Genomic DNA, 52536 nt, shown 5'->3' on the forward strand with positions numbered 1-52536 from the left:
AAGTCCAGGCCGTCGACGGACTTGACCAGTCCGTCGTCGGTCGGGAAGTGGATGCGCAGGCCCCGGACGTCGAGGAACGCCTTGCCGGTCGCGGCCGGGGCCGCCGGTGCCGATTCGCTCACGGTGCTCAACTGCCCAGCCTCACCCTCGGGTCGACGACGGCGTACAGAATGTCCACGATCAGGCTCGCCAGGACGATGAAGACCGTCGCGAGCAGCACGACGCCCATCACCATCGGCAGGTCGCCCGAGAGGATCGAGGTGATCGACAGGGAGCCGAGGCCCTTCAGGCTGAACACCTGCTCGGTGAGGACCGCGCCGCCCAGCAGCAGGCCCAGGTCGAGGCCGAAGATCGTGACGATCGGGGTGAGCGACGCGCGCAGCGCGTGCTTGCCGATCACGGTCCGCTCCGGCAGGCCCTTGGCCCGCGCGGTGCGGATGTAGTCCTCGCCCATCGTCTCCAGCATTCCCGACCGCGTGAGCCGCGCGTACGTGGCCGCGTACAGGAACGCCAGGGTCACCCAGGGGAGGATGAGGTTCCACGCCCACAACCCGGGGTTCTCCAGGAAGCCGACGTAGGAGATGCCGTCCCACCAGCCCAGCGAGTAGACGAAGATCGACATCGCGACCATGCCGGTGAAGTACACCGGCAGGGACACGCCCGCGAGGGCGATGGCCATGGCCGCCCGGTCGAAGACCGTGCCGCGCCGCAGCGCGGACAGGATGCCGATGCCGACGCCGCTGACGAGCCAGATGATCGACGCGCCGATGCCGAGCGACAGCGTCACCGGGGCCCGGTCGAGGAGCGTGGGCAGGACCGGCTCATTGGTGCGGAAGGAGAAGCCCAGGCACGGCGCCGAGCAGTGGTCGACGCTCGGGCCGTTGCTGAAGTCCTGGCCGGCGAAGATGCCCTCCACGAACCGGCCGTACTGAACGGCGATGGGGTCGTCCAGCCCGAGCCGTTCCTTGACGTCCGCGATGGCCTCGGCCGTGGGGGCCTTGCCGACATAGGAGGCGGCGAGCTGGTCGGTGGTCTGCCCGGCCAGCTTCGGCAGCTGGAAGAAGATGCCGAACGTGACCATGCTGACGACCACCAGCATGAGGACCGCGCCGATGAGGCGCCTGACGATGAATGCGAACACGAGGAACGGCCCGGTGATCCCGGCCCCCGCGAGGGGGCCGGGACCACCACTCGGCCTTCACCTGCTTTCGGTGATGACGAGCGGTTGGGAGGCCTTACTTGAGGCCGAGGTTGACGTAGTCGTACTGGCCGCCCATGAACTCGGACACCACGACGTTGGTCAGGTTGGCGGGGCGGTAGAGCAGCTGCACGGAGTAGGTCAGCGGAACGACGTCCGCGTTGTCCATCGAGAGCTGGTCGATCTGCCCGTACAGCTTGTTGCGCGCGTCGGCGTCACCCTCCTTGGTGGACTTGTCGAAGAGCTTGTTGATCTTCGGCAGGTCGGTGGAGGAGATGTTGGTGTTGCCGGTCGACTTGATGCTGCGGCCGTCCAGGATCTGCTGGAGGAAGCCGAAGCCCGACGGCCAGTCGGCGGACCACTTCATCATGGCCAGGCCGACGCCGTTGTCCTTCAGGAACGCGGGCGAGCCGGCGTACTTGGTGAAGTAGTCACCCGACGGGTAGCCCTTCAGGTCGACCTTGATGCCGGCCTTGCCGAGGCTCTGCTGGATCGACTCGGCGGTGGCGACCTCCTTGGGGCGGTCGGCGCGGTAGGTCAGCTTGGCGGTGAAGCCGTCGGCCTTGCCGCAGGCGGTGAGCTGCTCCTTGGCCTTGGCGACGTCACCGGCGTTGTTCGCGCTCGGGTACTTGTCGAAGTCCTGGTGGCCGACGACGGTCGGCGGGAGCACCGTGGAGGCGATGTCGCCGCCGGTGATCGGGCCGCCGAGGGCGGTCTGCACGGAGGTCTTGTCGACCGCGTACTGGACGGCGCGGCGGCAGGCGATGTTGTCGAACGGGGCCACGCGGCTGTCGATCGTCATGTAGGTCAGCGCCGAGCCGGCCGCGGCGTCGGTGTTGGCCTTCTCGCTGCCGCCGAGGGCCTTGGGCTGCGCGGCGGTGGCGAGGCCGCCCGCGGCGAGGTCCACGTCGAGGGAGCCGGACATCAGACGGGCGTCGATGTCGTCCTGCTCCTGGCCGAGCGCGACGGTGATGGTGTCCGGGAGCGCCTTGCGGAGCTCGTCGGTGCTCTGGTCCCAGTGGGTGTTGCGGGAGAGCTTCATCGCCTTGCCGACCTCGTACGAGTCGATCTTGTACGGGCCGGAGGAGACGATGTTCTTCTTGTAGTTCAGACCGGTGTCCTTGGCCTGCGGGACCGGCGCGGTCTGCGGCATGAAGGCCAGGTAGTCGAACTCCGCGAACGGCGTGTTCAGGTTGAACTTGATCGTGTACTTGTCCGGGGTCTCGATGGACTTCAGGCCCTCGGCGGACTTGTCCTTGTACGGGCCCTTGTAGGGGGTCGCGTTGTCGACGAGGTACTGCTTGAAGTACTTCGGTCCGCCCTGGAGCTCGTCGGTGAAGTTCGACCGCTCGACGGCGTACTTGACGTCCTGAGCGGTGATCTCAGTGCCGTCGTCGTACTTGACGCCCTTCTTGAGCTTGTACGTCCAGGTCTTGTTGTTGTTCGAGGCCTTGCCGAGGGACTCGGCGAGGTCCGGAACGAGCTCCTGGCCCTCGGCGCCCGGCGCGTTCTTGTACGTCACCAGGGTGCGCGCGTAGTAGCGGGCGAAGTTCCAGGAGAACGCGTAGTAGGTGTCACCCGGGTCCGGCGAGTCCCAGTCGCTGGACATCGCGTACCGCAGTTCCCCACCGGTCTTGTCGGACGGGTTGAGGATCGAGGTGTTGGCCGCGTTCTGGACCGCGGTGGAGGAGGAGTCCGCACCCGAGTCCGAGTCCCCTCCGCAGGCCGTCAGGCCGGCGGCGAGCACGGCGCACGCGGCGAGCGACGCACCGATCTTGATCTTGTTCATTGTGCTGAGAGCACCTCTCTACAGAACTGGCAGGGAACGCAAACCCACCTGGTGGGGGTCACCGGGCGCGGGGGTCGAGCGCGTCGCGCAACCCGTCCCCGAGCAGGTTGAAGGCCATCACCGTGAGGAAGATGGCGAGGCCGGGGATGATCATGAACATGGGGGTGTTCTCGTAGCTCGACACCGCGAGGCTGAGCATCGCGCCCCAGGACGTCATCGGCGGGATCACGCCGACGCCCAGGAAGGACAGGGCCGCCTCGAACAGGATGTTCGTCGGGATCAGCAGCGTCGTGTAGACGATGATCGGCGCCAGCAGGTTGGGCAGCAGCTCCTTGAACAGGATGTGCCCGTGGCTCGCGCCGAGGCTGCGGGCCGCGTCGACGAACTCGCGCTCGCGCAGCGACAGGGTCTGGCCGCGCACGATCCGGCCGATGTAGGGCCAGCTGAAGAAGCCGATGACGAAGATCAGGACGCCGATGCGCACCCAGTTGCCGGTCAGGCCGAAGACGCTGTCGGGCACGACGCCCACCAGCGCGATCGCGAACAGCAGCAGCGGGAACGCCAGGAAGACGTCCATGGCCCGGCTGATGATCGTGTCGATCCAGCCGCCGAAGTAGCCGGCGGCGACGCCGAGGACGGTCCCGATGGTGACCGACAGGAGCGTCGCGAGGAACGCGACGATCAGGGAGATACGGGCGCCCATGACGATCCGGGCCAGCATGTCGCGGCCGGTCGTCGGCTCGACGCCGAGCAGGTGGTCCCAGCTGATGCCCGAGTGCAGCCAGCCGTCGTAGGGCCGCTGCATGGTCGGGTCGATGAGGTCCTGGTGCCACACTTCGTGGTCCTGCAGGAACCACGGCCCGATGGCGGCGATGACGATCAGCGCGATGATGACGACGCCGCCGGCGACGGCGGCCTTGTCGCGCTTGAGGCGCGTCCAGGCGATCCGTCCCAGCGAACGGCCCTGGATCGCCTCGCTGGGAACGCCCTTGAGGACGTCCTCCGGGTGGGCCTCTGCCTCACCCTTCGTCACTTCGATCGGCGCGGTCACGCACGTTCCTTCCTCGCCACCTGGACACCGCCACTGCGCGTAGCGGTGTACGTGCCCCTTGTACCGGCGGGTGCGGCTGTCTCCGGGCACGAGGGACGGCTTGTTTCACAGAAAGTTGCCACCCCGTGACGCATCCGACCGAGCCCGACTCCGAGGGAAGTGGAACGTTCCGTGAAGTCTTCGTCAATTTCGGACGCGCGGAGAGATGTTATACGTGCATCCGATATGAACCGCACCTGAGCGGCGCGGTCTCGTGAAGATTTACCGTTCTGAGTCCGGCAGGCACAGCTGGAACCAGGGTGAACGGGGCGTCTCGCGAGAGAATATTCGCGTTCGACGATGCTCGGGACGTGAGAGGGGCCTGAGGGGCATAGCTCCTGACATAACCCCGAAGCTATGGAAGGCACGCGAAAGGCCCGCCCCCAGGGGGACGGGCCTCAGGTTTCGGTCAGGCGCGGGGCGTCACAGGCCGCGGCGGCGCAGGATCTCCTCGATCTCGGCCATGTCGTCGTCGACCGGCGGCGCGGACCTGCCGCCGCGCACCGCGGGCGGCGCCGAAGCCGCCTGCCCGCCCCGCACGGCCCGCTGCGCCTTGCCCGCCCGCAGGCGGACGCCCGACACCATGTACAGCGCCCCCGCGAGTGCCAGGACGGCCACGCCGCCCCACCGCACCGGACTGAACGCCAGCGACCACAGGAACTCCGTGACGCCGGTCAGGTAGAGCCCGAGCGGCACCAGCGACCAGGCCGCGCCGCGCATCCCCGAGGCGGTGCCGCGGGTCCGGCTCACCCCCCAGCTCGCCGCAAGGCCCACGAGCGTGGCCACCAGGCTCACCATGAACAGGAAGGAACCACTCATCGCCGATCGCCCCTCGTCATCGCACTCGACCGCCTGCCGGCGGACTCGGCTCTTCCCTTCATACTCACATGTCGAGGCAAACCGGTCCCTCCTCCGCGAGAAGGGTCCGCCCCTGAGGAACCCCTTACCGGGAGGCGGCGATCTCCCGGAGGCGGTCCAGGCTCAGATCGGCCAGCGCCGGGACGACGAGGCGGCGCGGACCCGCCGGGATCGGGACGATGTTGGGGATCGCGACCACCACGCAGCCCGCCGCCTCGGCCGCGGCCACGCCCGTCGGGGAGTCCTCCAGCGCGACCGTCGCGGAAGGCTCGGAGCCGAGCAGGCGGCATGCCTTGAGGTAGGGATCGGGGTGCGGCTTCGTGTGGTCCACCTCGTCGCCCGTCACCGTGACCGTGAACAGGTCGCGGCCGAGCGCCTCGATCGCCACCTCGGCCAGCTCCCGGAACGTCGAGGTGACCAACGCCACGGGCACGCCCTCGGCGCGCGCGTCGGTGAGGATCTCCTTGGCGCCGGGGATGATCTCCAGCTCGGTCGGCAGGCGCTCCTTCATGAGGTCGAGCATCCGCCGCCCGACCTCCTCGACGGAGGCGTCCGCCCCGGCCAGGTCGATGATGTACCGGGACGCGGCGTACAGGGAACTGCCGACCACGGCGTCCTGGTGCTCGGTGCCCCAGGTCCCCCCGAGCCACTCCGTCACATCCCGCTCGACCGAGTGCCAGACCGGCTCGGAGTCGATGAGGGTCCCGTCGAGGTCGAAAGCAAGAGCCTGAAGAGTCACGTGAACCAAGGCTATGCGGTCATACGTGGCGGGAACACCGGCGGGCCCGCTAGCGTTCCGTGAACAACTACCGACTGGTAAGGAGCACCCCCCATGACGTACCGGTCCATCGTCGTCGGCACCGACGGCTCCAAGACCTCTTTCCTCGCCGTCGAGCGCGCCGCCGAGATCGCCGCCGCGACCGGCGCCCGGCTCATCCTGGTGTCGGCCTACCATCCGATGCCCGAGCGCGAGCGCAACGAGGCGGCCGACCGCCTCGGCGACCTCGCCTACAAGGTCCAGGGCTCCACCCCGGCCGAGGACGTGCTGCGCGCGGCCCGGGACCGGGCCGTCGCCGCCGGCGCCACGGAGATCGCCGAGGTCGCCCGCGAAGGCGACGCCGTCGACGTCCTGGCCTCCGTCGCCAAGGAGGAGTCGGTCGACCTTGTCGTGGTCGGCAACCGCGGCCTCAACAGCCTCGCGGGCCGGCTCCTCGGGTCCGTTCCGGCCAACCTCTCCCACCGCTCCCCCGTCGACGTGCTGATCGTGCACACCACCGACGGGAAGTGATCCGCGAGCGTCCTGGAATGTGACGCGATACGGATCACCTCATCCCTACCGCACAGGGATGACCCGCTGTCGGATGGGTAGGGGTTGCCCAGGACGTAGGCTGGACTTGACCGTGATCCAATTGCGAATCCATCGTCGTCCCCGGTAGGAGGCCGTGTGCTCGAACTCGATTCCGTGCCCGTGCTGGACCGCCCGGTGCTCATCGCGGCGTTCGAAGGCTGGAACGACGCGGGCGAGGCCGCCAGTGGAGTGATCGCCCATCTCGCGACGAGCTGGGGCGCCCGGCAGATCGCCGAGATCGACCCGGAGGACTACTACGACTTCCAGGTGACGCGGCCGCGCGTCGAAGGACTCGGCGACGACCGCAAGATCGTGTGGCCGACCACCCGGATCTCCGTCGTCAGGCTGGACTCCGGCCGCGACGTGGTGCTCCTGCACGGAATCGAGCCGAACATGCGGTGGCGCGGCTTCTGCCGGGAACTCACCGACTACCTCGCCCGGCTCGGCGTCCGCTCGGCCCTCCTGCTCGGCGCCCTGCTCGCCGACGCCCCCCACACCAGGCCCGTCCCGGTGTCGGGCTCGGGCGGCGGCCCCGCGTTCGGCGACGAGACCCTGGAGCAGTCGTCCTACGAGGGGCCGACGGGCATCCTCGGCGTCCTCCAGGACAGGCTGGAGGCCGGCGGCGTCGAGACCGTGGCGCTGTGGGCGCAGGTCCCCCACTACGTCTCCTCCCCGCCCAACCCCAAGGCGACCCTGGCGCTGCTGCGCCGCGTCGAGGACCTCCTCGACGTGGCCGTGCCGCTCGGCGAACTGCCCGAGCAGTCCCGCGCATGGGAGGAGGGTGTGAACGAGCTGGCCGAGCAGGACAGCGAGGTCGCCGACTACGTCCGCACCCTGGAGGAGGCCAAGGACGCCACCGAACTCCCGGAGGCCACGGGCGAATCCATCGCCCGCGAATTCGAGCGGTATCTGCGCCGGCGGGGCATGGAACCGCCCGTCTGATCCGCTTCCTCCGCCGCGTCGGTAAGCTGACGGCATGCGTTCGTGGTCAGCTCCCCGGGTCCCCCGTCTCTCCGATCTGGGCCTGGCCTCCCCCGGGCCCGCCCTGCGCCTTTACGACAGCGCGACCCGCACGGTCAAGGCGACGGACCCGGGGCCGGTCGCCCGGATGTACGTGTGCGGCATCACCCCCTACGACGCCACGCACCTCGGCCACGCCAACACCTACCTCGCCTTCGACCTCGTCGGACGGGTGTGGCGCGACCTCGGCCACGACGTCCTGTACGTGCAGAACGCCACCGACGTCGACGACCCGCTGCTGGAGCGCGCCGAGGCCACCGGCGTCGACTGGCGCGACCTCGCCGAGCGGGAGATCGAGCTGTTCCGCACCGATATGGAGGCCCTGCGGATCGTCCCGCCCGCGCACTACATCGGCGCGGTCGAGGCCATCCCGATGATCGTCGAGATGATCGAGGGGCTGAAGGCGTCCGGGCTGACCTACGAGCTCGACGGCGACCTGTACTTCCCCGTCACCGCCGACCCGGACTTCGGCGGCGTCAGCGGGCTCACCGCCGCCGAGATGCTGCCGCTGTTCGCCGAGCGCGGCGGCGACCCGGCCCGCGCCGGCAAGAAGGACCCGCTGGACGCCCTCCTGTGGCTGGCGCACCGGCCGGGCGAGCCCTGCTGGGACTCCCCCTTCGGCGAGGGCCGCCCCGGCTGGCACATCGAGTGCTCGGCGATCTCGCTGCGCTACCTCGGCATGTCCTTCGACGTCGAGGGCGGCGGCAGCGACCTGACCTTCCCCCACCACGAGTTCAGCGCCTCCCACGCCCAGGCCGCCACCGGCGAGCACCCCCACGCCCGCGCCTACGTCCACGCCGGCATGGTCGCCCTCGACGGCGAGAAGATGTCGAAGTCCCGCGGCAACCTCGTCTTCGTCTCCAAGCTGCGCCAGTCCGGCACCGACCCCATGGCCATCCGCCTGGCCCTGCTGGCCCACCACTACCGCGCCGACTGGGAGTGGACCGCCCCCCAGCTCGACGCCGCCAACGAGCGCCTCTCGCGCTGGCGGGCCGCCGTGGAACGTCTCACCGCCGCCCCCGCGGCCCCCTTCCTCGCCGAGATCCGCGAGGCCCTCACCACCGACCTCGACGCCCCCGCCGCCCTGGCCGCCGTGGACCGCTGGGCCGCCGCCGACGGCGCCGACCCCGAGGCCCCGGCCCAGCTCCGCGCGATCACCGACGCGCTCCTGGGCGTCGCGCTCTAAGCGCCCCGCACACCCTCCTCAGGGCGCCGGTCGAACCGACCGGCGCCCTTTCTCGCATGAGAACGTTCCAGATTTGTCATCGTGGATACGAGAGTCTCAAGGCTCTTACTCACCCGTTGACAGACTTCCGACTAGGGCCCCGCCGACGCCTTGCCGGGCCACCAAGGCCTACCTACGCTCGGGGACAAGCAGGTGAAAACCTCGCCGCTGAGCTGGCCTGACGCACGAAGCGTCATCGCCCGCTCACGGTCCCACCCCGAAGGAAAGGCCACCCCCCATGCTCCGCAAGCTCGCCGTATCCGCCGTCGGCGCGGGCGCCGTGGCGCTCGTCGTCGGCAGCCCCGCCTTCGCCCTCAGCGGAAGCTGGACGTACTCCGGCCCCACCACGGTCACCGCCACCTCCAGCAACCTCGTCTTCTCGGCGGGCAACCTCCCCATCACCGCCGCCTGCACCTCCGCCTCCGCCACCGGCACGAGGGCCAACACCTCCGGCACCTGGGTCTCGACCCCGCCCTCGTCCGGCGGAACCCCGGTGATCACGGGCCTGGCGATCACCACGAGCGGCTGCACCACCACCAACATCTCGCCGCCGATGACCTTCAACCTGACGCAGAACGGCACGGCGCAGCTCTTCGTCACCGGCGTCACCACCGGCAGCGGCACGACCGTCACGCCCGGCGAGATCCGCGGGCTCTCCGTCAAGGGCACCGCCCTCGGCGGCCTGTGCACCGTCCAGGTCGACGGTCCCGGCGGCGCCAACTCCAAGACCGGCGTCATCGGCGGCACCTACACCAAGACCGCCACCACCGGGACGATCACCACCACGGGCGCCAGCAACATGACGATCGCCAGCGCCAGCGCCTTCTGCACCCTCGGCGGTCTCTCCGTGGGCGACGCCGCCACGCTGACCGGCAGCTTCGGCGTCACCAGCGCCCTGCCCACCATCACCGCGACCAGCCCCTGATCCGAGTCCGGCCGGGCGCGCTCATCGATCCGCCGGCATGCCGTGCGCTCGTGGAAGAGCCGTCCGGCCCTCTCCTCGGGCTCGCCTGACGGCGCGCGATCAGGGCGCGAGCGCACGCCTCGGTCCGACGAGCCCAGGGATCACGTCGAAGGCGCCGTTCGTACCGACCGGCGCCTTCGGCTTGAGGACGCTCAGCAATCGCTACCACCCCGAAGAAGGGCCTCCCCCCATGCTCCGCAAGCTCGCCGCATCCGCCGCCGGCGCGGGCGCCCTGGTGCTCGCCACCGGCAGCCCCGCCTTCGCCGGAAGCTGGACGTACAGCGGCCCCTCCACGGTCACCGCCGGCTCCTCCAACCTCGTCTTCACGGCCGGCCCCGTCAGCGCCGCCTGCACCCTCGCCAACGCCACGGGTTCGGCGCCCGGCGCCGTCGGCAGCTGGGGTCCCCCGCCGCCGCCCGAGGACCCGGTGATCAGGAACCTGGGCATCACCGCGAGCGGCTGCGCCACCACCAACGTGACGCCGCAGATGACCTTCAACCTGACGCAGAACGGCACGGCGCAGCTCTTCGTCACCGGCGTCACCACCGGCAGCCCCACGACCGTCACGCCCGGCGAGATCCGCGGGCTCTCCGTCAAGGGCACCGCCCTCGGCGGCCTGTGCACCATCCAGGTCGACGGCCCCGGCGGCGCCAACTCGGGCACCGGCATCATCGGCGGCACCTACACCAGGACCGCCACCACCGGCACCATCACCGCCACCGGCTCCAGCAACATGGCGATCAAGAGCGCCAGCGCCCTCTGCACGCTCAGCGGCCTGTCCATCGGCACCCCCGCCACGCTGAGCGGCAGCTTCTCCGTCACGAGCGCGGTCCCCACCATCACCTCCTGATCCGAATCCGCCCGGCCGTTTCGGCCGCGGCCCGCGCCGCCACCCGTGCGAACGGAGCCGGAGGTCAGGCGGGCAGGACGCGGGTCCAGGCCGTCGGGTCACCGGGGGTCGCCGTGAAGTCGTAGCGCAGGCCCTCGTGGGAGAGGGCGACCAGGGAGACCGAGGTGGTGCCGAAGACGCGGCCCTCGTCGGTGGTGTGGCGGTGCAGGAGGGCGCGGGGGTCGGAGGTGGACAGGGCGTCGCCTTCGGCGATGGGGAGCCAGGGGCCCCAAGCCGAGGCGGTGGGGCCGTCGCCGGCGGGGTCGGGGCGGGGGGCGGACGCCAGGAGGGGGCGGAAGTGGGCCAGGCGGGCCCGGATGCCGTCGAGGGCCGCCTCGGGGATCTGGGACGGGCCCGGGCAGGTGGCGTCGAGGCCGGTGTTGACGACCAGATGGGTGCCGGGGTCGAGCCAGCGGTCGGTGAGGTCGAGGCCGGTCCAGGTCCACAGACGGATCTTGTCCGGTTCGGCGCAGACCAGGTGGAAGGGGTCGAAGCGGGCGAGGTCCAGGGTGCCGAGGTCCCCGTGCTCGGCGGCGCGCAGGGGGAGGTCGCCCCGGGAGAGGCGGCCCTCGGCGGGGGCATCCACGCCGCAGCCGTTCAGCACGACGCCCAGGCGGTGCGCGGCCGGGTTCACCGCGAGCCAGGTGCCGCCCGCCTGGCGGTCGCGGCCGCCGATCAGGCCGGGCCGGTCGGGCCAGTGGGCGGCGGGCGGGTCCCAGGCCCGGTCGGTGTACTCGTCGCGGACGCCGACGGCCAGGACGGGGACGGGGGAGGCGGGGTCGAAGCTCAGCAGGCACGTGCACATGGCGGGAACCTCACATCGGGGGCCAGGGGACGGCGGGCCAGTCCTCCGGGGGGTAGGGGTGGACCCGGTGCTTCAGCATGAGGTCTACACGATGCCGGGTGGCCTCCACCTCGGCGGGGGTGAGGTGCCCGGTGAGCCGCTCGGCGAGGGTGCCGTCGAGCTCGGCGCGGATCTTGGCCAGCGCCTGGAGGGCGAGCGGCTTGAGCGGCTTGCCGCGCCACTGCCACAGGACCGTCCGCAGCTTGTAGTCGGTGGAGAAGGTGACGCCGTGGTCGCAGCCGTAGACGTGCCCGCCCGTCACCGGCAGGAGGTGGCCGATCTTGCGGTCGGCGTTGTTGATGACCGCGTCGAACACCGCGACCCGGCGGACCGCCGGGTCGTTGGCGCGCGAGAGGGCCACGAGATCGGTCTCCGGGTCCGGCTCGATCCACAGCTGGACCATGCCGGGCCCGTAGGGGCCGTCCCGGTGGACGGTCGGCGGGACGATCCGCATGCCCATCGCCTGGGAGACGAGGTAGGAGGCGACCTCCCGTCCGGCGAGGGTGCCGTCGGGGAAGTCCCACAGGGGCCGCTCCCCCGCGATCGGCTTGTACACGCACTTGGCCTGCACGCCGTCGAGCTCGATGTCGCAGCGCAGCGTCGCGTTGGAGGCCTGGACTATCCGCCCCTCCACGGTCATGGCGCCGCTGGTGAGCAACCGTTCCGCGGCTTCGGCGTCCTCCGCAAGAGACCGCGTCATATCGTCCTTAGATGTCCGTTCTGCCGGGGGCAGACGTGGCCTGTGGCGTCGAGCGGGAGGCCGCACAGCGGGCACGGGGGACGGCCCGCGGCGACGAGCTTCAGGGCCCGCTCGGCGAAGGCGCGGGCGTGCGCCGCGGTGATCGACACCCGCAGGGTGCCGCCGGACGGGTCGGCCTCGCCCGCCTCGGCGTCGGCCTCCTCGGCCGCCTCGACGATGATCCGCTCGGTCTCGGGGTCCCAGGCGAGCGACAGGGAGCCGACCTTGAACTCCTCCTCGACGGGGAGGTCCAGCGGCTTGTCGTCGCGCAGGCCCTCGGGGGTGATCGCGGGGACGTGCGCGCTGCCGTGGGACAGCCGCAGGACCTCGTCCAGCAGCTCTTCCAGGCGCTCGGCGAGCAGCCCGACCTGGAATTTCTCCAGGCTGACGCTGGTCACCCGGGCCCCTTCGCGGGCCTGGAGGTAGAACGCCCGCTGACCGGGCTGGCCGATGGTACCGGCGACGAACCGGTCCGGCATGTCGTAGGAGATGACCGGCATGATTCAGACCCTACGCGCCGCCGCCGACAGGTGCGTCACCGCTCCCCGGGTTGGGCGGGACCAGGCCCTCCACCCCTCCCCCGGAGTCGTTGAGGCGCACCAGGAACGGGCGCAGCTCGGTGTAGCGGATCACCGTGACGGACGCGGGGTCGACCTGGATCCGCTGGAACTGGTCGAGGTGCAGACCGAGGGCGTCGGCGGCGACGGCCTTGATGATGTCGCCGTGGGAGCAGACGGCGTAGACGGCGTCGGGGCCGAGGCGCTCGTTCCACTCCCGGATCGCCTGGACGGCCCGGAGCTGGGCGGCGGCCAGGGACTCGCCGCCGGGGAAGGTCACCGCGCTCGGATGGGACTGCACGACCTTCCACAGGGGTTCCTTGGCGAGGTCGGCGAGTTCGCGGCCGGTCCACTCGCCGTATCTGACCTCGCCGAACCGCTCGTCGGTCTCCAGCCCGAGGGTGCGGCCCTTCAGGACCTCGCGCGCGGTCTCCTCGCACCGCTGGAGCGGCGAGGACACGACCGCGTCGAGCGGGAGCGGGGCGATCCGGGCCGCGGTGCGCTCGGCCTGCGCGCGCCCGCGCGCGTCCAGGGAGACGCCGGGGGTCCAGCCGGTGAGGACGGGCCCCGTCTGCGCGGTCAAACCATGACGGATGAGAAGAACAGTCGGCACCCTGTCACCTTAGCCGCGCCCCCGGGCGCCGCCTCGCGGACCGATCACGATAGAGCCGCGACCTGTCCCGCGGGTGAGGATGCGTCGACCTTCATACCCGAGACCCTGGGCACAGGTCCGGATGTGCCTGATACTTAACGGCGTGATCGTCGATTGCGCGATATACCGGGACGGGTTCCGCGAGAACGTGGGCGGCGGGGTGGCCGAGGCCATCGCGTCGGTGCGCGACGATCCGGGGGCCTTCCTGTGGATCGGGCTGCACGAGCCGGCGCCGGAGGAGTTCGACGAGGTCGCGCGGGAGCTGCGGCTGCACCCCCTGGCCATCGAGGACGCCACGAAGGGCCACCAGCGCCCCAAGATCGAGCAGTACGGCGACTCGTCCTTCGTGGTCGTCAAGACGGTCTCCTACGAGCGTCCGACGTCGGTGACGCTCGGGGAGATCATGCTGTTCATCGGCCCCGACTTCGTGATCACCGCCCGGCACGGCGCCGCGAACCCCCTGAAGGCGGCCCGAGCGCGGCTGGAGGACGACCGCAAGCTCCTCGCCGAGGGCCCGGGAGCGGTCCTGTACACGGTCCTCGACGAGGTCGTCGACACCTACGACGTCGTCACGCACGAGCTCGAAGCCGACATCATGGACCTGGAACGGCGGGTCTTCACCAAACGCGGCGGCGACCACACCGAGGACATCTACACCGTCAAGCGCGAGACGCTGGAGTTCCGGACCGCCGAGGACCCGCTCCTGCCCGTCATGTCGGAGCTGGCCAAGGGCCGGGTCCGCCTGTGCGCGGAGCTCTCCGACAAGTTCCGCAACGTCCAGGACCACCTGCTGCGGGTCGACCAGCAGGTCGACTCGCACAACGAGCTGATCACCAGCGTCCTCACCGCCCATCTGGCGCTGCTCGGCCGCCAGCAGAACGAGGACGTCCGCAAGATCTCCGCGTGGGCCGCCATCCTCGCCCTGCCGACGATGATCGCGGGCATCTACGGCATGAACTTCGACCACATGCCCGAGCTGAAATGGTCGTTCGGCTATCCGCTGTCCCTCGCGGTGATGGCCGGCGCGTGCTTCCTGCTGTACCGCAGGTTCAAGCGCGGCGGCTGGCTCTAGCGCACCGCATCGGCAGCCCGCTGGATCGCCGGCGCATCACATCGGGGACGGCCTGCGCGGGTTCACGATCGCGTCGGTGCCGCCGTCGGCGAAGACCACGGAGCCGACGAGCAGCGAGGCGTCGTCGGACAGCAGGAACGCGATGAGGGCGGCGATCTCCTCGGGGCGTCCGGGGCGGTCCAGGGCGGTCGGGTAGGCGTCGGCGAACACGCCGAGGACGGGGTCGCGGCGCAGCGCCTCCGTCATGGCGGTCGCGATGAGGCCGGGCGCGACCGCGTTCAGCCGGATTCCCGCGCCGGCCCAGCGCGCGGTGACCGCCTCCCGGCGCAGCCAGTACGCCAGGGCCGCCTTCGTCGCCGGATAGACCTGCACCGCTTCGCCTCCGGCCACGAGGGCCCGTGCGGCGTCCTCGTCGCCCGCCAGGCAGGAGTCGGCGATCTCGGCGGGCCAGCCGGGCTGGCAGGTGACCGAGTTCGACGACAGCAGCACCACGGCCGCCCCGCCCGCCGCTTGGAGTTCGGGCCGCAGCCCCTCGACGAGCGCGAGCGCGCCGAAGTAGTTCACCGACACGACCAGCGCCGGGTCCACTCCCGTCAGCCCCGCGACGCCCGCGCACGGCACCAGGCCGCGCACCGCCGCGACGCGCGCGCGGACGCCCGCGACGGCGGCCTCGCGCCCTTCGGCGGTCGAGAGGTCGGCGACGACGTCGGCGTCGCGCAGGTCCACGGTGACGACCTCGTGGCCGAGGCCGCGCAGGCGCTCCGCGGTCGCCGCGCCGATTCCGGACGCGGCCCCGCTCACCACGTACGCGCCGCTCATTCGACGCTCAGCCGGGGCTCGTAGGGGGCCAGGAGCGCGGGCCAGAGGCGTCCGTCGGCCTCCGGGCCGAGCCTGCGGCCGATCCGCTCGATCGTGCGGTGCGTCGGCAGCGCGAACGCCAGCACCAGCGGATACCCGAGGACGAAGGCCAGCACCATCGGCAGGAACGAGTCCGAGGCCATCGACAGCGGCAGCCCGCACAGCACCACGCTCTCGGTGAGCGCGAACCGCAGGAACAGGGCGCCGCGGAACGCCTCCGAGACCCGCCGCGCCGCCCGCTGCTCGGCCGGTTCGGCCTTGCCGGCGCCCGCGCCCGCGACGATGACGTCGGTGGAGCTCTGCGGGAGCGGCAGCGGCAGGCGCGGCGTGAGCCACAGCACGGCGAGCGCCACCAGCGGAACGGCGGCGGCCGACCACAGCGGGGGCGTGTCGAGGGTGTGCGTCTCCATCCGGACGATGAAGGGGGACAGCGCCAGCACCACGACGGGCATCGCGCTGAGCAGGAGGAAGGCTCTGCGGAGGTTCCCCAGCACCGTCGGGGTGCGCAGCGAGGCGGCGAATCCCGGATCGCCCGTGTGATCGACCACAGCCGAACAGTAGCCTGTGACGGGCGATACCGACAGAGACCGGACGAGAACGGACGCGCGTCCCGAGCTTCGCACCTGTCCGCCTCCGGCCCACCGGACCCTATAGCTTTAGGACCATGGAGCATCGTCAGCTCGGCCGCAGCGGGCTCATGGTGTCCCGGCTCGGTCTGGGCACCATGACCTGGGGCGAGGGCACCGACCCCGCCGAGGCCGCGCGCCAGCTCACCGCGTTCGTGGCGGCCGGCGGCACCCTCGTCGACACCGCCGACGTCTACTGCGAAGGACTGGGCGAGCAGATCCTCGGCAGCCTGCTCGGCACCGTGGTGGACCGCGACGAACTCGTCCTGGCCACCAAGGCAGGGCTGACCCCGCACGGCTACGACTCCTCGCGGCGGCACCTGCTCGGCGCGCTCGACCGGTCCCTCGACCGCCTCGGCGTCGACCACGTCGACCTGTGGCAGGTGCACTCCTACGATCCGGCGACCCCGTACGAGGAGACCCTCGCGGCGCTCGACGAGGCGGTCTCCTCGGGCCGCACGAGGTACGTCGGCGTCTCCAACTACGGCGGCTGGCAGCTCGCGACGGCGGCGACCTGGCAGCGGGCCTGGCCGGGCCGCTGCCCGATCGTGTCGAACCAGGTGGAGTACTCGCTGCTGCAGCGCGACCCCGAGCGGGAGGTGCTGCCCGCGGCGCTGTCGGCCGGCTGCTCGGTGCTCGCCTGGTCGCCGCTCGGCCGCGGCGTGCTCACCGGCAAGTACCGCAACTCGATCCCGGTGGACTCCCGCGCGGCGCGCGACCGCCTGGAGCACTTCGTGGCACCGTATCTCGGCGAGCAGAGCGCCCGGATCGTCGAGTCGGTCGCCACGGCCGCCGAGGGCCTCGGCACCACCGCGCTCGCGGTGGCGCTGGCCTGGGTCCGCGACCAGCCGGGCGTCGCCGCGCCGCTGGTCGGCGCCCGCACCACCCACCAGCTCAAGGCGGCGCTCGCCGCCGAGGAGCTGACCCTGCCCGATGAGATCCGCGACGCACTGGACGATGTCTCCGATGTCCTCTGATTCCTCCCTTTCCGACCTCCTTTCGCTGGGCGTGCCCGAGGCGCTTGCGCCGCGTGCCGCCGCCCACCTCGGCGCCGACTCCGCGGCGCTGCTGCGCGGCGACCCCTGGGAGCTGCTGCGGCTGCCCGGGGTGAGCCCGGAGCAGGCCGACGGGTTCGCCCGCGGCGTGCTGCCGGACGCCGACCCGCAGGACCTGCGGCGAGGCCGCGCGCTGGTCGCGCACTTCCTCGCCGAGGCGGCGAGGCGCGGCGACACCGCGCTGCCCGGCGAGGCCGTCGTGCGGCAGCTCCGGGAGCTGCGCGTCGCCGACCCGGTGGCGGCGGTGAACGCGGCGCTGGACGAGGCGCGGGTCATGCTGTTCCTGGAGGAGCCGGACGTCCCCGACGACGCCGAGGAGCTGCCCGACCCCGAGGAATGGCTGGCGCTCGCCCGGTACGGGCTGGCCGAGGAGACCGTCGCCGAGGGCGTCCAGCGGCTCGCCGCGACCGCGCCCCCGCTCGAGGTCCCCGAGGACGGGGAGACGCCGAAGGGCGAGGCCGCCGTGCAGGCGCTGTTCCACGGCGTCAGCCTCGTCACCGGGCCCATCGGCGGGATGCTCGCGGAGCTCGCGGCGACCGGGCTGCCGCTGGCCGTCGCCGCCGTCACCGCGACGGCCGCCGCCGAGTTCCCCGGCGCGGTGAGCCTGCACCGGCTCCTGGAGGCCCGGGAGTCCTACACCGGCATCGGGTACGCGCGCGGCGAGCAGTGGCCCCTGGAGGCCGCCGTGGTCGTCGTGGCGGGCGCGGAGGCCCTCGACGTGGAACTCGCGGCAGCGCTCGTCGAAGCCTGCCCGGACGGGGTCCACCTCGTCCTGTGCGGGGATCCCGACGGGCTCGCGTCCCTGCGCCCGGGGAGGGTGCTGGCCGACCTCGTCGTCTCCGAAGCCGTCCCGGTGACCTCCGTGCCGCCCGCGGACGGGCCGCTCACCGAACTCGCCGAAGGCGTGCGCGGCGGAACCCTTCCGGTCGTGAACGCGCCGGGCCGCGAGGTCGTCGTCGTGCCCGTCGCCGACGGGCGCGAGGCCGCCCACCGCGCCGGGCAGCTCCTCACCGACTCGATCCCGCGCGCGCTCGGCATCCCCGCCGGCGACGTGCAGGTCCTCACGCCCGGGCTCGCCGGAACCGCCGCGTTCAACGCCGCGCTGAAGGCCGTGGTGAACCCGGGACCCGGCGCGTTCGGCGGATTCGACGCCGGCGACCGGGTGCTGGTCGCCCTCCCGTTCGCCGAGGCCCCCGCGGGCGAGACCGGCACCGTCGTCGAGGCGGGACCGGACGGGCTCGCCGTGGAGTTCCCCGACGGGACGGTGCGGGTGCCGCTCGCGCAGGCGGCCCGGCTCAGGCACGGCTGGGCGATCCCTGTCCAGCAGGCCGCGGGCACCCGCTGGCCCGCCGTCATCGCGGTGTTCCCGACGCAGGCCGATCTCTCGGGGCCGCTGCTGCTCACCGCGCTGACCCGGGCGCGCGCCCACCTGTCGCTGGTGACGGCGGCGGGCCCCGCGCTCACCCGCGCCGCCGCCGACCGGACGCCGCGGGCGCGCCGCACGCGGTTGATCGGGCTCCTCAGTTAGAACCAGATTCGTTTCCTTGGTTGCGCATACGTGACTTGGGCGCCATCGATCCGTTGTAATAAGTCCGACAGATCGGTTAACTCCCGCCCCGTATCACCGAGGACCTGGTTCCTGAGGAGGAGCATGCACCCCGGACGTCGTCCCCTCCGCCGTCTCGGTACGGCGAGCGTCCTGGTGTCGACCGGCGCCCTGCTCATCCTCACGGCCGTGCCCGCCGCGGCCGCCGAGGAGGAGTGCAAGAAGGGCGTCGACCCCGAGACGACCATCGCCAACATCACCTGCCAGTGGAACAACAACGTCGAGACCATCAAGAACGAGATCGACAAGGCCCAGGGCAAGGACCCGAAGGACGCCGAGGAGGACGAACCCGCCCTCGGAGCGCACTCGGCGCCCGACGAGACGAAGCCCAAGCCGAAGCCCAAGAAGCCCAAGTCCACCCCCGCGGCCCCGTCGGCCCCCGGCCCCGCCGCCACCTACCGCGCCCCCGCCGCCCCCCAGGGCAGCACCCAGCCCCTCCCCGAGACCCCCACCGACACCCTCCCCGAACCCCGGGTCGCCGAGGCGCCCACCGCCCTGGCCCTCCCCGAGACCCACCTCGTCGCCCCCATCTCGGCCATCACCCCCGCCGGCGACCCCTCCCGGGCCCTGTGGACCGCCGCCGCCTCCGCAGCCGCCACCGCGGCCCTCATGGCCCAGTTCAGCATCCTCGGCCGACGCCTCCGCCGCCCCCGCTGACCCCTCCCGGCCCCGGGCGTCGGAGCGCCCGGGGCCGACCCGCCCGAACGCGGAGGCGTCCGGGCTTCTGGCGTCCGTGGCCGTCGCCCTCCCGTTCCTCGGGCCGGGACGGGCGCGTGGCCTGCGCGGGCGGTCAGGGGCGGGCGATGGGTTCCTGGAGTTCGGTGACCCAGTCGGCGGGGTTCTCGCAGTGATGGAGGGTGATCTCGCGCGGGTAGGCGGTGGAGCGGTAGCCGTGGGCGTCGATCCAGCGGCCCAGGGACTGGATGGTGGGGAGCACGGTGTCCATGGAGCCGCGGTGGATGACGGTGGCGGCCTCCGGGACGGGCGGCAGGTCGAGGACGCGCAGCCCGTCGTCGTCGCGCGGGGGCACGGCGACCTGGACTCCGGCGTGGATGAGGACGCCGCCCCCGGGGGCGTCCTCATAGTAGGAGACGCCCGGCCCGGTCGGCGCGATCCCGGCCGCCGCCAGACGCTGGAACAGTTCGGCGTACAGCGGCTGGATGACCGGGCTGACGGCGTCGAAGCCGGGCGCGACCGCGGTCAGCTCCGCGATCCGGATGCTCGGCAGGCTCTTGAGCACGACGTCTTCGATGGGCATGCGGCCCTCGCTTTCGATGGAGCGGAGTCTCGCCTCGACCCGGGTGAGCCGCGCGGCCTCGGCGGTCAGCGCCGCCTCGACCTCGGCGCGCCGCAGCCGGAGCATCGCCCGCAGCTCCTCCCCGGTCACCTTGTCGTCGACGATCTCCCGGACCTGCTGGAGCGTGAACCCGAGGTCCTTGAGCGCGATGACGCGGTTGAGCCGGGAGAGCTGCGCGGCGGTGTAGTACCGGTAGCCGCTGGCCGCGTCGACGCGCGCGGGCCGCAGCAGCCCCACCGCGTCGTAATGCCGCAGCATCCGCACCGAAACCCGTCCAAGCCGGGCGAAATCTCCAATGGCGAACATGATGCCTCCGAGTCGACCGCCTCACACGGTGTCAGAGTCAACCGGCGCCCGGTGTGCCCGGCCCGCGCGGACGCCCCCGCCCTCCTCGTCTCCCGCCCTCCTCGTCTCCCGCCCTCCTCGTCTCCCGCCCTCCTCGTCTCCCGCCCTCCTCGTCTCCCGCCCTCCTCGTCTCCTGGGCTCCTGGGCTCCTGGGCACAAGCGAAAGGCCCGGCGGGTGGCCGGGCCTTTCCTGGGTGGGTGCGGGGTGCGGAGCGGTTGGGGTGCTCTCGCGGGTGGGGCTAGTCGAACTGGCCGCCCATGGCGTGGACGCCGCCGTCTACGTGGATGATCTCGGCGGTGGTGGCGGGGAACCAGTCGGACAGGAGGGCGACGGTGGCCTTGGCGGTGGGGGTGACGTCCGCGATGTCCCAGCCCAAGGGGGCGGACTTGGACCAGCCGTCGGTGATGCCCTCGAAGCCGGGGATCGACTTCGCGGCCATCGTCTTGATCGGGCCCGCCGCGACGAGATTGAAGCGGATGCCGTCCTTGCCGAGGTAGCGGGCCAGGTAGCGGTTGGCGGACTCCAGGCCGGCCTTGGCGACGCCCATCCAGTCGTAGACGGGCCAGGCGGCCTGGGCGTCGAAGGTGAGGCCGACGACGGAGCCGCCGCCCTTCATCAGCGGAAGGCACGCCATCGTCAGCGACTTCAGCGAGAACGTGGAGATCTGGACGGCGGTGGCGACGTCCTCCCACTTGGTGTTGAGGAAGTTGCCGCCGAGCGCGTCCTGGGGCGCGAAGCCGATCGAGTGGACGACGCCGTCGATGCGGTCCCAGCCGTGGCCCTGGACGGTCGCGACGAGCGTGTCGAGGTGCTCGTCGTTGGTGACGTCGAGTTCGATGACCGGCGGCGGGTTGTCCGGACCGGACGGAAGCTTCTTGGCGATGCGCGCGGTCAGGGTCGGGCGGGGGAACGCCGTCAGGATGACGTTGGCCCCCTCCTCCTGCGCGATCTTCGCGACGTGGAAGCCGATGGAGGAGTCGGTGAGGACGCCCGTCACCAGGATGTTCTTGCCTTCGAGGATGCCCATGCTCAGTGCCCCATTCCCAGTCCGCCGTCCACCGGGATGACGGCCCCGGTGATGTAGGAGGCCGCGTCGCTGGCGAGGAACCGCACGACCGCGGCGATCTCCTCGGGCTCGGCCTGCCGCTTCAGCGGGATGTTGTTCTTGATCGTCTCTTGCAGCTTCTCGGGGAGTTCCGCCGTCATGTCGGTGTTCACGAAGCCGGGCGCCACCACGTTCGCGGTGATGTTGCGGGAGCCGAGTTCGCGGGCCATCGAGCGGGCCATGCCGACCATGCCGGACTTGGAGGCCGCGTAGTTGACCTGGCCGCCGGACCCGGCGAGGCCGACGACGGAGGAGATGAAGATGATGCGGCCCTTGCGCATCTTCATCATGCCCTTGACCGCGCGCTTGGCGACGCGGAAGGAGCCGGTGAGGTTCGTGTCGATGACCGACGTGAACGCGTCCTCGCTCATGAGGGCCAGGAGGGTGTCCTTGGTGACGCCCGCGTTGGCGACGACGACCTCGACGGGGCCCTGCTCGGCCTCGATCTTGCCGAAGGCCGCGTCGACGTCCTCCATGCTCGTCACGTCGCACTTGACGCCGAACAGGCCCTCCGGGGGCTGGCCCGACCGGTAGGTGACGGCCACCGCGTCGCCCGCGGCCTGCAGTTCCCGGGCGATCGCGAGCCCGATGCCGCGGTTGCCGCCGGTGACCAGGACTGAGCGCGTCATGCGCGTAACCTCCAGTTGGGTAGCGAGCGTCACATGCCCGGCCCAAGTTACCGGCCCGCACCGGCCCTGCCAGGTGCGGAGGCCGACAAGATCCGGCCTCCGCGTTTGTCCCGCCCGCCCAACGGGCAAGGCGGGACACCCGCGTCACCAGGTGGGCCGCCCGATCCAGTCCTGCGTCGACCACCCTGAGTTGCACGGCTGAAGGGTGACCTCCTCGTCCCAAGCCGTCAGGCATCCTCCCCTCGTGTTGATCTGCCCCATGGAGCCGTTCACGACCGACCACGCGGTCCAGCGCTGCGAGATCGGAAGCGGGAACACGCAAGGGGCCACCTCCACATGGGAGCCGGGCACCGGACTGGCGGAGGTCAGGCACAGCCCCGGCCGGGTGCTGATCCCGAACGACCCGCAGCTTCCTTCGCTCGTCGGCACGCAGCCCATCGACCAGACCTGGCCGGGGGACTGGTCGCAGGGCGCGGCTTTGACGACACCGGAGCCCGTCCCGCCGTCGAGGCAGTACCAGCTCAGCCGGTTGTTGAGCTCGTGATCGTTGAGGGAGGGCAGCCGATCGGCCGCCGCGGGTCCGGCCGCGAACAGCGTCGCGACCGACACGAGGGCCAGGAACATCGCACGCGCCTTCTGGGTCATCGCACCTCCACATCGTCGTTCTCCGGGCGCCGCTCACGCTAGGCAGGTCGCGGTCGAAGGGACAGGGGTCCGGGTCCCCGCCGCGGCGCGTCCCGGCCGGGACCCCGGTCCCCGCTCCGTCCCCGGTGCGCGCCGGGACATGGCGGGAGCGCGCCGGGATCGGGTGCCGCCCGCCGGGGAGATCGATAAGTTCGGGTGGTGCATGAAATCGATCCGGCTTTTACCGCCATTCCGTTGCGGCGCCTGGCGGACGCCGCGCTGTCCCGGGCCAGGGAGCTCGGGGCCACGCATGCCGATTTTCGGCTGGAACGCATTCGGAGCCAGACGCTCCGGCTGAAGGACGCCGTCCTTGAGACGGCGTTGGACGCCGACGACATCGGGCTGTCGGTCCGGGTCGTCAAGGACGGGACGTGGGGGTTCGCCTCGGGCATCGACCTCACCGCGGAGGCCGCCGTGGCGGTCGCCGAGCAGGCCGTCGCGGTCGCGGAGGTCGCGCGGGCGATCAACCGGGAGCCGGTCGAGCTGGCCGCCGAGCCGGCGCACGGGGAGCGGATGTGGGTGTCGGCCTACGAGGTCGATCCGTTCACCGTCCCGACGTCGGAGAAGGCCGAGCTGCTGTCGGGCTGGTCGCGGGGGCTGCTGACGGCGGGCGTGGACCATGTGGACGCCTCCCTGCTCCAGGTGAAGGAGAACAAGTTCTTCGCGTCCCTCGACGGCACCGTCACCACCCAGCAGCGGGTGCGGGTGCATCCGCAGCTCACCGCCGTCAAGATCGTCGACGGGGCGTTCGACACGATGCGGACGATCGCCCCGCCCGTCGGCCGCGGCTACGAGTACCTGACGGGCACGGGCTGGGACTTCCCCTCGGAGCTGGCCCGCATCCCGGATCTGCTCGCCGAGAAGCTCGCCGCCCCGACCGTCGAGGCCGGCGCCTATGACGTGGTCGTGGACCCGTCGAACCTGTGGCTGACGATCCACGAGTCGATCGGCCACGCGACCGAACTCGACCGCGCGCTGGGCTACGAGGCCGCCTACGCCGGGACGTCCTTCGCGACGCCCGATCTGCTCGGCGACCTCCGGTACGGCTCGCCCGTCCTCAACATCACCGGCGACCGGACGGCGGAGCACGGCCTGGCCACCATCGGCTACGACGACGAGGGCGTGGCGACCCAGCGCTGGGACATCGTGACCGGCGGCGTGTTCACCGGCTACCAGACCGACCGGCGGATCGCCCGCCTGACCGGCCAGGAGCGCAGCAACGGCTGCGCGTTCGCCGACTCGCCCGGCAGCACCCCGATCCAGCGGATGGCGAACGTGTCGCTGGCCGCCGACCCCTCCGCGGACGCGCCCTCGACGGACGAGCTGATCTCCCGCGTCGAGAACGGGATCTACATCATCGGCGACAAGTCGTGGTCGATCGACATGCAGCGGTACAACTTCCAGTTCACCGGGCAGCGGTTCTTCAAGATCAAGAACGGGAGGCTGGCCGGGCAGGTGCGCGACGTGGCCTACCAGGCGACGACCACCGACTTCTGGAACTCGATGGAGGCCGTCGGCGGGGAGCAGACGTACGTCCTGGGCGGGGCGTTCAACTGCGGCAAGGGCCAGCCGGGGCAGGTCGCCCCGGTCAGCCACGGCTGCCCCTCGGCGCTGTTCCGCGGTGTCAACATCCTCAACGCGCTGAAGGAGGCGGGCAAGTGAGGCCCCAGGAAGCCGTGGAGCGGGCCCTTGCCCTGTCCACCACCACCGACTGCGTCGTCGTCGCAGAGGAGTCCAGCGACGCGAACCTGCGCTGGGCGGGCAACACCCTGACGACGAACGGGGTCGGCCGCTCCCGCCGGCTGACCGTCATCGCGATCCAGGACGGGGCCGTCGGGGTGGTGTCCCGGGCGGGCGCCGGACCTGACGACGTCGCCCAGATCGTCAAGGACGCCGAGGAGATCGCGCGGGCGGGCGAGCCGGCCGAGGACGCGGGGCCGCTGCTGTCGGGCGCCTACGGCGACTGGGACGCCGAGCCGGTCATCACCGACATCTCCGTCTTCTCCGCCTTTGCTCCCGCGCTCGGCGAGCAGTTCGCCCGAGCCGAGGAGGTCGGCAACCGGCTCTACGGGTTCGCCCACCACGAGATGTCCTCGGTGTTCGTCGGCTCGTCGGCGGGCCTGCGGGCTCGGCACGACCAACCGACGGGCAAGCTGGAGCTCAACGCCAAGAACGCGGGCAGCTCGGCCTGGGTCGGCGCGGGCACCCGCGACTTCGCCGACCTCGACGTCCCCGGCCTCGGCACCGAGCTCGGCCGCCGCCTCGCCTGGGGCGAGCGCCGGATCGACCTTCCCGCCGGCCGCTACGAGACGCTGCTCCCGCCGAGCGCCGTCTCCGACCTGATGATCTACCTGTACTGGACGGCCGGGGCCCGCGACGCCCACGACGGCCGCACCGTGTTCAGCTCCCACCCCGTCGGGACTGAGCTGTCCAAGCTCCCGCTCCGCCTCTACAGCGACCCTTCGGCGCCCGGCCTTGAGTGCACCCCGTTCGCGTTGGCCCTGGCGTCCGGCTCGAACTCGTCGGTGTTCGACAACGGCCTGCCGCTCGGCGCCACCGACTGGATCAGGGACGGGAAGGTCTCCTCGCTGCTGTCGACCCGGTACTCGGCGGGCCTCACCGGCGCGCCCGCCACCCCGGAGATCGACAACCTCCTCATGGAGGGCGCGCCCGGCGGCGCGTCCCTGGAGGACATGATCGCGCGGACCGAGCGCGGGCTGCTCCTCACCTGCCTGTGGTACATCCGCGAGGTCGACCCGCAGAACCTGCTGCTCACCGGCCTCACCCGCGACGGCGTCTACCTCGTCGAGGGCGGCGAGGTGGTCGGCGAGGTCAACAACTTCAGGTTCAACGAGAGCCCGCTCGGCCTGCTGTCCCGGGTCACCGAGACCGGCGCGGCCGTCCCGACCCTCCCGCGCGAGTGGTCGGACTACTTCACCCGCGCCTCGATGCCGCCGCTGCGCGTCGCCGACTACAACATGTCGACGGTCAGCAAGGCCTCCTGAACGGTCCGCGTCCCGGCCCCCGCCTCTCGGGCGGCCGGGACCGGCCGTCAGGCCTCGCCGTCGGGGTCCTCCAGGCGGAAGCCGACCTTCATGGTCACCTGGAAGTGCGCGATCTCGCCTTCCTCCAGGTGCCCACGGACGTTCACGACCTCGAACCAGTCCAGGTGGCGCAGGGTGGACGAGGCGCGGCGGACTCCGTTGCGGATGGCCGACTCGACGCCGTCCGCAGACGTTCCGACGATCTCCGTGACGCGGTAGGTACGGTCCGACATGACGATTCCCCCCATTTTTCGGCTATCCCAGAGCCTTTCCCCGATGGCGCCTTGCGCACCCTCCGCACCGAAACGCCACCGCGAATGGCATCTCGTATGCGCCGGGCATAACGTGGAGGGGTGAGGCTTCACTCGCGCCGGAAGGCACCGGTCTACACCGTCACCGAAGCCCCCCGTCCCCTGTCGGAGGACGTGGCGGGCCGTGAGAAGCGCTATTTGATCTCCATGGGCGTCCGCACGGTGTGCTTCGTGCTGGCGGTCCTGCTCTGGCACCAGGTCCACTGGGTGATCGGGGCACTGCTCCTCGTAGGGGCGATCATTCTGCCTTACGTCAGCGTCATCTTGGCCAACGGCGGCAGAACCCCCGAGAAGGCCGTCACTCTGGAGGACGGAGTGAGCACGCGCCGGATGCTCGAGTCAGGAGATGACGCAGATTCCGGGTATGACGAAGAAATGTCTCCGTGACAATCTCTTGACTCAACCGGGGGGGTTTCGGTGTACGATTTGTACTCGACGCTCCGGTCCCCCGTCGGGGCGTCCCTTGCCGGTGTTCCGGGCCCCCGTCGGAACACCGATGTGCGGCACAGGGAGGGTTGCCCCCGTATCCTCCCTGTGCCGCTTTTGCGTTTCCGCACTTCACCCGCGGTGCGCGCGGATCGCGAGGGCTGCGGGTCGGAAGGGCTTAGGTCCCCCTTTTCTCGCGGCTTACGCCCCTGGAACGGCGCGCCGTCGCCCGGAAGGCTGAGAGCCGTCCGAGCGAAGGAGGACCATGGGCCCCGTCACCGTCCATCCCGGGAACCGCATCACCGCCGCGATGGCCGCGCACGCCGAGGCGCGGGTCGCCGAACTCCTCGACGCGCTCGACGAGCCCGTCCTGGACGCCACGATCCGCCTCGCCGTCCTGCCCGACCGCTCCCTGCCCCGCCCGGCCCGCGCCCGCGTCAGCGTCCGCCTGCGCGGCCGCCGCATCCGCGCCCACGCCCAGGCGACCAACCCGCACGGCGCGGTCGAGCTCATGCGTCAGCGCCTCGCCGAGAGGCTCGGCGCCTTCACGGGATGATCGCCACCGGGCAGTGGGCGTGGTGGAGGACGGCGTGGCCCACGGAGCCGAAGACGAAGTGGCCCAGGGCGCCGCGGTGGTGGGTGCCGAGGACGAGGAGGTCGGCGCGCTCCGAGGCCTTCGTGAGGGCCGCCGCCGGATGGTCGCCGACGATCTCCTCGGCGACCTTGACGTCGGGGTTGGCCGCCCGCCACGGCTCCATCAGCTCCGTGAGGGTGGCCGCCGGGTCGACGACCACGGGCGCCGACTCGGCGTAGGGGGTGAAGACCTCGGCGGCGTCCCAGGCGTGGACGGCCCGCAGGACCGCGCCGCGCTCGCGGGCCGCTGCGAACGCGAACTCCAGCGCGGCGGTCTGGTCGATGTCGAAGGCGATCGCCGCGACGATCTCGCCGCGCGGCCCGTGCCCGTCGCCGCGGACGACCACGACCGGGCCCTTGGCCGTCCCGGCGACCTTGAGACTGGTCGAGCCGAGCAGCAGCTCGGTGAACCTGCCTCGGCCGCGCCGGCCGAGCACGAGCAGGTCGCGCGGGTTCGCCAGCTCGCGGAGCACCCGCGGCACCTCGCCGAAGACGTTGTCGGTGGTGACGTCCAGGCCGCTGCGCGCCCCGACCTGCGCCGCCGCCTCCTCCAGGATGCGGCGGGCCTCCACCGAGCGGCGCTCGTCGGGCTCCGGCGGGGGGATGTCCGGCAGCCCGATCGTCGCCGACGGCTGCACGTGCACGATCCGCAGGGGGCGGCCGGACAGCACCGCCTCGTCGGCGGCCCAGCGCACGGCCGCACCCGACGCCGGCGATCCGTCCGTCGCCACGACGACGGACCCGGCTGGCGGAAGGCCGGTCGGCTGTTCGCTCATACTCCGATCGTGCGCCGCGCGGAGGCGGCCCGGCAAGGCCGGGCGGGGGCTGCGCGGCCGTCCTTGGCCGGGCCCTTGCCGTCTCCAGGGGCGCCCGTGGGCCTCAGCGCAGGGGGACCCGCCAGAACAGGACGGTCCCGCCGCTGTCGCGCGTCCTGGCCTCCATGGTCCCGCCGAGCGCCGCGGCCCGCTCCGCCATGTTCCTCAGCCCGCTGCGCCGTCCCCCTTCGGGGATGCCCGATCCGTCGTCCTCGACGCGCAGGATGAGGTCGTCGCGGACGTCGAGGACGACGTCGACGCGGCGGGCGCCCGAGTGCCGCACCACGTTCGACAGGGCCTCGGTGACGACCGCGAGGAGCTGCTCGCCGACCTCGGGCTCCACCGCGGTGTCGAGGAGGCCGTCGAGCCGGATCGAGGGCGCGAAGCCGAGCAGCACCGCGGCGTTGTCGACGATGGTGTGGACGCGGCTGCGCAGGCTCTCGGCGTCGGGTTCGACCTGGAGCGCGAAGATCGTCGACCGGATCTGCCGGATGGTCTCGTCGAGGTCGTCGACGGAGCGCTGGATGCGGCGCTGCACGTCGGGCTTGTCGGCGAGCTTGACGGCGCTCATCAGCGTCATGGCCGTGGCGAACAGGCGCTGGATGACGGTGTCGTGCAGATCCTTGGCGATCCTGTCGCGGTCCTCCAGCAGGGACAGCCGCTCCAGGTCGCGGCGGCGGGCCGCGAGCTCCAGCGCGATCGCGGCCTGCGCGGCGAACGCCTCCAGCAGCCGCTGGGTCAGCTCGCCGAACTGCTGGCCGCCCGGCGCGTTGATCACCGACAGGACGCCGCGGGCCGAGCCGCCGCTGCCCAGCGGCACCTGCAGGGCCGTGCCGATCGGTACCTCCGGGGAGATCCTGGCGCGGTCCGCGGCCGGGCGGGCGTCGTTGAGGAAGCGGGACTCGCCGGTGTCGTAGACGACGGCGCCGAAGGCCTCGTCGAAGGGCATCCGCAGGTCGGCGACCAGTTCCGAGCCCAGGCCGGCGGCGGCGTCCACGACGAACTCCCCGGCCACCTCGTCGGCGGTGGCGACGATCGCGAGATCGGCCTCGCAGATCTCCCGCGCCCGGTTCGCGACGAGCCCGACGACCTCCTCGGGGGCCGTGCCCGACAGCAGCGCCGTGGAGATCTCGGTCAGGGCCTGCTGCCAGCGCTCGCGGCGGCGGGTCTCCTCGTAGAGGCGGGCGTTCTCGATCGCGACGCCGGCCGCGGTCGCCAGCGCCGAGACGACGACCTCGTCCTCCTCGTCGAAGTCGCCGCCGCCGTTCTTCTCGGTCAGGTAGAGGTTGCCGAACACCTCGTCGCGGACCCGGATGGGCACGCCGAGGAACCGGTGCATGGGCGGGTGGTTCGCCGGGAAGCCGACGGACTCGGGGTGGGCGGCGATGTCGTGCATCCGCAGCGGCACCGGCTCCTTGATCAGCAGCCCGAGGATGCCGTGCCCGTGCGGCCAGTGCCCGATCGCGGTGATCTCCGACTCGTCGACGCCGGTCGTGACGAACTGGACGAGGTGCTCGCCGTCGCCGCTGATCACGCCGAGGGCGCCGTACCGGGCGTCCACGAGGGTGGCGGCGGCCTCGGTGATCCGGCCCAGCGCCGTCTCCAGGTCGAGGTCGCTGCCGATGGAGACGACGGCCTCCAGCAGCGAGTGGACCCGGTCCCGGGTGGAGCGGACGGTCTCCAGCCGGGCCTGGAGCTCGGTCAGCAGGTCGTCCAGCTGCAACTGGGGCAGGATCAGCCGGGCCCGTTCCGATCCGGGCCTGGGTTCCGTTCCCACCGCGCTCCTCCCGCCGGTCTTCCTTCGGTCAACTGCCTATCCTGCCGGAGTCACGGCGTCCACCGGAAGCGGGGTACCAACAGGTCTCATCTCGGAACGTGCACCGCCGTCCGCGCATGATGGGACCTTCGTCCCCGGTGAAGCCGCCGTTCGCGACTTGGCCGGGACCGAACGCCCGGATACTTTCGTAGGGCACCGCAGCCCCGCTCCGGGAGGATCCAGATGAGCACCGACCGGGATCAGCCGATCCGCGTCTTCCTGCTGGACGACCACGAGGTCGTCCGCAAGGGCGTCGCGGCCCTGCTGGAGGCCGAGGGCGACATCCAGGTCGTCGGCGAGGCCGCCTCCGCCGCGCAGGCCCTCGCCCGCATCCCCGCCGCCGCCCCGCACGTCGCCGTGCTCGACGTCCGCCTGCCCGACGGCGACGGCGTCTCGGTGTGCCGGGACATCCGGGCCGGGCACCCGGAGATCAACTGCCTGATGCTCACGTCGTTCTCCGACGAGGACGCCCTGTTCGACGCGGTCATGGCGGGCGCGTCCGGGTACGTGCTCAAGCAGATCCACGGGTCGGACCTCATCGGCGCCGTCCGCACCGTCGCCTCCGGCCAGTCGCTCCTCGACCCGCGCTCCACCGGGCAGATGCTGCAGCGGCTGCGCGAGCGCGAGACCCGCAAGGACCCGCTGGCCGCGCTGTCGGCGCAGGAGCGGCAGATCCTCGAACTGATCGGCGAGGGACTGACGAACCGGCAGATCGGCGAGCGGATGTTCCTCGCCGAGAAGACCGTCAAGAACTACGTCTCGAACCTGTTCGCCAAGCTCGACATGCGCCGCCGCACCCAGGCCGCCGCGTTCGCGGCCCGCCTCAAGGCCGACGCCGGGCACGAGCCGCGCGAGCGCTGAGCCGGTGCGGGCGGGACCTTCGTCCCTGGGCTCGGGGCCGGATCCTCGCGAGGATGCGGGCATGCAGAACGCTGACCGGGGCGCCCTGGAGAACATCGACGAGGCCGACTGCCGTGTCCTGCTGAAGAGCGTCCCGATCGGCCGGATCGTCTTCACCCACCAGGCGCTGCCGCGGATCCAGCCCGTCTCCTACGCCCTCGACGGCGACGACGTGGTGATCCGGGTGCCGTCCGGGTCGAAGGTCGCCGCCGCGGCCCAGGACGCCGTCGTGGCGTTCGAGATCGACGACTACGACGAGCCGTCCAGGACGGGATGGTCGGTCGTGGTGGTCGGGCGGGCCCGGCGCGAGGACTCCCCCGCCGCGATCGCCGCGCTGCGCGGGCTGGGCCTGCGCTCGTGGGCGGAAGGCCCCGGCGAGGAGTACATCCGGATCGTGCCGGAGATCCTTTCGGGCCGCCGCGTCCGGGACCTTCGCCCCTGACTTGCGCGCCTCGCGCGCACGAGGATGGGGGCCATGACGGGAGCGGGACGCGGTGCGGAGATCCTGGCGGAGGCCGAGTGCCTGGCGCTGCTGGCCACGGTGCCGGTCGGCCGGGTCGCCTTCACCGACCGGGCGCTGCCGGCGATCCAGCCCGTCAACTTCGTGATGGACGGGACCGATGTGGTGCTGCGCACCGGCCGGGGATCGAAGCTGGCGATCGCGATGCGCCGGGCTGTCGTCGCGTTCGAGGCCGGCGCGTTCGATCCGGTGACGCACGCCGGGTGGACGGTGACCGTGCTGGGCGAGTCCCGCACGGTCACCGACCCGGCGGAGCTGGCCAGGCTCGACGCGCTGCCGCTGCGGGTGTGGGCGGGCGGCAGCCGCGACCACTGCATCCGGATCACGGGGCGGTACCTGTCGGGCCGCAGGCTGTCCGCGACCGCCGCCTGACGGCTCCGGCTCTCCGCGACCGCGGTCCGGAACGGGCGGTCCGGCCGTCAGCGGCCGTGCGCGACGACCACGGGGCAGTGCGCGTGGTGCAGCATCGCCCGGCCCACCGACCCGAGGACCAGCCCGGGGAACCCTCCCCTGCCGCGGCTGCCGACGACGAGCACGTCGGCCTTGGCCGAAGCCCCCGCGAGGGCCCGGACGGCCCTGCCGCGCACGACCTCGGGCGTCACCTCGACGTCCGGGTACCGGCCCGTCCAGCCCGCGAGCGCCTCGGCGAGCACCAGGCCCTCCTCCTCGGCGACGAGTTCGGGATCGAACACCACCGGCTGCATCTCGCCGTGCCCGGTGCCCGGCGGGTGCGTCCAGGCGTGCACGGCCCGCAGCCGCGCGCCTCGCGCGGAGGCCTCCGCGAAGGCGAACTCCAGGGCGTCCCGGGCGCTTTCCGCGGTGTCGACGCCGACGACGACCTCGTTGTGCGTGGGCGGCTCCGCGTGCCGCACGACCGCGACCGGGCAGGGCGCGTGCGCGGCGACCTGGCCGGTGACCGAGCCGAGGAGCAGCCCGGCGAGCTCCCCGTGGCCGCGGCCTCCGACGACGAGCAGCTCCGCCCGCTCTCCTTCGGCGACGAGCGCGGCGGCGGCCCCGCCCGCGATCAGCTCGGTGTCGACGGCCACCGACCGCGCCGTCGCCGCGGCCCGGTCGGCGCCGCGCCGCAGCGCCTGGAGGCAGCCGTCGCGGATCTCCTGGCGGACGGTCTCGGCGCCGGGCGCCGAGGTGTGCTCCAGCAGCCGGGGCGTGACGGCGAAGACCAGCCGCAGCGGCAGGTGCCTGCGGGCCGCCTCCGCCGCCGCCCACTCCACGGCGGCGTAGCCGGGCTCCGAGCCGTCGACTCCGGCGACGACGGGCCGCCGCTCACTCATTGCGGTAGGGGCGGGTGACGGCGATATTGCACGGGGCCAGGTCGATGAGCGCGCCGCTGACCGGGCCGAGCGCCAGGGCCGCCTGGTCGCCGTGGTCGCCGAGGATGAGCAGCGACGCGCCCTGCGCGGCCTCCAGCAGCACCTCGCGCGGCGGCGCGTGCACGAGCCGGACGGTGACGTCGGCGAGCGGGTGCTTGGTGCGCCACGCGGAGATCTCCCGGTGGAGCCGTGCGCCCGCCTGCCTGCGGAACTCCTCGATGTCGGGGGTCTCGGCGGGCGCGTCCGCGGCGTGCACGGCGACGAGCTCGCGGCGGCGCAGCGCCGCCTCCTCGAACGCCAGCTCCAGCGCGGCGCCGCTGGCCCGCGACAGGTCGACGCCGACGACGACGGGCCCTTCGGCCGCGGGGTCGCGGACGACCACGACGGGGCACAGCGCGTGCCCGGCGGTCTGCCGGGCGACCGAGCCGGACCGCAGTTCGGGGAACCCGCCCGCGCCGCGCGCCCCGACCACGAGCATGACCGCGTCGGTGGACTCGTGCAGCAGGGTCGCCGCGGCCGGGCCGCGCAGCAGCGCCCGACGCACGGTGACGCGCGGCGCGGTCGTCTCGGCGATGAGGACGCCCTTGCCGAGCTCCAGGTCGGCGAACCGCCGGACCGTCTCATAGGACGCTGCGTGCGACGGGTCGGCGTACGCCCAGTGCCAGGCGTGGCACACCACGAGGTCCGCGCCGCGCAGGCTGGCCTCGTGCGCCGCCCACCGGATGGCGCGCTCGCTGCTCTCCGAGCCGTCGTAGCCGACGACGATCTCGCTCATGGCTCTCCTCGGGATGTGACGACGGCGACCGGGCAGTCGGCGTGGTGCAGGACGCCGTGGGAGACCGAACCGAGCACCGCGCCCTTGAACCCGCCGAGCCCGCGCGACCCGATGACGAGCAGGTCGGCGGTCGTCGACTCGCCGGTGAGCGCCGCGACCGGGTGCTCGAACGGCATGTCGCCGGAGCACTTGACGTCCGGGAACCGCTCCGCCCACGGCTCCAGAAGCGATTCGATGCGCTCCAGCGGGCCCGCGCTGAGGACGGACAGACTCGGCGTGTCCCAGGAGTGGACGGCCCGCAGAACCGCGCCGCGCGCCCGCGCCTCGGTGAACGCGAGGTCGAGGATCCCGGAGTTGTCACGGTCGAGGTCGATGCCCGCGACGACGGCGCCGCGGGTCCCCGACACGTCCCCGCGCACGATCACCACCGGGCAGGCGGTCCGGCCGGCGACGCGCAGGCCCGTCGAGCCGAGCAGCAGCCCGGCGAACCTGCCGGTGCCGCGGTGCCCGACGACGAGCAGGGCGCACCGCGCGGACAGGTCGATGAGGACCCGCGGGGCGTGGCCGCGGAGCTCCTCGGTGGTGGCGGGCACGCCGGGGAAGAGCCCGGTGACCGAGGCGCGCGCGGCGGCCAGGATGACCCTGCCGCGCTCGTAGGCCCCGGACTCGCTTTCCGGCACCGCCTCGCCGAACCTCGGCTCCGGCTCGCGGACATGAACGATGTGCAGGGGCAGCCGACGCCTCGCCGCTTCCTGCGCGGCCCACCGGACCGCGGTCCCCGCGCCCGGCGACCCATCGGTCGCCACCGCCACCGGGCCGTGCTGTCCTTGGCCCGCCGACGTGGCGCTTGAGGACCCGGCTTCGCCGGGGCGCCCCGCCACCGGGCCGTGCTGTCCTTGGCCCGCCGACGTGGCGCTTGAGGACCCGGCCTCGCCGGGCCGCCCCTGGCCCGCCGGGCCGGTGTTCGCTTCCATGACTCCAGTGTCACCCTCCGTGCCCGGCCGATTGCCACCGGGGTGCTGGTGAAGGCGTTCTCGCCCGCTGCGAAGGACTCTGCGCGAGGGGACCTTCGCCCCTAAAGGCGATGGCCCGGCCGGGCGGAGACTGATTCCCGGGAAACGAGGCGAGGAGAGCAATGTCCAGTGAGGTCACCAGCGGGTCGACGCCCCCGGTGAACACGTCGCGACTCGAAGTCCTCATCGGCGATCTGGAGGAGCGCACCGCGCGGATCACCGAGTCGCTGATCGCGGTCGCCGAGGCTTTCGAGCAGGCGCCGCCCGAAGTCCGGGCCGACGCCATCCGGCTGGCCGCCGAGACCCTCCTGCCGGACGAGCCCCCGAACGCGTGAAGCGGGGCGCCCGCAGGCGCCCCGCTTCACCTGCCGTCCCTGCCTATCGGTCTTCCTGTACCTGTCGGTCTTCCGGCGGGTGCACGACGGTCACCGGGCTCAGCGCGTGGTGGACCGCTCCCTCGCTGGAGGAGCCGAGCAGGCGCTTGCGCAGCGACCCGCCGCGGCGCGCCCCGACGACGAGGATCCTCGCCCCCTCGCTCGCCGTGACCAGCTCGGTCACGGGGTCTCCGTCGACGAACCGCACCTGCACCTCCACGCCGGGGAAGCCCTCCGCGCCCGCGCGCACCGCGGCCTCGAACCGCTCGCGCGCGATGTCCCGCAGCTGGTCCTCCTCGACGAACGGCGTGTCCTTGACCTCGGCGCTCGCGGGGTAGACGCACAGCGCGACGACCCGTGCGGACCTGGCCTTGGCCTCCTCCAGCGCGGCCCGCAGCACGTCCCCCGAGACCGCCGAGCCGTCGAGGCCGACGACGACGGGGCCTGCCGGGTTGTCCTCGCCGCGCACGACCGTGACGACGCCGGTGCCGTGCGCGGCGACCTGGCTGCCGACGGTGCCGATGAGGGCGCGCCGGAACGCGCCCATCCCGACGCTGCCGACGACGGTGAGTTCGGCGTCGCGGGCCTGGTCGACGAGGTTGAAGGCCGGCGACCCGCTGATCGTGAGGGTCTTGACGGCCAGCCCCGGGTGGGCCGAGCGCGCCTTGTCGGCGGCCGCCTCGACGAGTTCGGTCGCGGACTTCTCCACCGCGTCGACCGGCATCATGACGAAGCCGGGGTAGACGACCTGCCAGACGTGGCAGACCGTCAGCGGCAGCCTTCGCGCGGCGGCTTCCTCGGCCGCCCAGGCGAGGGCGCGCTCACCTCCTTCCGAACCGTCGTAGCCGACGAGGACTCCGAGCTTCTCCTGACGGGGATCGGCCATGGGATTCAGGCTCTCCTTCCTAGGGACGTTCGCCGGGCACGATGACCGCCCGGCCGGTCAGCTCGCCCGCGGCGAGCCGCCGGTAGGCCGAAACCGCTTCTTCCAGCGGGAATGTGGTGATCTCGGGGACGAGCAGTCCGCGCGCGGCGAGGTCGAGGACCTCGGCGAGCTCGGGCCGGCTGCCCCAGTAGGTGGACTGCACCGAGACCTCGTAGGCCGGTGAGTTGAACGTGACGGGCAGGCTGCCTCCGGCGATGCCGACGACGGTGACGTCGCCCAGCATCCGGGCCGCCGCCCCGGCGATCGCGAGGGTCGCGTCGGCCCCGACGAAGTCGAAGACGGCGTCGGCGCCGCGCCCGTTCGGGGTGGCCTTGCGGATCTCGGCGGCGGTGTCCTTGCCAGAAAGCAGGGTCAGGTCGGCGCCGAGGGACCCGGCGAGTTTCAGCGCCTCCTCGCGGGTGTCGACGGCGATGACCCGGGCGGACGTGGTGGCCTTGAGGATCTGGATGGCCATGTGGCCGAGCCCGCCGACGCCGATGACGACGGCCGTCGCGGTCGGCGTCAGCTTCGGCCACGACCTGCGGATCGCGTGGTACGGGGTCAGGCCCGCGTCGGTCAGCGGCGCGGCCACGACGGGGTCGAGCCCTTCGGGCAGCGGCAGGACCAGGCGCTGGGAGGGCACGAGCAGCAGGTCGGCCATGCCGCCGTCCAGGCCGAGGCCGCCGCCTCCGCCGGGCACGGGCGCCTCGGCGGGCTTCTCGCAGTAGGTCTCGACGCCGAGCGCGCAGTGCTCGCAGGTGCCGCAGCCCCACGGGCCGTAGACGGCGACGGGCAGGCCCACGTCCAGGCCTCGTACCCCCGGGCCGACCGCGTGCACCCATCCGGCGTTCTCGTGGCCGAGGGTGAAGGGCGGGTTCCAGGGCAGGTCGCCGGGGCCGAAGTCGTGCATCAGGTGCAGGTCGGAGTGGCAGGCTCCGGACCCGCCGACCTTCACCACCACCTCGCCGGGCCCTGGTTCCGGCTCGGGCGCCTCGACCAGTTCAGGCTCGGTCTTCCACGCCGTCAGCTTCAGTGCGCGCATCTGCATCCCCCGATTCGTCGCGTTCGCGGCTACACCGCCGCGTCGTACTGCGCGCCGGCGTCGATGAGCCTGAGGCGCGTCGCCTGGAGCCGGCCGAGGATCACCTGGGTGAACCTCGTGTTCAGCTCGGTGCCGAGGCCAGGGTTCGCGGCGCCGTGCGTGCGGACGAGCGCCGCGTCGAACTGCAGGGCGGTCACCGGCATGGTCGCCACGGCGCCGAACCGCCAGGTCCGGGGCGGGAACAGCCACGACCATCCCAGGATGGAGCCGCGCCCGTAGAACTCCACGGCTATGTGCCCCCTACCCGGAGTGAGCAGGTCCAATCTGGCCTGTCCGGACATGAGCGCCCAGAACCTGTCGGCGTTGCCGCCCTCGCGGAAGATCCGCTCGCCCTGCTCGAACGTGACGGGGGTGGCGGTAGTGGCCAGCACGCTGAGCTGGCCGCCCGGCATCCCGCGGAAGAACTCGTGCCCCGCCAGCAGCTTCGCGTCCACGCCCATGACCGACCTCCCGAGGTCCTCTTGTCGTGTCCCCAGCCCACCAGGGCCGCCCCCGCCCCGTCAGGGACGCACGTCCCCGGTTCGGAGGACGGATCCGGCCACCAGAGGGACCTTCGGCCCTGGAAGGGGTACAAGGCCCCGCAGAAGCTGGAGACGTGGATCGGAGCCGAGGAGGCGGGCCCTTGGCCGGGAGGTACCTGACGCGCAGGACGGCGCCGCGCGGCTACCGGATCGTGGACCGGTACGCCGAGGCGCCGGGCGAGCTGACGCTCGTCCTCGCCCCCGAGGGGTCCGACGGCCCGGCGGCGGGCGGTACGGACGGGCGTTCGCCCGTGCCGCCCGCCGCGGGCCGCTTCTGGGTGCTGCACACCGCGGCGGGGCAGCGGCTGCCCGTCGCCGACGTCTCCACCCGGCGGCTGCACACCGACGGCACGACCGCGGAGAGCTCCCTCGTGGAGGTGCGGGCGCTGCGGGTGCCGTGCGGCCCGCGCGCGTGCCAGGTCGGCGAGGTGGTGGGCCTGTCCGGGCCCCGCGGGCTCGGCTGGGACCTCGACGGCGCGGCGGGCCTCGACCTGCTCGTCGTCGGCTGGGAGCGCGGGCTCGGGCTGCTGCGGCCCGTCGTCGAGCGGGCGCTGGCCGAGTCGGGGCGGTACCGGGAGCTGCGGGTGTGGGCGGCGGGCGCCGTGTGGTCGGCCGCGGGAGACGGCGGCCGGTGCGAGGCGCCCGCGACGGGGCTCCTCGCCCCCGGCGGTCCGGACGCGCCGAGCCTCCACTTCGACCCTTCCGCGACCGTCGCGCTGCTGGCCGGTCCGCTCGCCGCGGCCACCGCCGCCGCGGCCGACCTGCACGCCCAGGGGGTGCCCGCCGAACGCATCCAGGTCGCCGCGCACGAGCTGCTGCGCTGCGGCACGGGCAGGTGCGGCGGCTGCCGCGAGGAGGCCGCCGCGGGCCCGGTCCGGGTCTGCGCCGACGGCCCCGTGCTGCGCTACGACCGGTTGCCGGTCAGCGTCCGTTGCCCTCGGCCGAGAGCAGCACCATGATCATGAAGGCGAGAAGGCTCGCGAAGAACAGCAGTTGGAGCCCGACGATCCGCGCGCCCGCCGAGAGTCCCGCCCACGGGCGGTCGGCCGCGAGAACGACGAAGACCGCGACGAGCGCGCCCACCAGGCAGGCCGCCAGCGCCGCCCGCTGGCGCCTGCGCCAGAGCGCCTGGTCGCCCGCCGACCACGCCCCCCGCGCCCCGGCCCACATCAGCAGCAGCCCGACGAGGCACCCGGCGGACAGCAGCAGCGGGAACACCACGAGTGAGGTCATGTCCGTCGCGCCCGGCGCCTCGGCCTCCCGCAGCGGGTAGTACAGCAGCACGTAGACGCTCAGCCCGAGGACGAACGCGCCCGCCCCCAGCACCAACGCGCTCGCGCCCGCCCGCACCCACGTCACTCCGTGTCGGCCCCCTCGGGCGGTGGGCTCGGAACGGCGGCCGGGCCCGGCCGGTCATGGATGGACGGGCCTTCCAGGAGCGCGAGTACCTGGTCGATGCGCTCATCGGTCAGGTCGGGCAGCGCGCCGTGCCCGGAGAGATAACCATCACGCATGGGCGTCAGTATGGGGGCCCTGATCTGCGGCGACGTGGCCGCGACACCGCGCCGCACCGGCGTTTTACCCGGAGATGACGGGTCCGGGGAACAGCGGCGGCCCGGCGCGCGGGCTGCGCGCCGGGCCGCGGAAGCACCGGGGGATGGGGCGTGGTCAGACCTGGGCCTGGCCGAGGATGAGGCGCTTGAGGTACTGCGGGGCGATGAGGGTGCAGTAGTGCTGGCCGCGGAAGTTCTCCGGGAAGATGGCCCAGGCCCACGGCACGTTGAGGTTGCGCGAGGGGATGTTGAGCTTGCCGTCCCAGCCCTTGAAGGCCGCGGGGAAGTCCCACAGCCAGTCCGCGCCGGTGAAGGCGGGCCAGTCGAAGCCGATGACCACCCTGGTGCGGGGATAGGCGAGGCTCGCCTGCTCCTCGGCGGTCAGGGAGGCGAAGACCTCGTCGACGGTGCCCGCGTTGATGACCTTGCAGTCCTGTTCCGCGCCCGCCGCGTTCGCCCCGTACATCGTCTTGATGTGGTCGGAGGTCTTGGTCTTGCAGCGGACCTGCTTCGGCTGCGTCCTGGCCTCGTCCTCGTACGTGATGTACGAGCCGATGGTCAGGGGCTGCGCCTGCGGCTTGGACTCCTTGAACGCCTCGAAGTCGGCGTAGTCCACGTTGGTGATGCTGCCGCCCGCGGCTGCGAAGTTCGCCTCGTTCAACTGCGAGGTCTGCTTCTGGGCGCGGGTGCACAGATCGTCCACCCAGCCCGCCGCCGCCGCGGGCGCCGGGACCGAGACGAGGGCCGCGGCGCCCGCCAGTCCCAGGGCGAGGAGGACCCGCCCTGTGCGCTGTCGCATAGACAACTCCCTATCGGGAAACAATGTTTCGGCAGAGGATACAGTTCTCCGCACAGACCGGGAATGGGACGGGAGAGGCGTAATGGATCTGGAACAGGACTACGCGGCGGCCGGGTTCGGGGGACGCCTCCCGTTCGGGAAGCGACCGGCGGTACTCGTGGTGGACATGGTACGGGCGTACCTGGTGCCTGAGTCACCCCTTTATGCCGGAGTGGAGAAGGCGGTCGAGGCCGGCGCCGAACTCGTCGCCGCAGCCCGGGACGCCGACGTGCCCGTCGTCTTCACGAAGGTCGAGTATTTGCCCGGGGGTACCGACGGCGGCCTCTTCTTCCGCAAGGTCCCGGCGCTCGCCGCGTTCGTGAAGGGCGGCGAGTACGGGGCGTTCGTTCCCGAGCTCGTCCCGGAGGAGGGCGACGTCGTCGTCACCAAGCAGTACGCGAGCGCGTTCTTCGGCACCAGCCTCGCGGCGACCCTCACCGCGCTCGGCGTCGACTCCCTGCTCATCTGCGGGCTGTCCACCAGCGGCTGCGTGCGCGCCACCGGCGTGGACGCGCTCCAGCACGGGTTCGTCCCCTACGTCGTCGCCGACGCGTGCGGCGACCGCGACCCCCGTCCCCACGAGGCCGCGCTGTTCGACCTGAAGCACAAGTACACCGAGGTCGTCTCGATCGGCGAGGCCGTCGAGCTGCTCCAGGGCCTCAAGGACGCCGGACCGGAAGGGAGCTAGTCCTGCTCCTCCTCCAGCGCCCGCAGGACCGGGCGCAGGGACGGCAGCGCCGCCAGATCGGCCAGCAGGTCGGCGGCGCGGCCGAGCCCGGACTTGGCCCGGACCAGGGCGTCGAGGCCGGGGTCGGCGGGACCGCCCGAAGGCCGCGGCACGAACCCCTCGTGCCTGGTGCCGTCGGCCAGCCGGAGCGTGACGCGCGCGGGCTGGTCGGCGGCGGGGCGGGCGGGATCCCAGGGACCCGGCCGCGCGGTCACCCGCTCGGCCAGCGCCCGGATGTCGGGCCTGCGCACGTCGGCGTCGTGGGCCGGATCCGCCTTGCCGTCCAGCAGGACGGCGGCGATGTTCCAGGCAAGGCTGGCCCGCGCCTCCCGCGGCGTGGACGGCGCCCGCCCGGCGCCCTGCGGGATCGCGTCCGGGTGCAGCGCGACCTCCACCGCGACGATCGGGACCGGCGGCAGCCCCCGGCGGACCAGCGCGGCGGCGTCCAAGGCCGAGTGCACCGTCCGGCAGGCGGCGTACGGCTTCACCGCGACCCGCTCGATCTCCCACACCTCGCCGAGCCCCGCCGTGACGGACGCGGCCTCCGGCACGTCGCCGAGCAGCGCCCGGTAGAGGCCGAGGTCGCCGTCCAGGATGTCGCGCGGACCGGTGAGGCCCGCCTCGGCCAGGCGCGCCGCGATGATGCCCGACTGGGCCGCGAACCCCGGATGGGCCTGCTCGACGGTCCCGCCCCGCACGCACTCCAGCAGCCCGCCCGCCTGGCTCCCGGCGATGCCGAGCGCGTGTCGGGTCGTCTCGGGATCGAGCGTGTACAGGCGGGCGGCGGTGAGGGCCGCGCCGAACACCCCGCACACGGGGGTCGCGTGCAGGCCGCGGCGGTGGAACTCCTGCGGCGCGGCGGCGGCGAGCCGGCACATCAGCTCCATGCCCGCGCCCGCCGCGGCGACGATCTCCGCGCCGGAGGCCGACACCTCCTCGCCCACCGCGAACGCCACGGGCAGCACGACGGCCGCCGGGTGGACGAGCGCCGCGCCGTGCACGGGATCGCGGCCGAGCGCGTGCACCAGGACCCCGTTGGCGAACGCGGCGGCGGGCGCCGAGACGCGCGCGGGGCCGGGCAGGACCGTCGCCTCCGGCGACCCGCCGAGAGCCCGCGCGACGGTCAGCGCCGGCCGCCCCTCGCCGGCCCGCGCCGCGGCGACGGCGCAGCCGAGCCCGTCCACGAGGAGACGGGTGACGACCTGGGGCGGAGGCGCGGGCGCCCACTCGGCGAACGCGCGGGAGATCGAATGCCCTCCCCGCAGCGCGACGCCGTTCCGATGTGATCTCACAGCGCCTCCGGACGGCTTGACGGGGCCGCCTCGCGGCGACCATGCTTACCGCTAGGAATGAAACACCGTTTCTCGATACGAAACAACCTTTCGACGAAACAGGTAGTGCCGAACATGCGGGAGGACCGGGTGGAGCTGTCGATCGCCGGCGGAATCAGGGAGTTCGGCGTCAGCGCCGCGAACTCGACGGCCGTCATCGACGGCGCGCGGACCCTGAGCTTCGGCCAAGTGCACGAGCGGTCCAGCCGCCTCGGCCAGGACCTGCTCGCCGCCGGACTCGCCCCCGGGGAGCGTGTCGCGGTGCTGCTCGGCAACCGCGCCGAATGGATCGAGATCGCCGCCGGGCTCGCCAAGGCGGGACTCGTCATGGTGCCGCTCGGCACCCGCTCCACGGCCGCCGAGAACGCCTACATCCTGGAGCACTCCGAAGCGCGCGGCCTCGTCGCCGACGCGGCGCTGCTCGGGAACATCACGACGCCGCCGCCCGTCGTCCGGCTCGTCGGCGACGGATACGAGGAGGCGCTGGCCGGCGCCTCGGCCGACGACCCGCGCGTGGCCGTGAGCGAACGCGACCCCTTCACCATCGTGTACACCTCCGGCACCACCGGACGGCCCAAGGGCGTCCTCATCAGCCACCGCTCCCGGACGCTCACGTTCTACTGCTCCGCCCTCGAATGGGGGCTCGGACCCGGCCGGACCAGCCTCGCCGTCGCGCCCATGTACCACGGCGCGGGCTTCGCCTTCGGATACACGCCCGTCTTCGCCGGCGGCACCGTCGCGATGCTCGGCGCGCCCGGACCCGAGGCGCTGCTCGCGGGCCTCGCCGAGAGCCGGGCGCAGAGCGTGTTCCTCGTGCCGACCCACGCCCACCAGCTGCGGGCGTCCGGGCTCGTCGGCGAGTACGACCTGTCGGCGCTCGACACCATCTACTTCAACGCCGCCGCCCTGCCGACCACGCTCAAGGACTGGGTCCTGGAGGCGTTCCCCGGCGTCGGCGTCCACGAGCTGTACGGCTCCACCGAAGGCGGGATCGTCACCGACTGCCGGCCCGCGTACGCGCGCACCAAGCCCGGCTCCGTCGGACCCGGCTGGTTCATGACCGAACTGAAGCTCCTCGACGACGCCGACGCCGAGGTGGGCGTCGGCGAACCCGGCGAACTGTGCTCCCGCTCCCCCTTCCTCATGAACGGGTACCTGAAGGACGACGCGGCCACCGCCGCCGCCATGACCGACGACGGGTTCTACCGGTCCGGCGACATCGCCGTCCGCGACGAGGACGGCTTCGTCACCATCGTCGACCGCAAGAAGGACATGATCATCTCCGGCGGCGTGAACATCGCGCCCCGCGAGGTCGAAGAGATCGTCAACGCCTTCCCCGGCGTCGCCGAGACGGCCGTCGTGGGACTGCCCGACGAGCGGTGGGGCGAGTCCGTCACCGCCTTCGTCGTCGCCCTCCCCGGCGCGTCCCCCGACGCCGACGAGATCGTCGCGCACTGCCGGACCGTCCTGGCCGGGCCCAAGGTGCCCCGCCGGGTCGAGTTCCTCAGCGTCCTGCCGCGCAACGCGGCAGGAAAGATCCTCAAGCGCGAGCTGCGAAAGGACTGAAACCGAACATGCGGCCTCATGTCGAACTGATCCAGGAGAACGACTACGTCTGGCACGGCGCCGAACTCCCCGGCGGCGAGGGCCGGGCCAGCGAGCGCCGTCTCTCGGTCGACGAGGAAGACGGCTCCTGCTCCCTGCGCGTGGACTTCCACACCCGGTGGGGGCGCGGCCCCGGCGTCCACCACGCCAACACCGAGTTCCACGTCCTCGAAGGGTCCATGACCTACGGCGGACGCGAATACGGCAAGGGCGCCTACCTGTACGTCCCCAAGGGCGTCCCGGCCGAGTCGCTCGTCTTCGCCGAGGGCACCCAGGTGCTGCACTACCGCGAGTACGGCGACGCCGGCTTCGACGAGGGCGTCGCCCAGAGGTGGGACGACGCCCGCGAGGACGTCATCGTCCTCGACACCGAGGCGATGCAGTGGGACGCGGTGCCGAACGCCGGACCGATGCCCGGCCTGTTCATCAAGTACCTGCACGTCGACCCCGTCACCGGGTTCTACACGCGGCTCGTGCACGCGCAGGAGGGCTGGACCGACCACCGGCTCGCCCACCACCCGTGCTACGAGGAGGCCTACACCGTCCAGGGCCACATGGAGTACAACTTCGGCACCCTGGACCTCGGCACCTACTTCTTCCGCCCGGCGCGCGTCAAGCACGGCCACTTCACCACCCAGGAGGGCGGCGCGACCTGGCTGCTGCGCTCCGACGGCGAGCTCATGAACTGGTACACCCAGAACGAGTGGCTGCGCTGGGGCGGCGAGGCCGTCAACTACGGCCCGAACGGCGGCCGCATGAAGTGGTCGGCGTCGTCCCACGACCTCGGGCCCTCCGCCCGCACCGAGAAGGACTTCGAGGAGCTGCGCGCCTCCGTCGCCTACCAGGCCTCGGTCGGCGAGATCGACGCCCCGTTCTTCCCGCACGGCACCGGCCCCGACAAGTCGCTCATCGCCATCGCCAAGGCCCTCGACGCCGCCGCCCTCCAGGGCGGCCACGACGGCCACGGCCACTCCCACGACCACGCGCACGGCGACCACGACCACTCCCACGACGAGGTCGAGATCCCCGCCATGGACTTCGGCCCCGCCCCGTCGTCCCTGGAGCACGCCGACGAGCGCACCGACCACCTCAGCCACAACTGGGGCGCCGGCCGCGCCTGGAAGGCGGGCGACCCCATCCCCGCCCCCATCCTCTCCACCCTCCCCGTCCGCTCCCGCTCCACCGGCCGCTGGGACGGCGAGGGCATGTAACCGACCACTCCCCCGCAGGAAGGCCCCGGTCGGCGGGTGACCGGGGCCTTCCCCTTTCCCCGCCCACCGCTCCGTCGGCGGCCCGGTGCGCGCCTGCCGCGAAGAACACCGCGAAGCCCACGTCTCCTGATCCTACCGATGGTAGGATCAGGAGCATGAGTGGTAGTAAGAAGTATTCGATCAGCCTGCCCGAGGAACTCGCGGAATCGGCACGCGCCAAGGCCGGGCCTGGAGGCTTTTCGGCTTACGTCGCAGAGGCCATCGAGCACCGTGTCGCCATGGACAGGCTGCGCGAGATCGTGGAGGACTTCCAGACCGACAACGATCCGCTCACCCGCGAGGAGATCGAGGCCGCTCGCGCCCTGCTCCGCCATGACCGCGAGCGGACCGATGGGGCCGCCGCCTGATGCCTGGCGGCACGCTTCTGCTCGACTGCGAGGGCCTGTCCAAGCTGTACCGCAAGGACAGAACCGTCCTGGCCCTCATCCAGGCGGCATACGATGAGGGGGTCCGGGTCGCCACTACGGCGATGACGATGCTCGAAGCGGATGACGAACGGATCCACCCCGCCCGCGTCGCCTGGGTCCTTTCCCGCGTGGACGTCCACGACATCACCAGGGAGACCTCGGTCCAAGCCGCCGCCCTCCTGCGTTCGCATCGACTGCACGGCCACAAGTACGCGATCGACTCGGCATTCGCCGCGATCGCCCGGGCCGCACGAACGCCGGTCACCGTTCTCACCTCCGACCCTGAAGACCTGACGCTGCTCTGCGGCCCGGGTATCGAGGTCCTCAAGATCTGAAACCCCCGGAGCTCGACGCAGGGCCGCAGCGCGACTCGGAGAGTTACGTGATGCGTTCCCCGACTCGGTGATGTGCTAGAACGCCGGCCTCGGTTCAAAGACGGCGGTTGCCCAGGGCGCGGAGGACGTCGGCGAGTTAGACGAGGTGGAAGGGCAGGGCTTCGTCCGGCGTCTCCAGGAGACGCGCTCCGTGCCCCCAGGACTCGGCGACGTCGCCGAGGGTGAGGGCTCCGGTGTCCGGCGGAGCGAAGACGTCGGAGAGGTGGAGCTCGTCGGGCGGGATCGACCAGAAGGGGCCGGAAGCGGCTTCCGGCCCTTCCCGTCAGCGGTGGCGGCCTCGCCTGGGGGCGAGGGACATGTGGAACAGGGCGGCGGCGAGGGGGACGGCGATCGTGGCGAGGAGGAGGGCGCCGGCGAGGCCGGGGGTCATGCGCGGAGCTCGCGTTCGGTCTGCTCGCCGAGCCTGGCGCGGAGGGTGTCGAGGTCGTCCTCGATGAGGGTGGTGTGGAGGTCGGCCTCGAGTTCGGCGTCGGTGAGGGTGCGGCGGCGGGTCGCGGCGACGAGGCCGCCCTCCCCCGAGCGCCACATCTTCCACTCCGGGTACTTCTCGGCGAGCTGCTCCAGTGTCATTGCCTTCTCCGTATCTCATCTCACGCGATGTGGACGTTCCGTGCCCACAGCGTCACGGACGCGGTCTAGGCTTGGGGCGCGAATCCGGCGCAGCCCACCGGACAGGACGTCTCCCGGATCCGTACGGAGGTGTACGTGAGCGGCACCCGCCTGACGCCCCGCCTGTTCCTCGCCCGCGAACTCCAACTCGCCCGCGAGGCGAAAGGCCTCAGTCCCGACGCACTGGCGAAATCCCTGTACGTCTCCGAGAGCCTCATCCGCTCCTGGGAGAAAGGCCGACGCCTCCCCAAACCAGACATTCTCGCCGTCGTGGAGCAGGCCCTCGGCACCGGCGGCACGCTCACCCGCCTCCTCGCCGACCTCGTGGACGCCGCCGTGCCCATCGAATGGTTCGGCCGCTGGATCGAGATCGAGGAGGAGGCGTCCGCCTTCTGGTCCTTCGAACCTCTGCTCGTTCCGGGGCTTCTCCAGACACCGGAATACGCGCGCTCCGTCCTGCGCACGGCGAACCATCTCGCCGACCTGGACGAGATGATCGACGCCAGGATCAGGCGGCAGGCAGCGCTGTCCGTGGAGGACGCCCCGATGCTCGTCTGCCTGATCGCCGAAAGCGCGCTCAGGCACTCCGTCGGAGGGCCGGAGGTGATGTACGCGCAATGCCTCAGGCTCTTGAAGGAGGGAGAGCGCGAAAACATCGTCATCCACGTGGTGCCGGACACCGCGCGGGCCTGCGCCGGTTTCATGAGCGGCTTCATGATCGCCGACATCGGTGGCAGACAGCTCGCCTACGTGGATAATCAGGTCGCAGGAGAGGTGGCCGAACGCCCGGAGGACATCACCCGGCTGCACCGCTGGTTCGATCTCTTCAGAGCCGACTCCCTCTCCAGAGACGAATCAACCGCACTCATCTCAAGGACGGCAGAGACATGGAAAGCCCTCTGTGGCGCAGGTCTTCCTATACCGGAGCAAACGGCGGCAACTGCGTAGAACTCGCCCGCTCGTCGCACACCGTCCTGGCCCGCGACAGCAAGCACCCCCAGAACGGCCACCTCACCCTCACCCCCCAAACGAGCCGCACCCTCCTCCACGCCGTCAGAAACGGCGCACTCGACGGCTGACCTCCCCGTCAGAGCGCTCCCCGACGTCGGAGGGCGCCGATGCCGATCGGCGCGCAGGTCAGACGTGCCGGTGGCTCAGCGCCCGAAGGAGGTCGGCGGGCCAGTCGGTGCCGTGCGGGGTGCGGGGCCGTCAGCGGGATGGGCGGTGGGCGGCCAGGGTTTGGCCGAAGAACTCCTCGACGACCGAGCGGTGGGCTGGTCGCGCGTCGGCCCAGCGGGCGCGGCCGGAATCGGTGAGCTGGACGGAGATGGCGCGGCGGTCTTCGCTGCACATCGAACGCTCGACCAGGCCCTCCTTCTCCAGGCGGGCGACGGCGCGGGACAGGGCGCTCTGGGTGAGGTGGACGGCCTCGCCGAGTTCCTGCATCTTCAGGCAGGTGCCGGCGCTCTCGGCCAGCCGGTCGAGGATCTCGAACTCGCTCATGCCCAGGCCGTAGCCCTCGTGGAGCACCTTGTCGAGTCGGCAGGTGGCATTGGAGACGCGGCGGGCCATGTCGCGCCACTCCGAGACCGGCTCCGCGACCGGTTCTGCAACAGGTTCCACTACCTCGCTCACGCCGTCACCCTACCATGCGCCGTAATTTTATGCACGCACATTTAATGCTTGCACATTCAATGTGCGTGCATGTAGTTTCCTCGGCATGAGCGCTACCGACGCCGTGCACCGCACGGCAGTGCCCGACTCGGCATCCGAAACCTCCCCTCGCCTCACCCCGCGCCTGTGGGGCGTGCTGCTCGTCCTGTCCACGGTCCTGTTCCTGGACGGCCTCGACACCTCGATGGTCGGCGTCACGCTGCCCGCCATCCAGGCCGACCTGGGCATGTCCACCTCAGCGCTCCAATGGATCGTCAGCGCCTACGTCCTCGGGTACGGCGGCCTGCTCCTGCTCGGCGGGCGCACCGCCGATCTCCTCGGCCGCCGCCGCGTGCTGCTCGTCGCGCTGGCGGTGTTCGCCGCCGCGTCGCTGCTCAGCGTGTTCACCGACAGCGGCACCGTGCTCATCGCCACCCGCTTCATCAAGGGGCTGGCCGCCGCGTTCACCGCGCCCGCGGGCCTGTCGATCCTCACCACGACCTTCCCCGAGGGCCCGGTGCGCAACAAGGCGCTGGGCATCTACACGGTCTTCGGCGCCAGCGGGTTCTCCTCCGGCCTGATCCTGGGCGGGGTGCTGTCCACCCTCGACTGGCGCGCGGTGTTCCTGCTGCCCGCCCCGCTCGCGCTGATCGCCCTGGTGGCGGGCTGGAAGCTGATCCCGCGCTCGGCCGAGCGCGCCGAGGGCGGCCACGATCTGCTGGGCGCCGTCACCGCCACGGCGGCGCTGCTCCTGCTGGTCTTCACGCTGGTCAGCGCGCCAGAGGCGGGTTGGGGCTCGGTCCGCACACTCGGCTCGTTCGCCCTGGTGGTCGCGCTGGCGATCGCGTTCGTGGCCACCGAGCGCCGGGTGAGCCACCCGCTGGTGCCGCTGTCGATCTTCCGCAACGCCCTGCTGGTGCGCGCCAACCTCACCGCGATGACGGTGTTCGGCTCCTACGCCGCCTTCCAGTTCCTCGCCGCCCTCTACCTCCAGACGGTGCTGGGCTGGTCGGCGCTGGAGATGGCGCTGGCGCTGCTGCCCGCGGGCCTGATCGTGGCGCTGTCCGGGCCGGTCATGGGCCGACTCATCACCCGGTACGGCCCGACGCGCCTGGTGCCGCTCGGCATGGTCTCCTTCGTCCTGGCCTACACGCTGTTCCTGAGGGCCGGCGCGGAGCCGGACCTCGCCACCGTCATCCTGCCCACGGCGGTCCTGCTGGGCTTCGGCTTCGCCCTGGCCTTCAGCTCGCTCAACGCCCAGGCCACCACCGGCATCCCGGACGACGAGCAGGGCCTGGCCTCCGGCCTGGTCCAGACCTCCTTCCAGATCGGCGGCGCCGTGGTGCTCGCCGTGACCAGCGCCGTCATCTCCCACACCCCGATCGAGCCCCACGTCCTGCCCTCCACCTTCCGCCCCGCCCTGCTGTTCGTCATCGCCACGGTGGTCCTGGGCCTGACGGCGGCACTCAGCGCCTGGCTCAAGTCCCCCGCGACCGACGCCGAGCCCGCGACCGACCCAGAGCGGACCCGCGAACTGGAACTGGTGCCATGACCTGATGACCCGCACCCTTCCGGGGGCCGTCCCGCACCGGGACGGCCCCCCGGCTGCGTCCCCTTCACCTGGAGCCGCCGAGGACTTCGGCCGCCGGCGCCGTGACGGGTCCGGGCGGCGACGGGCGGCGGCCCGGCAGGAAGAGGGCGGGGATCGTCGCCAGGGCCAGCAGGGCCACTGCGAACCAGTAGGCGTGGCGGAAGTCGGCGGAGACCGCCTTGGCGGCGTCTCCGGCTGTTCGGGAGGCGAGGAGGACGGACATGAGGGCGGTGCCGGAGGCGGCGCCCACCTGGGAGACGATCGTCAGGGTGGTGCTGCCCGACGGCATGTCGGCCGGGGCCAGGCCGCGGACTGCGGTGGTGTTGGTCGGCATGAGGACCATGCCGACGCCGACGCCCATCAGCGCGAGGGCCGCGCACAGGCCGGGGTAGGGGGTGTCGGGTCCGAGCCGGAAGGCGAACAGGGCGAGGCCCGTCGCCGCCGTCAGCGCGCCCGAGGAGATGAGCAGGCGGGGCGAGACCCGGTCGACGAGGCGGGTGGCGACCTGCATGGAGACGCCCACGGCGAGGGCCAGGGGGATGCCCAGGGAGCCTGCCTGCGTCGCGGTCAGGCCGCGCACACCCTGGAAGTACATCGGGGCGAGGAGCATCGAGCCGAAGTAGGCGCAGGGGAAGAGGGTCACCACCGCCATGCCGGTCGCGTACGTGCGGTCGCGGAACAGGTCGAGGCGCACCAGCGGGTGCGGGACCCGCGAGGCGCGGGCGACGAACAGGGCGACGAGCACCGCGCCCACAACCGTCGGCACAAGGGCGAGCGGCCGGGTGAAGTCGCCGTCTGAGCCGCCTTCGGCGAGGCCGTAGATGAGCAGGGCGAGGCCCGGGGAGAGGGTGAGCAGGCCCGGCAGGTCCAACGGCGGCCGGGCGGCCGGCGCGGCGTCGCGCGGCAGCAGGCGCAGGCCCAGAGTGAAGGCCAAGAGGCCGACCGGCAGGTTCACCAGGAAGATCCAGCGCCAGGACGCGGCGTCGATGAGCCAGCCGCCGAGCACCGGGCCGGTGGCCGGGCCGAGCAGCACCGGCAGTCCGAGCACCGCCATCACCCGGCCCATCCGCGCCGGGTCCGCCAGCCGGATGGCCATCGCCATCCCGACGGGCACGAGCATGCCGCCGCCCAGTCCCTGCACGACCCGCAGCGCGACCAGCGCGGGCACCGAAGGCGCCAGCGCGGCGAGCCCGGAGCCGCACGCGAACAGCGTGATCGCGGTCAGGTAGACGCGCCGGGCCCCGAACCGGGCCATCGTCCAGGCGGTCAGCGGCACCACCGCCGACAGGGCGAGCGTGTACGCGGTGGCCACCCACTGGACGTCCTGGACCGGCGCGTCGAACGCCTGGGCCAGCGGGAACAGCGCGACGTTGACGATGGTGACGTCCAGCACGGCCATGACCGAGCCGATGACGACGACGGTGAGCAGCCCGCCCAGCCCTCGCCGGTCAGACACCGTACGGCCGCTCGGCGCGGGCGGTCCGCAGCGCGCGGCCCCACCAGACGAGCTGGTCGACCATGCCCTTGGCCGCGCCCTCGCAGATCTGGGCGTCCTTCGGGCGGCCGTCGGGGCCGAGGCCCGACCACGGGCCGTGCAGGCTGACGGAGTCGCGCACCGTCGTCGCGTGCAGTTCGGCGAAGACCAGGCGGAGCTGCTCGACGGCGCGCAGCCCGCCGCCGAGCCCTCCGTAGGAGACGAAGCCGACGGGCTTGGCCTGCCATTCGCCGTGGAACCTGTCGATGAGGTTCTTCAGCGCGGCCGGGAAGCTGTGGTTGTACTCGGGCGTCACCACCACGAACGCGTCGGCGGCGGCGAGCCGGGCGCGGACGCCGGCGAGGGCTTCCTGCGTCCCCTCGGGGTGTTCGGGCAGGCCGTCCCAGCCGGGCATGGCGGCGGGCAGGTCGAGGTCGGCGACGTCCAGGACGTCCAGGGTGACGTCGTCGCGCCCGCCGACGTGCCCGGTGAACCAGGCGGCCACGGACGGGCCGGAGCGCCCGCCTCGGGCGCTGCCGACGATGACCGCGGTGCGCAGCACGGTGTCCGCGCCGGGCGCGGTGGTCTCGATCATGGGGTCCCCCTTGTCGTTCGGCGGGCCCTGGCGGCCCCCGGTCTCCAAAGTACAATGATCAATGTAGAAAGTGCAATCATTATTGTAGTTAGCGGTCTGCGCCAGGGATGGGAGACGATGCCGGGATGAGCACGGGTGACACGCAGGCGCCGCGCCGAGGCCGGGCGGCGAAGGCCGACGCGATGCTGCGGGCGGCGGGCGAGGTCTTCGGGCGGGACGGCTACACCCGCGCGGGCATGGAGGCGATCGCCGCCGAGGCCGGGGTGTCCACCCGCACGCTCTACAACCACCACCCGGGCGGCAAGGCCGAGCTGTTCGCCGCCGTCATGGCCTGGAGTTCCGCCAGGGTCCGGGACGAGCAGCTCGCGCTGCTGCGCCGCTACCTCGACCCCGAGCGCCCGCCCCGCCCGGAGGATCTGGAACGCGACCTGATCCTGCTCGCCCGCTCCTGGACCGGCCTGACGACGGAGTTCGGCGCCCACTTCGCCATGGTCCGCCAGATCCAGGCCGAGATCCGGCACATCCCCGCCGAGGTCCGCGAGAGATGGCAGGACGAGGGCCCCCGCACCGTCGTGCGCGAGGCCGCCCGCGTCTTCGCGGCCTTGGCCGACCACGGCCTGCTCGACACCCATGGCGACCCGGCGCGCACCGCCCGCCACTTCACCCAGCTCACCACGGGCGAACTCGGCCAGCTCACCTTCTGGGGCTTCGCGCCCCTCCCCGAACCCGAGACCGAAGAGATCCTCACCGCCGGAGTCCGCGCCTTCCTGCGCGCCTACGCCCCCTGACGGGTCGGCGCCGCCGGCACCGCGCCGCCGTGCTCCTCGCGCACCCGCCCGGACGGGAACGGCCCGATGGCTCCGCCACCGGGCGAGAACGCAGGGCGGGCCGACTCCCGGAGGCGCTCACCTCCGGGATTGCGTCATCCCCGTCAGGCCGACTGCCAGAGCTCGACCCGGTTGCCCTCGGGGTCGGTGACCCAGCCGAAGCGGCCGACGCCGTCCATGTCCTGGGTCTCCTCGGCGACGTCCGCGCCGGCGGCGCGCAGCTGCGCGAGCATCGCGTCGAGGTCGCGGACCCGGAAGTTGAGCATGGTCTGCTGGGTACGGGACCCGAAGTAGTCGGTGTCGGACCCGAACGCCGCGAACACCGTCGGCCCGGCCTCCGGGCGCCACAGGCCGTGCTCGTCGGCGTCCAGCCCCAGGCGGTCGCGGTACCAGGCGCTCAGGGCCGCCGGATCGGCCGCCCGCAGGAAGTACCCGCCGATCCCCAGCACACGTTCCATGCCGCCATCCTGCCAGGATCGCCCTCGCGTGTCCCGGCGAGTGCCTCACCCGGTGTCAGGGTCCGCTCAGGGCTTCCACAGGGTGGCCGTGCCGTCCGCCGACCCGGTGACCAGGCGGGAGCCGTCCGGGCTGAAGGCCAGGGCGTCGACGCTGTCGGTGTGCGGCTGGAACTCGTCGCCGACCGGGCGGCCGGTCCGGACGTCGAACAGGCGCATCCAGCCCCCGCCGAATCCCGCGGCGAGGG

The 52536-nt window shown here is 72.3% G+C and carries 62 protein-coding genes (2 of these 62 cut by a window edge); 27 read left to right on the forward strand and 35 right to left on the reverse strand.

What is annotated here, in order from left to right; all coding sequences use genetic code 11:
* The 6 genes from ACYVOM_RS21275 to ACYVOM_RS21300 form a co-directional block, all read right to left on the reverse strand.
* On the reverse strand, nucleotides 1-131 hold the 5' end (the start) of the coding sequence (locus tag ACYVOM_RS21275; protein WP_460305185.1) for an ABC transporter ATP-binding protein. The gene continues 940 nt to the left of window position 1, outside the view; 131 of the gene's 1071 nt are visible here — the first part of the coding sequence; its start codon is at nucleotides 129-131; the stop codon falls past the left edge of the window.
* Nucleotides 128-1141, reverse strand: a complete 1014-nt coding sequence (locus tag ACYVOM_RS21280) for an ABC transporter permease (protein WP_460305186.1) — start codon at nucleotides 1139-1141, stop codon at nucleotides 128-130. The genes ACYVOM_RS21275 and ACYVOM_RS21280 overlap by 4 nt, the downstream gene beginning before the upstream one ends.
* Nucleotides 1142-1235: 94 nt before the next feature.
* Nucleotides 1236-2987: an ABC transporter substrate-binding protein gene (locus ACYVOM_RS21285; RefSeq protein WP_460305187.1), complete on the reverse strand. Its 1752-nt coding sequence runs from the start codon at nucleotides 2985-2987 to the stop codon at nucleotides 1236-1238.
* Nucleotides 2988-3045: 58 nt separating this feature from the next.
* Nucleotides 3046-4038 (reverse strand): ABC transporter permease, encoded by a 993-nt coding sequence (locus tag ACYVOM_RS21290; RefSeq protein WP_460305188.1) that lies wholly within the window; start codon nucleotides 4036-4038, stop codon nucleotides 3046-3048.
* Between the two features lie 462 nt (nucleotides 4039-4500).
* Entirely contained in the window at nucleotides 4501-4896 is a 396-nt protein-coding gene (locus ACYVOM_RS21295) for a hypothetical protein (protein ID WP_460305189.1), read from the reverse strand.
* Between the two features lie 124 nt (nucleotides 4897-5020).
* Entirely contained in the window at nucleotides 5021-5674 is a 654-nt protein-coding gene (locus tag ACYVOM_RS21300; protein ID WP_460305190.1) for an HAD family hydrolase, read from the reverse strand.
* A 93-nt stretch (nucleotides 5675-5767) separates the two neighbouring features.
* On the opposite strand from ACYVOM_RS21300, the gene ACYVOM_RS21305 reads away from it, so the two are divergent.
* From ACYVOM_RS21305 to ACYVOM_RS21325, 5 genes are all read left to right on the forward strand, one after another.
* Nucleotides 5768-6223 (forward strand): universal stress protein, encoded by a 456-nt coding sequence (locus tag ACYVOM_RS21305; RefSeq protein WP_460305191.1) that lies wholly within the window; start codon nucleotides 5768-5770, stop codon nucleotides 6221-6223.
* A 156-nt stretch (nucleotides 6224-6379) separates the two neighbouring features.
* Complete coding sequence (locus tag ACYVOM_RS21310; protein WP_460305192.1) at nucleotides 6380-7225, forward strand: PAC2 family protein; 846 nt, start codon at nucleotides 6380-6382, stop codon at nucleotides 7223-7225.
* Nucleotides 7226-7259: 34 nt separating this feature from the next.
* A complete protein-coding gene (gene mshC, locus ACYVOM_RS21315) occupies nucleotides 7260-8489 on the forward strand; it encodes a cysteine--1-D-myo-inosityl 2-amino-2-deoxy-alpha-D-glucopyranoside ligase (RefSeq protein WP_460305193.1) in 1230 nt (409 codons plus the stop codon).
* A 277-nt stretch (nucleotides 8490-8766) separates the two neighbouring features.
* Nucleotides 8767-9453, forward strand: coding sequence for a hypothetical protein (locus ACYVOM_RS21320; protein WP_460305194.1), 687 nt, complete (start codon nucleotides 8767-8769; stop codon nucleotides 9451-9453).
* A gap of 229 nt (nucleotides 9454-9682) precedes the next feature.
* Nucleotides 9683-10342 carry a hypothetical protein gene (locus tag ACYVOM_RS21325; RefSeq protein ID WP_460305195.1) on the forward strand — a complete coding sequence of 220 codons (660 nt, stop codon included), beginning with the start codon at nucleotides 9683-9685 and terminating at the stop codon, nucleotides 10340-10342.
* Nucleotides 10343-10406: 64 nt separating this feature from the next.
* Here ACYVOM_RS21325 and ACYVOM_RS21330 read toward each other — a convergent pair whose 3' ends face one another.
* From ACYVOM_RS21330 to ACYVOM_RS21345, 4 genes are read right to left on the reverse strand one after another with little or no spacing between them, the layout of a single operon-like run.
* Entirely contained in the window at nucleotides 10407-11186 is a 780-nt protein-coding gene (locus ACYVOM_RS21330; protein ID WP_460305196.1) for an NRDE family protein, read from the reverse strand.
* A gap of 10 nt (nucleotides 11187-11196) precedes the next feature.
* Nucleotides 11197-11925 (reverse strand): SCO1664 family protein, encoded by a 729-nt coding sequence (locus ACYVOM_RS21335; protein ID WP_460305197.1) that lies wholly within the window; start codon nucleotides 11923-11925, stop codon nucleotides 11197-11199.
* Nucleotides 11922-12464, reverse strand: coding sequence for a DUF3090 domain-containing protein (locus tag ACYVOM_RS21340; RefSeq protein ID WP_460305198.1), 543 nt, complete (start codon nucleotides 12462-12464; stop codon nucleotides 11922-11924). Before ACYVOM_RS21340 ends, ACYVOM_RS21335 begins: the two co-directional genes overlap by 4 nt.
* 10 nt (nucleotides 12465-12474) lie before the next feature.
* A complete protein-coding gene (locus tag ACYVOM_RS21345; RefSeq protein WP_460305199.1) occupies nucleotides 12475-13134 on the reverse strand; it encodes a histidine phosphatase family protein in 660 nt (219 codons plus the stop codon).
* Between the two features lie 142 nt (nucleotides 13135-13276).
* On the opposite strand from ACYVOM_RS21345, the gene ACYVOM_RS21350 reads away from it, so the two are divergent.
* On the forward strand, nucleotides 13277-14245 hold the full coding sequence (locus ACYVOM_RS21350; RefSeq protein WP_460305200.1) for a magnesium and cobalt transport protein CorA: 969 nt from the start codon (nucleotides 13277-13279) through the stop codon (nucleotides 14243-14245).
* A gap of 36 nt (nucleotides 14246-14281) precedes the next feature.
* Here ACYVOM_RS21350 and ACYVOM_RS21355 read toward each other — a convergent pair whose 3' ends face one another.
* On the reverse strand, nucleotides 14282-15064 hold the full coding sequence (locus ACYVOM_RS21355) for an SDR family oxidoreductase (RefSeq protein ID WP_460305201.1): 783 nt from the start codon (nucleotides 15062-15064) through the stop codon (nucleotides 14282-14284).
* Complete coding sequence (locus ACYVOM_RS21360; RefSeq protein WP_460305202.1) at nucleotides 15061-15651, reverse strand: hypothetical protein; 591 nt, start codon at nucleotides 15649-15651, stop codon at nucleotides 15061-15063. The genes ACYVOM_RS21355 and ACYVOM_RS21360 overlap by 4 nt, the downstream gene beginning before the upstream one ends.
* A 116-nt stretch (nucleotides 15652-15767) precedes the next feature.
* Between ACYVOM_RS21360 and ACYVOM_RS21365 the strand changes: the two genes are divergently transcribed.
* The 3 genes from ACYVOM_RS21365 to ACYVOM_RS21375 all read left to right on the forward strand — a co-directional run bounded on the left by ACYVOM_RS21365 (nucleotide 15768) and on the right by ACYVOM_RS21375 (nucleotide 19047).
* Complete coding sequence (locus tag ACYVOM_RS21365) at nucleotides 15768-16706, forward strand: aldo/keto reductase (protein ID WP_460305203.1); 939 nt, start codon at nucleotides 15768-15770, stop codon at nucleotides 16704-16706.
* Nucleotides 16696-18312, forward strand: coding sequence for a helix-hairpin-helix domain-containing protein (locus ACYVOM_RS21370; RefSeq protein ID WP_460305204.1), 1617 nt, complete (start codon nucleotides 16696-16698; stop codon nucleotides 18310-18312). Before ACYVOM_RS21365 ends, ACYVOM_RS21370 begins: the two co-directional genes overlap by 11 nt.
* A 123-nt stretch (nucleotides 18313-18435) precedes the next feature.
* A complete protein-coding gene (locus ACYVOM_RS21375; RefSeq protein ID WP_460305205.1) occupies nucleotides 18436-19047 on the forward strand; it encodes a hypothetical protein in 612 nt (203 codons plus the stop codon).
* A gap of 133 nt (nucleotides 19048-19180) precedes the next feature.
* On the opposite strand, the gene ACYVOM_RS21380 is transcribed toward ACYVOM_RS21375, so the two are convergent.
* The 4 genes from ACYVOM_RS21380 to ACYVOM_RS21395 form a co-directional block, all read right to left on the reverse strand.
* Nucleotides 19181-19993, reverse strand: coding sequence for a MerR family transcriptional regulator (locus ACYVOM_RS21380; RefSeq protein WP_460305206.1), 813 nt, complete (start codon nucleotides 19991-19993; stop codon nucleotides 19181-19183).
* A gap of 278 nt (nucleotides 19994-20271) precedes the next feature.
* Nucleotides 20272-21060 (reverse strand): enoyl-ACP reductase FabI, encoded by a 789-nt coding sequence (gene fabI / locus ACYVOM_RS21385; RefSeq protein WP_460305207.1) that lies wholly within the window; start codon nucleotides 21058-21060, stop codon nucleotides 20272-20274.
* A gap of 2 nt (nucleotides 21061-21062) precedes the next feature.
* Entirely contained in the window at nucleotides 21063-21767 is a 705-nt protein-coding gene (locus ACYVOM_RS21390) for a beta-ketoacyl-ACP reductase (RefSeq protein WP_460305208.1), read from the reverse strand.
* 144 nt (nucleotides 21768-21911) lie between these two features.
* A complete protein-coding gene (locus ACYVOM_RS21395; protein ID WP_460305209.1) occupies nucleotides 21912-22412 on the reverse strand; it encodes a ricin-type beta-trefoil lectin domain protein in 501 nt (166 codons plus the stop codon).
* A 198-nt stretch (nucleotides 22413-22610) separates the two neighbouring features.
* On the opposite strand from ACYVOM_RS21395, the gene ACYVOM_RS21400 reads away from it, so the two are divergent.
* Together ACYVOM_RS21400 and ACYVOM_RS21405 are read left to right on the forward strand one after the other, a co-directional pair.
* A complete protein-coding gene (locus ACYVOM_RS21400) occupies nucleotides 22611-24113 on the forward strand; it encodes a TldD/PmbA family protein (protein ID WP_460305210.1) in 1503 nt (500 codons plus the stop codon).
* Nucleotides 24110-25456, forward strand: coding sequence for a metallopeptidase TldD-related protein (locus ACYVOM_RS21405; RefSeq protein WP_460305211.1), 1347 nt, complete (start codon nucleotides 24110-24112; stop codon nucleotides 25454-25456). Before ACYVOM_RS21400 ends, ACYVOM_RS21405 begins: the two co-directional genes overlap by 4 nt.
* A 47-nt stretch (nucleotides 25457-25503) precedes the next feature.
* On the opposite strand, the gene ACYVOM_RS21410 is transcribed toward ACYVOM_RS21405, so the two are convergent.
* Complete coding sequence (locus ACYVOM_RS21410) at nucleotides 25504-25728, reverse strand: dodecin (RefSeq protein WP_460305212.1); 225 nt, start codon at nucleotides 25726-25728, stop codon at nucleotides 25504-25506.
* 120 nt (nucleotides 25729-25848) lie between these two features.
* On the opposite strand from ACYVOM_RS21410, the gene ACYVOM_RS21415 reads away from it, so the two are divergent.
* Nucleotides 25849-26193: a DUF3099 domain-containing protein gene (locus ACYVOM_RS21415; protein ID WP_460305213.1), complete on the forward strand. Its 345-nt coding sequence runs from the start codon at nucleotides 25849-25851 to the stop codon at nucleotides 26191-26193.
* A gap of 304 nt (nucleotides 26194-26497) precedes the next feature.
* Nucleotides 26498-26788: a hypothetical protein gene (locus ACYVOM_RS21420; RefSeq protein ID WP_460305214.1), complete on the forward strand. Its 291-nt coding sequence runs from the start codon at nucleotides 26498-26500 to the stop codon at nucleotides 26786-26788.
* On the opposite strand, the gene ACYVOM_RS21425 is transcribed toward ACYVOM_RS21420, so the two are convergent.
* Entirely contained in the window at nucleotides 26778-27641 is an 864-nt protein-coding gene (locus tag ACYVOM_RS21425) for a universal stress protein (RefSeq protein WP_460305215.1), read from the reverse strand. The genes ACYVOM_RS21420 and ACYVOM_RS21425 overlap by 11 nt on opposite strands.
* Nucleotides 27642-27744: 103 nt before the next feature.
* A complete protein-coding gene (locus ACYVOM_RS21430; protein ID WP_460305216.1) occupies nucleotides 27745-29457 on the reverse strand; it encodes a GAF domain-containing sensor histidine kinase in 1713 nt (570 codons plus the stop codon).
* 222 nt (nucleotides 29458-29679) lie between these two features.
* Here ACYVOM_RS21430 and ACYVOM_RS21435 point away from each other — a divergent pair, with 222 nt between their 5' ends.
* The 3 genes from ACYVOM_RS21435 to ACYVOM_RS21445 all read left to right on the forward strand — a co-directional run bounded on the left by ACYVOM_RS21435 (nucleotide 29680) and on the right by ACYVOM_RS21445 (nucleotide 31288).
* Nucleotides 29680-30357: a response regulator gene (locus ACYVOM_RS21435; RefSeq protein ID WP_460305217.1), complete on the forward strand. Its 678-nt coding sequence runs from the start codon at nucleotides 29680-29682 to the stop codon at nucleotides 30355-30357.
* A 61-nt stretch (nucleotides 30358-30418) separates the two neighbouring features.
* Nucleotides 30419-30838, forward strand: coding sequence for a pyridoxamine 5'-phosphate oxidase family protein (locus ACYVOM_RS21440; protein ID WP_460305218.1), 420 nt, complete (start codon nucleotides 30419-30421; stop codon nucleotides 30836-30838).
* A 33-nt stretch (nucleotides 30839-30871) separates the two neighbouring features.
* Complete coding sequence (locus ACYVOM_RS21445; RefSeq protein ID WP_460305219.1) at nucleotides 30872-31288, forward strand: pyridoxamine 5'-phosphate oxidase family protein; 417 nt, start codon at nucleotides 30872-30874, stop codon at nucleotides 31286-31288.
* 47 nt (nucleotides 31289-31335) lie between these two features.
* Here ACYVOM_RS21445 and ACYVOM_RS21450 read toward each other — a convergent pair whose 3' ends face one another.
* The 3 genes from ACYVOM_RS21450 to ACYVOM_RS21460 are packed head-to-tail and all read right to left on the reverse strand — an operon-like array spanning nucleotide 31336 to nucleotide 33996.
* Entirely contained in the window at nucleotides 31336-32208 is an 873-nt protein-coding gene (locus tag ACYVOM_RS21450; RefSeq protein WP_460305220.1) for a universal stress protein, read from the reverse strand.
* Entirely contained in the window at nucleotides 32201-33022 is an 822-nt protein-coding gene (locus ACYVOM_RS21455) for a universal stress protein (RefSeq protein WP_460305221.1), read from the reverse strand. Before ACYVOM_RS21455 ends, ACYVOM_RS21450 begins: the two co-directional genes overlap by 8 nt.
* Nucleotides 33019-33996, reverse strand: coding sequence for a universal stress protein (locus ACYVOM_RS21460; RefSeq protein ID WP_460305222.1), 978 nt, complete (start codon nucleotides 33994-33996; stop codon nucleotides 33019-33021). Before ACYVOM_RS21460 ends, ACYVOM_RS21455 begins: the two co-directional genes overlap by 4 nt.
* Nucleotides 33997-34157: 161 nt before the next feature.
* Here ACYVOM_RS21460 and ACYVOM_RS21465 point away from each other — a divergent pair, with 161 nt between their 5' ends.
* Nucleotides 34158-34370, forward strand: a complete 213-nt coding sequence (locus ACYVOM_RS21465; RefSeq protein ID WP_460305223.1) for a hypothetical protein — start codon at nucleotides 34158-34160, stop codon at nucleotides 34368-34370.
* Between the two features lie 43 nt (nucleotides 34371-34413).
* On the opposite strand, the gene ACYVOM_RS21470 is transcribed toward ACYVOM_RS21465, so the two are convergent.
* Genes ACYVOM_RS21470 through ACYVOM_RS21480 form a run of 3 tightly spaced genes read right to left on the reverse strand, consistent with a single transcriptional unit; the run spans nucleotide 34414 to nucleotide 36876 of the window.
* The gene (locus tag ACYVOM_RS21470) at nucleotides 34414-35295 is read right to left on the reverse strand and encodes a universal stress protein (RefSeq protein WP_460305224.1); all 882 of its coding nucleotides are present in this window, start codon (nucleotides 35293-35295) and stop codon (nucleotides 34414-34416) included.
* 19 nt (nucleotides 35296-35314) lie between these two features.
* The gene (locus tag ACYVOM_RS21475; RefSeq protein WP_460305225.1) at nucleotides 35315-36376 is read right to left on the reverse strand and encodes an NAD(P)-dependent alcohol dehydrogenase; all 1062 of its coding nucleotides are present in this window, start codon (nucleotides 36374-36376) and stop codon (nucleotides 35315-35317) included.
* Between the two features lie 29 nt (nucleotides 36377-36405).
* A complete protein-coding gene (locus ACYVOM_RS21480; protein ID WP_460305226.1) occupies nucleotides 36406-36876 on the reverse strand; it encodes a cyclic nucleotide-binding domain-containing protein in 471 nt (156 codons plus the stop codon).
* 182 nt (nucleotides 36877-37058) lie between these two features.
* Between ACYVOM_RS21480 and ACYVOM_RS21485 the strand changes: the two genes are divergently transcribed.
* On the forward strand, nucleotides 37059-37916 hold the full coding sequence (locus ACYVOM_RS21485; RefSeq protein WP_460305227.1) for an iron-sulfur cluster-binding protein: 858 nt from the start codon (nucleotides 37059-37061) through the stop codon (nucleotides 37914-37916).
* On the opposite strand, the gene ACYVOM_RS21490 is transcribed toward ACYVOM_RS21485, so the two are convergent.
* The 3 genes from ACYVOM_RS21490 to ACYVOM_RS21500 form a co-directional block, all read right to left on the reverse strand.
* Nucleotides 37879-38316 carry a hypothetical protein gene (locus ACYVOM_RS21490; RefSeq protein ID WP_460305228.1) on the reverse strand — a complete coding sequence of 146 codons (438 nt, stop codon included), beginning with the start codon at nucleotides 38314-38316 and terminating at the stop codon, nucleotides 37879-37881. The genes ACYVOM_RS21485 and ACYVOM_RS21490 overlap by 38 nt on opposite strands.
* On the reverse strand, nucleotides 38313-38471 hold the full coding sequence (locus ACYVOM_RS21495) for a hypothetical protein (RefSeq protein WP_460305229.1): 159 nt from the start codon (nucleotides 38469-38471) through the stop codon (nucleotides 38313-38315). The genes ACYVOM_RS21490 and ACYVOM_RS21495 overlap by 4 nt, the downstream gene beginning before the upstream one ends.
* A 154-nt stretch (nucleotides 38472-38625) precedes the next feature.
* Nucleotides 38626-39309 (reverse strand): hypothetical protein, encoded by a 684-nt coding sequence (locus ACYVOM_RS21500; RefSeq protein WP_460305230.1) that lies wholly within the window; start codon nucleotides 39307-39309, stop codon nucleotides 38626-38628.
* An 82-nt stretch (nucleotides 39310-39391) separates the two neighbouring features.
* Between ACYVOM_RS21500 and ACYVOM_RS21505 the strand changes: the two genes are divergently transcribed.
* A complete protein-coding gene (locus ACYVOM_RS21505; RefSeq protein WP_460305231.1) occupies nucleotides 39392-40036 on the forward strand; it encodes an isochorismatase family protein in 645 nt (214 codons plus the stop codon).
* On the opposite strand, the gene ACYVOM_RS21510 is transcribed toward ACYVOM_RS21505, so the two are convergent.
* The gene (locus tag ACYVOM_RS21510) at nucleotides 40033-41367 is read right to left on the reverse strand and encodes an MmgE/PrpD family protein (RefSeq protein WP_460305232.1); all 1335 of its coding nucleotides are present in this window, start codon (nucleotides 41365-41367) and stop codon (nucleotides 40033-40035) included. The genes ACYVOM_RS21505 and ACYVOM_RS21510 overlap by 4 nt on opposite strands.
* 114 nt (nucleotides 41368-41481) lie before the next feature.
* Between ACYVOM_RS21510 and ACYVOM_RS21515 the strand changes: the two genes are divergently transcribed.
* The 4 genes from ACYVOM_RS21515 (at nucleotide 41482) to ACYVOM_RS21530 (ending at nucleotide 45024) form a co-directional block, all read left to right on the forward strand.
* The gene (locus tag ACYVOM_RS21515) at nucleotides 41482-42972 is read left to right on the forward strand and encodes a class I adenylate-forming enzyme family protein (protein WP_460305233.1); all 1491 of its coding nucleotides are present in this window, start codon (nucleotides 41482-41484) and stop codon (nucleotides 42970-42972) included.
* An 8-nt stretch (nucleotides 42973-42980) separates the two neighbouring features.
* The gene (locus ACYVOM_RS21520) at nucleotides 42981-44222 is read left to right on the forward strand and encodes a DUF4437 domain-containing protein (protein WP_460305234.1); all 1242 of its coding nucleotides are present in this window, start codon (nucleotides 42981-42983) and stop codon (nucleotides 44220-44222) included.
* A 155-nt stretch (nucleotides 44223-44377) separates the two neighbouring features.
* The gene (locus ACYVOM_RS21525) at nucleotides 44378-44629 is read left to right on the forward strand and encodes a CopG family transcriptional regulator (RefSeq protein ID WP_460305235.1); all 252 of its coding nucleotides are present in this window, start codon (nucleotides 44378-44380) and stop codon (nucleotides 44627-44629) included.
* Nucleotides 44629-45024 (forward strand): DNA-binding protein, encoded by a 396-nt coding sequence (locus ACYVOM_RS21530; RefSeq protein WP_460305236.1) that lies wholly within the window; start codon nucleotides 44629-44631, stop codon nucleotides 45022-45024. The genes ACYVOM_RS21525 and ACYVOM_RS21530 overlap by 1 nt, the downstream gene beginning before the upstream one ends.
* A 426-nt stretch (nucleotides 45025-45450) precedes the next feature.
* Here ACYVOM_RS21530 and ACYVOM_RS21535 read toward each other — a convergent pair whose 3' ends face one another.
* The gene (locus ACYVOM_RS21535) at nucleotides 45451-45654 is read right to left on the reverse strand and encodes a hypothetical protein (RefSeq protein ID WP_460305237.1); all 204 of its coding nucleotides are present in this window, start codon (nucleotides 45652-45654) and stop codon (nucleotides 45451-45453) included.
* Nucleotides 45655-45789: 135 nt separating this feature from the next.
* Between ACYVOM_RS21535 and ACYVOM_RS21540 the strand changes: the two genes are divergently transcribed.
* Nucleotides 45790-46641 (forward strand): helix-turn-helix domain-containing protein, encoded by an 852-nt coding sequence (locus ACYVOM_RS21540; RefSeq protein ID WP_460305238.1) that lies wholly within the window; start codon nucleotides 45790-45792, stop codon nucleotides 46639-46641.
* Complete coding sequence (locus ACYVOM_RS21545) at nucleotides 46581-46772, forward strand: DUF397 domain-containing protein (RefSeq protein WP_460305239.1); 192 nt, start codon at nucleotides 46581-46583, stop codon at nucleotides 46770-46772. The genes ACYVOM_RS21540 and ACYVOM_RS21545 overlap by 61 nt, the downstream gene beginning before the upstream one ends.
* Nucleotides 46773-46902: 130 nt before the next feature.
* Here ACYVOM_RS21545 and ACYVOM_RS21550 read toward each other — a convergent pair whose 3' ends face one another.
* Nucleotides 46903-47328: a MarR family transcriptional regulator gene (locus ACYVOM_RS21550; protein WP_460305240.1), complete on the reverse strand. Its 426-nt coding sequence runs from the start codon at nucleotides 47326-47328 to the stop codon at nucleotides 46903-46905.
* 85 nt (nucleotides 47329-47413) lie between these two features.
* Here ACYVOM_RS21550 and ACYVOM_RS21555 point away from each other — a divergent pair, with 85 nt between their 5' ends.
* Complete coding sequence (locus ACYVOM_RS21555; RefSeq protein ID WP_460305241.1) at nucleotides 47414-48898, forward strand: MFS transporter; 1485 nt, start codon at nucleotides 47414-47416, stop codon at nucleotides 48896-48898.
* Nucleotides 48899-48962: 64 nt separating this feature from the next.
* Here the strand turns inward: ACYVOM_RS21555 and ACYVOM_RS21560 are convergent, their stop codons facing one another.
* On the reverse strand, nucleotides 48963-50393 hold the full coding sequence (locus ACYVOM_RS21560) for a DHA2 family efflux MFS transporter permease subunit (protein ID WP_460305242.1): 1431 nt from the start codon (nucleotides 50391-50393) through the stop codon (nucleotides 48963-48965).
* Nucleotides 50386-51006 carry an NADPH-dependent FMN reductase gene (locus tag ACYVOM_RS21565; RefSeq protein ID WP_460305243.1) on the reverse strand — a complete coding sequence of 207 codons (621 nt, stop codon included), beginning with the start codon at nucleotides 51004-51006 and terminating at the stop codon, nucleotides 50386-50388. Before ACYVOM_RS21565 ends, ACYVOM_RS21560 begins: the two co-directional genes overlap by 8 nt.
* A 125-nt stretch (nucleotides 51007-51131) precedes the next feature.
* On the opposite strand from ACYVOM_RS21565, the gene ACYVOM_RS21570 reads away from it, so the two are divergent.
* Nucleotides 51132-51794, forward strand: coding sequence for a TetR/AcrR family transcriptional regulator (locus ACYVOM_RS21570; RefSeq protein ID WP_460305244.1), 663 nt, complete (start codon nucleotides 51132-51134; stop codon nucleotides 51792-51794).
* Nucleotides 51795-51937: 143 nt separating this feature from the next.
* Here ACYVOM_RS21570 and ACYVOM_RS21575 read toward each other — a convergent pair whose 3' ends face one another.
* The gene (locus ACYVOM_RS21575; RefSeq protein ID WP_460305245.1) at nucleotides 51938-52291 is read right to left on the reverse strand and encodes a VOC family protein; all 354 of its coding nucleotides are present in this window, start codon (nucleotides 52289-52291) and stop codon (nucleotides 51938-51940) included.
* Between the two features lie 66 nt (nucleotides 52292-52357).
* Nucleotides 52358-52536: the final stretch of a WD40 repeat domain-containing protein gene (locus ACYVOM_RS21580; RefSeq protein WP_460305246.1), read on the reverse strand. It continues 826 nt past the right edge of the window; 179 of the gene's 1005 nt are visible here — the last part of the coding sequence; its start codon lies off the right edge, out of view — the gene reads right to left on this strand; it ends in the stop codon at nucleotides 52358-52360.

The sequence above is a fragment of the Actinocorallia aurea genome (genome assembly GCF_054783995.1).

Bases quoted from the DNA above. Each gene is read 5' to 3' on its own strand.
- ACYVOM_RS21285 (WP_460305187.1), bottom strand. From the start codon at position 2,987: ATGAACAAGATCAAGATCGGTGCGTCGCTCGCCGCGTGCGCCGTGCTC.
- ACYVOM_RS21295 (WP_460305189.1), bottom strand. From the start codon at position 4,896: ATGAGTGGTTCCTTCCTGTTCATGGTGAGCCTGGTGGCCACGCTCGTG.
- ACYVOM_RS21305 (WP_460305191.1), top strand. From the start codon at position 5,768: ATGACGTACCGGTCCATCGTCGTCGGCACCGACGGCTCCAAGACCTCT.
- mshC (WP_460305193.1), top strand. From the start codon at position 7,260: ATGCGTTCGTGGTCAGCTCCCCGGGTCCCCCGTCTCTCCGATCTGGGC.
- ACYVOM_RS21320 (WP_460305194.1), top strand. From the start codon at position 8,767: ATGCTCCGCAAGCTCGCCGTATCCGCCGTCGGCGCGGGCGCCGTGGCG.
- ACYVOM_RS21325 (WP_460305195.1), top strand. From the start codon at position 9,683: ATGCTCCGCAAGCTCGCCGCATCCGCCGCCGGCGCGGGCGCCCTGGTG.
- ACYVOM_RS21330 (WP_460305196.1), bottom strand. From the start codon at position 11,186: ATGTGCACGTGCCTGCTGAGCTTCGACCCCGCCTCCCCCGTCCCCGTC.
- ACYVOM_RS21335 (WP_460305197.1), bottom strand. From the start codon at position 11,925: ATGACGCGGTCTCTTGCGGAGGACGCCGAAGCCGCGGAACGGTTGCTC.
- ACYVOM_RS21340 (WP_460305198.1), bottom strand. From the start codon at position 12,464: ATGCCGGTCATCTCCTACGACATGCCGGACCGGTTCGTCGCCGGTACC.
- ACYVOM_RS21355 (WP_460305201.1), bottom strand. From the start codon at position 15,064: ATGAGCGGCGCGTACGTGGTGAGCGGGGCCGCGTCCGGAATCGGCGCG.
- ACYVOM_RS21365 (WP_460305203.1), top strand. From the start codon at position 15,768: ATGGAGCATCGTCAGCTCGGCCGCAGCGGGCTCATGGTGTCCCGGCTC.
- ACYVOM_RS21370 (WP_460305204.1), top strand. From the start codon at position 16,696: ATGTCCTCTGATTCCTCCCTTTCCGACCTCCTTTCGCTGGGCGTGCCC.
- ACYVOM_RS21375 (WP_460305205.1), top strand. From the start codon at position 18,436: ATGCACCCCGGACGTCGTCCCCTCCGCCGTCTCGGTACGGCGAGCGTC.
- ACYVOM_RS21380 (WP_460305206.1), bottom strand. From the start codon at position 19,993: ATGTTCGCCATTGGAGATTTCGCCCGGCTTGGACGGGTTTCGGTGCGG.
- fabI (WP_460305207.1), bottom strand. From the start codon at position 21,060: ATGGGCATCCTCGAAGGCAAGAACATCCTGGTGACGGGCGTCCTCACC.
- ACYVOM_RS21390 (WP_460305208.1), bottom strand. From the start codon at position 21,767: ATGACGCGCTCAGTCCTGGTCACCGGCGGCAACCGCGGCATCGGGCTC.
- ACYVOM_RS21395 (WP_460305209.1), bottom strand. From the start codon at position 22,412: ATGACCCAGAAGGCGCGTGCGATGTTCCTGGCCCTCGTGTCGGTCGCG.
- ACYVOM_RS21410 (WP_460305212.1), bottom strand. From the start codon at position 25,728: ATGTCGGACCGTACCTACCGCGTCACGGAGATCGTCGGAACGTCTGCG.
- ACYVOM_RS21420 (WP_460305214.1), top strand. From the start codon at position 26,498: ATGGGCCCCGTCACCGTCCATCCCGGGAACCGCATCACCGCCGCGATG.
- ACYVOM_RS21425 (WP_460305215.1), bottom strand. From the start codon at position 27,641: ATGAGCGAACAGCCGACCGGCCTTCCGCCAGCCGGGTCCGTCGTCGTG.
- ACYVOM_RS21435 (WP_460305217.1), top strand. From the start codon at position 29,680: ATGAGCACCGACCGGGATCAGCCGATCCGCGTCTTCCTGCTGGACGAC.
- ACYVOM_RS21440 (WP_460305218.1), top strand. From the start codon at position 30,419: ATGCAGAACGCTGACCGGGGCGCCCTGGAGAACATCGACGAGGCCGAC.
- ACYVOM_RS21445 (WP_460305219.1), top strand. From the start codon at position 30,872: ATGACGGGAGCGGGACGCGGTGCGGAGATCCTGGCGGAGGCCGAGTGC.
- ACYVOM_RS21450 (WP_460305220.1), bottom strand. From the start codon at position 32,208: ATGAGTGAGCGGCGGCCCGTCGTCGCCGGAGTCGACGGCTCGGAGCCC.
- ACYVOM_RS21455 (WP_460305221.1), bottom strand. From the start codon at position 33,022: ATGAGCGAGATCGTCGTCGGCTACGACGGCTCGGAGAGCAGCGAGCGC.
- ACYVOM_RS21460 (WP_460305222.1), bottom strand. From the start codon at position 33,996: ATGGAAGCGAACACCGGCCCGGCGGGCCAGGGGCGGCCCGGCGAGGCC.
- ACYVOM_RS21465 (WP_460305223.1), top strand. From the start codon at position 34,158: ATGTCCAGTGAGGTCACCAGCGGGTCGACGCCCCCGGTGAACACGTCG.
- ACYVOM_RS21470 (WP_460305224.1), bottom strand. From the start codon at position 35,295: ATGGCCGATCCCCGTCAGGAGAAGCTCGGAGTCCTCGTCGGCTACGAC.
- ACYVOM_RS21475 (WP_460305225.1), bottom strand. From the start codon at position 36,376: ATGCGCGCACTGAAGCTGACGGCGTGGAAGACCGAGCCTGAACTGGTC.
- ACYVOM_RS21480 (WP_460305226.1), bottom strand. From the start codon at position 36,876: ATGGGCGTGGACGCGAAGCTGCTGGCGGGGCACGAGTTCTTCCGCGGG.
- ACYVOM_RS21495 (WP_460305229.1), bottom strand. From the start codon at position 38,471: ATGCGTGATGGTTATCTCTCCGGGCACGGCGCGCTGCCCGACCTGACC.
- ACYVOM_RS21500 (WP_460305230.1), bottom strand. From the start codon at position 39,309: ATGCGACAGCGCACAGGGCGGGTCCTCCTCGCCCTGGGACTGGCGGGC.
- ACYVOM_RS21505 (WP_460305231.1), top strand. From the start codon at position 39,392: ATGGATCTGGAACAGGACTACGCGGCGGCCGGGTTCGGGGGACGCCTC.
- ACYVOM_RS21515 (WP_460305233.1), top strand. From the start codon at position 41,482: ATGCGGGAGGACCGGGTGGAGCTGTCGATCGCCGGCGGAATCAGGGAG.
- ACYVOM_RS21520 (WP_460305234.1), top strand. From the start codon at position 42,981: ATGCGGCCTCATGTCGAACTGATCCAGGAGAACGACTACGTCTGGCAC.
- ACYVOM_RS21525 (WP_460305235.1), top strand. From the start codon at position 44,378: ATGAGTGGTAGTAAGAAGTATTCGATCAGCCTGCCCGAGGAACTCGCG.
- ACYVOM_RS21530 (WP_460305236.1), top strand. From the start codon at position 44,629: ATGCCTGGCGGCACGCTTCTGCTCGACTGCGAGGGCCTGTCCAAGCTG.
- ACYVOM_RS21535 (WP_460305237.1), bottom strand. From the start codon at position 45,654: ATGACACTGGAGCAGCTCGCCGAGAAGTACCCGGAGTGGAAGATGTGG.
- ACYVOM_RS21545 (WP_460305239.1), top strand. From the start codon at position 46,581: ATGGAAAGCCCTCTGTGGCGCAGGTCTTCCTATACCGGAGCAAACGGC.
- ACYVOM_RS21555 (WP_460305241.1), top strand. From the start codon at position 47,414: ATGAGCGCTACCGACGCCGTGCACCGCACGGCAGTGCCCGACTCGGCA.
- ACYVOM_RS21565 (WP_460305243.1), bottom strand. From the start codon at position 51,006: ATGATCGAGACCACCGCGCCCGGCGCGGACACCGTGCTGCGCACCGCG.
- ACYVOM_RS21570 (WP_460305244.1), top strand. From the start codon at position 51,132: ATGAGCACGGGTGACACGCAGGCGCCGCGCCGAGGCCGGGCGGCGAAG.
- ACYVOM_RS21575 (WP_460305245.1), bottom strand. From the start codon at position 52,291: ATGGAACGTGTGCTGGGGATCGGCGGGTACTTCCTGCGGGCGGCCGAT.